This window comes from Microbacterium sp. NPDC089321 (genome assembly GCF_040684935.1).
In the GTDB taxonomy this organism is placed as follows: domain Bacteria; phylum Actinomycetota; class Actinomycetes; order Actinomycetales; family Microbacteriaceae; genus Microbacterium.
The window spans coordinates 1074003-1130257 of record NZ_JBFBGX010000001.1 but is presented as its reverse complement, the minus strand read 5'-3'; the positions used below and the strand labels follow the sequence as shown (position 1 = coordinate 1130257).

The 56255-nt window shown below is 69.1% G+C and carries 55 protein-coding genes and 1 pseudogene (2 of these 56 cut by a window edge); 33 read left to right on the top strand and 23 right to left on the bottom strand.

Annotation, left to right across the window (positions count from 1 at the left end; translation table 11 throughout):
• Nucleotides 1–472, bottom strand: the 5' portion of a protein-coding gene (locus AB0N59_RS05310; RefSeq protein WP_363479768.1) for a TetR family transcriptional regulator C-terminal domain-containing protein. 170 nt of this gene lie to the left of the window's left edge; the window shows 472 of its 642 coding nt (coding positions 1–472); the start codon lies at nt 470–472; its stop codon lies beyond the left edge, outside the window.
• A gap of 70 nt (nt 473–542) precedes the next feature.
• Here AB0N59_RS05310 and AB0N59_RS05305 point away from each other — a divergent pair, with 70 nt between their 5' ends.
• From AB0N59_RS05305 to AB0N59_RS05295, 3 genes are read left to right on the top strand one after another with little or no spacing between them, the layout of a single operon-like run.
• Nucleotides 543–1580: an agmatine deiminase family protein gene (locus AB0N59_RS05305; RefSeq protein ID WP_363479765.1), complete on the top strand. Its 1038-nt coding sequence runs from the start codon at nt 543–545 to the stop codon at nt 1578–1580.
• Nucleotides 1580–3283 carry an amidase gene (locus AB0N59_RS05300; RefSeq protein ID WP_363479762.1) on the top strand — a complete coding sequence of 568 codons (1704 nt, stop codon included), beginning with the start codon at nt 1580–1582 and terminating at the stop codon, nt 3281–3283. The genes AB0N59_RS05305 and AB0N59_RS05300 overlap by 1 nt, the downstream gene beginning before the upstream one ends.
• Nucleotides 3284–3318: 35 nt before the next feature.
• Nucleotides 3319–4725, top strand: coding sequence for an APC family permease (locus tag AB0N59_RS05295; RefSeq protein WP_363479758.1), 1407 nt, complete (start codon nt 3319–3321; stop codon nt 4723–4725).
• 29 nt (nt 4726–4754) lie between these two features.
• Here the strand turns inward: AB0N59_RS05295 and AB0N59_RS05290 are convergent, their stop codons facing one another.
• Complete coding sequence (locus AB0N59_RS05290; RefSeq protein ID WP_363481213.1) at nt 4755–5363, bottom strand: TetR/AcrR family transcriptional regulator; 609 nt, start codon at nt 5361–5363, stop codon at nt 4755–4757.
• Nucleotides 5364–5466: 103 nt separating this feature from the next.
• On the opposite strand from AB0N59_RS05290, the gene AB0N59_RS05285 reads away from it, so the two are divergent.
• The 3 genes from AB0N59_RS05285 (at nt 5467) to AB0N59_RS05275 (ending at nt 10289) form a co-directional block, all read left to right on the top strand.
• Nucleotides 5467–6885 (top strand): cytosine permease, encoded by a 1419-nt coding sequence (locus tag AB0N59_RS05285; protein ID WP_363479755.1) that lies wholly within the window; start codon nt 5467–5469, stop codon nt 6883–6885.
• Entirely contained in the window at nt 6882–8486 is a 1605-nt protein-coding gene (locus AB0N59_RS05280; protein WP_363479752.1) for an amidohydrolase, read from the top strand. The genes AB0N59_RS05285 and AB0N59_RS05280 overlap by 4 nt, the downstream gene beginning before the upstream one ends.
• A gap of 132 nt (nt 8487–8618) precedes the next feature.
• Nucleotides 8619–10289, top strand: coding sequence for an ATPase, T2SS/T4P/T4SS family (locus AB0N59_RS05275; RefSeq protein WP_363479749.1), 1671 nt, complete (start codon nt 8619–8621; stop codon nt 10287–10289).
• A 44-nt stretch (nt 10290–10333) separates the two neighbouring features.
• On the opposite strand, the gene AB0N59_RS05270 is transcribed toward AB0N59_RS05275, so the two are convergent.
• From AB0N59_RS05270 to AB0N59_RS05225, 10 genes are all read right to left on the bottom strand, one after another.
• Nucleotides 10334–11569, bottom strand: coding sequence for a type II secretion system F family protein (locus AB0N59_RS05270; protein ID WP_363481210.1), 1236 nt, complete (start codon nt 11567–11569; stop codon nt 10334–10336).
• Complete coding sequence (locus AB0N59_RS05265; RefSeq protein ID WP_363479746.1) at nt 11569–12708, bottom strand: type IV pilus twitching motility protein PilT; 1140 nt, start codon at nt 12706–12708, stop codon at nt 11569–11571. The genes AB0N59_RS05270 and AB0N59_RS05265 overlap by 1 nt, the downstream gene beginning before the upstream one ends.
• On the bottom strand, nt 12708–13469 hold the full coding sequence (locus AB0N59_RS05260) for a hypothetical protein (protein WP_363479743.1): 762 nt from the start codon (nt 13467–13469) through the stop codon (nt 12708–12710). Before AB0N59_RS05260 ends, AB0N59_RS05265 begins: the two co-directional genes overlap by 1 nt.
• The gene (locus tag AB0N59_RS05255) at nt 13466–14140 is read right to left on the bottom strand and encodes a hypothetical protein (RefSeq protein WP_363479740.1); all 675 of its coding nucleotides are present in this window, start codon (nt 14138–14140) and stop codon (nt 13466–13468) included. The genes AB0N59_RS05260 and AB0N59_RS05255 overlap by 4 nt, the downstream gene beginning before the upstream one ends.
• Entirely contained in the window at nt 14140–15216 is a 1077-nt protein-coding gene (gene pilM / locus AB0N59_RS05250; protein WP_363479737.1) for a pilus assembly protein PilM, read from the bottom strand. The genes AB0N59_RS05255 and pilM overlap by 1 nt, the downstream gene beginning before the upstream one ends.
• 19 nt (nt 15217–15235) lie before the next feature.
• On the bottom strand, nt 15236–16147 hold the full coding sequence (locus AB0N59_RS05245) for a prepilin peptidase (RefSeq protein WP_363479734.1): 912 nt from the start codon (nt 16145–16147) through the stop codon (nt 15236–15238).
• Complete coding sequence (locus AB0N59_RS05240; protein ID WP_363479731.1) at nt 16144–17835, bottom strand: hypothetical protein; 1692 nt, start codon at nt 17833–17835, stop codon at nt 16144–16146. The genes AB0N59_RS05245 and AB0N59_RS05240 overlap by 4 nt, the downstream gene beginning before the upstream one ends.
• Complete coding sequence (locus AB0N59_RS05235) at nt 17823–18383, bottom strand: prepilin-type N-terminal cleavage/methylation domain-containing protein (RefSeq protein ID WP_363479728.1); 561 nt, start codon at nt 18381–18383, stop codon at nt 17823–17825. Before AB0N59_RS05235 ends, AB0N59_RS05240 begins: the two co-directional genes overlap by 13 nt.
• A complete protein-coding gene (locus tag AB0N59_RS05230) occupies nt 18380–18766 on the bottom strand; it encodes a type II secretion system protein (RefSeq protein WP_363479725.1) in 387 nt (128 codons plus the stop codon). The genes AB0N59_RS05235 and AB0N59_RS05230 overlap by 4 nt, the downstream gene beginning before the upstream one ends.
• Before the next feature lie 75 nt (nt 18767–18841).
• Nucleotides 18842–19255, bottom strand: coding sequence for a prepilin-type N-terminal cleavage/methylation domain-containing protein (locus AB0N59_RS05225; RefSeq protein ID WP_363479722.1), 414 nt, complete (start codon nt 19253–19255; stop codon nt 18842–18844).
• A gap of 313 nt (nt 19256–19568) precedes the next feature.
• Here AB0N59_RS05225 and AB0N59_RS05220 point away from each other — a divergent pair, with 313 nt between their 5' ends.
• On the top strand, nt 19569–20018 hold the full coding sequence (locus AB0N59_RS05220; RefSeq protein ID WP_363479719.1) for a hypothetical protein: 450 nt from the start codon (nt 19569–19571) through the stop codon (nt 20016–20018).
• 3 nt (nt 20019–20021) lie between these two features.
• On the opposite strand, the gene AB0N59_RS05215 is transcribed toward AB0N59_RS05220, so the two are convergent.
• A complete protein-coding gene (locus AB0N59_RS05215; protein ID WP_363479716.1) occupies nt 20022–20579 on the bottom strand; it encodes a DUF1992 domain-containing protein in 558 nt (185 codons plus the stop codon).
• A gap of 86 nt (nt 20580–20665) precedes the next feature.
• Here AB0N59_RS05215 and AB0N59_RS05210 point away from each other — a divergent pair, with 86 nt between their 5' ends.
• The 3 genes from AB0N59_RS05210 (at nt 20666) to AB0N59_RS05200 (ending at nt 24045) form a co-directional block, all read left to right on the top strand.
• A complete protein-coding gene (locus AB0N59_RS05210) occupies nt 20666–21142 on the top strand; it encodes a GNAT family N-acetyltransferase (protein ID WP_363479713.1) in 477 nt (158 codons plus the stop codon).
• 85 nt (nt 21143–21227) lie between these two features.
• Nucleotides 21228–22586, top strand: a complete 1359-nt coding sequence (locus AB0N59_RS05205) for a DUF222 domain-containing protein (protein WP_363479710.1) — start codon at nt 21228–21230, stop codon at nt 22584–22586.
• A gap of 124 nt (nt 22587–22710) precedes the next feature.
• Nucleotides 22711–24045: an MATE family efflux transporter gene (locus tag AB0N59_RS05200; RefSeq protein WP_363479707.1), complete on the top strand. Its 1335-nt coding sequence runs from the start codon at nt 22711–22713 to the stop codon at nt 24043–24045.
• An 89-nt stretch (nt 24046–24134) separates the two neighbouring features.
• Here AB0N59_RS05200 and AB0N59_RS05195 read toward each other — a convergent pair whose 3' ends face one another.
• Together AB0N59_RS05195 and AB0N59_RS05190 are read right to left on the bottom strand one after the other, a co-directional pair.
• Nucleotides 24135–25850: an acyl-CoA dehydrogenase gene (locus AB0N59_RS05195; RefSeq protein WP_363479704.1), complete on the bottom strand. Its 1716-nt coding sequence runs from the start codon at nt 25848–25850 to the stop codon at nt 24135–24137.
• 80 nt (nt 25851–25930) lie between these two features.
• A complete protein-coding gene (locus tag AB0N59_RS05190) occupies nt 25931–26551 on the bottom strand; it encodes a TrmH family RNA methyltransferase (RefSeq protein ID WP_363479701.1) in 621 nt (206 codons plus the stop codon).
• 181 nt (nt 26552–26732) lie between these two features.
• Here AB0N59_RS05190 and AB0N59_RS05185 point away from each other — a divergent pair, with 181 nt between their 5' ends.
• The 3 genes from AB0N59_RS05185 (at nt 26733) to AB0N59_RS05175 (ending at nt 29053) form a co-directional block, all read left to right on the top strand.
• Complete coding sequence (locus tag AB0N59_RS05185) at nt 26733–27959, top strand: Nramp family divalent metal transporter (protein WP_363481207.1); 1227 nt, start codon at nt 26733–26735, stop codon at nt 27957–27959.
• Between the two features lie 162 nt (nt 27960–28121).
• Nucleotides 28122–28448 carry a hypothetical protein gene (locus AB0N59_RS05180; protein WP_363479698.1) on the top strand — a complete coding sequence of 109 codons (327 nt, stop codon included), beginning with the start codon at nt 28122–28124 and terminating at the stop codon, nt 28446–28448.
• A 2-nt stretch (nt 28449–28450) separates the two neighbouring features.
• Nucleotides 28451–29053 carry a metal-dependent transcriptional regulator gene (locus AB0N59_RS05175; RefSeq protein WP_363479695.1) on the top strand — a complete coding sequence of 201 codons (603 nt, stop codon included), beginning with the start codon at nt 28451–28453 and terminating at the stop codon, nt 29051–29053.
• A 123-nt stretch (nt 29054–29176) separates the two neighbouring features.
• Here AB0N59_RS05175 and AB0N59_RS05170 read toward each other — a convergent pair whose 3' ends face one another.
• Nucleotides 29177–29932, bottom strand: coding sequence for a Na+/H+ antiporter NhaC family protein (locus AB0N59_RS05170; protein WP_363479692.1), 756 nt, complete (start codon nt 29930–29932; stop codon nt 29177–29179).
• A gap of 10 nt (nt 29933–29942) precedes the next feature.
• Here AB0N59_RS05170 and AB0N59_RS05165 point away from each other — a divergent pair, with 10 nt between their 5' ends.
• The 3 genes from AB0N59_RS05165 to AB0N59_RS05155 are packed head-to-tail and all read left to right on the top strand — an operon-like array spanning nt 29943 to nt 31372.
• On the top strand, nt 29943–30596 hold the full coding sequence (locus tag AB0N59_RS05165; RefSeq protein WP_363479689.1) for a helix-turn-helix domain-containing protein: 654 nt from the start codon (nt 29943–29945) through the stop codon (nt 30594–30596).
• Nucleotides 30597–30641: 45 nt separating this feature from the next.
• Nucleotides 30642–30806 carry a hypothetical protein gene (locus AB0N59_RS05160; RefSeq protein WP_363479686.1) on the top strand — a complete coding sequence of 55 codons (165 nt, stop codon included), beginning with the start codon at nt 30642–30644 and terminating at the stop codon, nt 30804–30806.
• On the top strand, nt 30806–31372 hold the full coding sequence (locus tag AB0N59_RS05155) for a YdeI/OmpD-associated family protein (RefSeq protein WP_363479683.1): 567 nt from the start codon (nt 30806–30808) through the stop codon (nt 31370–31372). The genes AB0N59_RS05160 and AB0N59_RS05155 overlap by 1 nt, the downstream gene beginning before the upstream one ends.
• 8 nt (nt 31373–31380) lie before the next feature.
• On the opposite strand, the gene pyrE is transcribed toward AB0N59_RS05155, so the two are convergent.
• A complete protein-coding gene (pyrE, locus tag AB0N59_RS05150) occupies nt 31381–31941 on the bottom strand; it encodes an orotate phosphoribosyltransferase (RefSeq protein ID WP_363479680.1) in 561 nt (186 codons plus the stop codon).
• 43 nt (nt 31942–31984) lie between these two features.
• On the opposite strand from pyrE, the gene AB0N59_RS05145 reads away from it, so the two are divergent.
• The 3 genes from AB0N59_RS05145 to AB0N59_RS05135 are packed head-to-tail and all read left to right on the top strand — an operon-like array spanning nt 31985 to nt 34226.
• Nucleotides 31985–32521 carry a YbhB/YbcL family Raf kinase inhibitor-like protein gene (locus AB0N59_RS05145; protein WP_363479677.1) on the top strand — a complete coding sequence of 179 codons (537 nt, stop codon included), beginning with the start codon at nt 31985–31987 and terminating at the stop codon, nt 32519–32521.
• Nucleotides 32522–32562: 41 nt separating this feature from the next.
• On the top strand, nt 32563–33405 hold the full coding sequence (locus AB0N59_RS05140; RefSeq protein ID WP_363479674.1) for an exodeoxyribonuclease III: 843 nt from the start codon (nt 32563–32565) through the stop codon (nt 33403–33405).
• Complete coding sequence (locus tag AB0N59_RS05135; protein ID WP_363479671.1) at nt 33402–34226, top strand: HAD family hydrolase; 825 nt, start codon at nt 33402–33404, stop codon at nt 34224–34226. The genes AB0N59_RS05140 and AB0N59_RS05135 overlap by 4 nt, the downstream gene beginning before the upstream one ends.
• A 5-nt stretch (nt 34227–34231) precedes the next feature.
• On the opposite strand, the gene AB0N59_RS05130 is transcribed toward AB0N59_RS05135, so the two are convergent.
• The gene (locus tag AB0N59_RS05130; protein WP_363479668.1) at nt 34232–34855 is read right to left on the bottom strand and encodes a dihydrofolate reductase family protein; all 624 of its coding nucleotides are present in this window, start codon (nt 34853–34855) and stop codon (nt 34232–34234) included.
• On the opposite strand from AB0N59_RS05130, the gene AB0N59_RS05125 reads away from it, so the two are divergent.
• On the top strand, nt 34854–34982 hold the full coding sequence (locus tag AB0N59_RS05125; protein ID WP_363479665.1) for a hypothetical protein: 129 nt from the start codon (nt 34854–34856) through the stop codon (nt 34980–34982). The two genes, AB0N59_RS05130 and AB0N59_RS05125, sit on opposite strands and share 2 nt — an antisense overlap.
• A 70-nt stretch (nt 34983–35052) precedes the next feature.
• Here the strand turns inward: AB0N59_RS05125 and AB0N59_RS05120 are convergent, their stop codons facing one another.
• Nucleotides 35053–36228 carry an MFS transporter gene (locus AB0N59_RS05120; RefSeq protein ID WP_363479662.1) on the bottom strand — a complete coding sequence of 392 codons (1176 nt, stop codon included), beginning with the start codon at nt 36226–36228 and terminating at the stop codon, nt 35053–35055.
• A 49-nt stretch (nt 36229–36277) separates the two neighbouring features.
• Here AB0N59_RS05120 and AB0N59_RS05115 point away from each other — a divergent pair, with 49 nt between their 5' ends.
• The 7 genes from AB0N59_RS05115 (at nt 36278) to AB0N59_RS05085 (ending at nt 43158) form a co-directional block, all read left to right on the top strand.
• On the top strand, nt 36278–37066 hold the full coding sequence (locus AB0N59_RS05115) for an HAD-IIA family hydrolase (RefSeq protein ID WP_363479659.1): 789 nt from the start codon (nt 36278–36280) through the stop codon (nt 37064–37066).
• A gap of 79 nt (nt 37067–37145) precedes the next feature.
• On the top strand, nt 37146–38480 hold the full coding sequence (locus AB0N59_RS05110) for a sensor histidine kinase (RefSeq protein ID WP_363479656.1): 1335 nt from the start codon (nt 37146–37148) through the stop codon (nt 38478–38480).
• Nucleotides 38477–39148: a response regulator transcription factor gene (locus tag AB0N59_RS05105; RefSeq protein ID WP_363479653.1), complete on the top strand. Its 672-nt coding sequence runs from the start codon at nt 38477–38479 to the stop codon at nt 39146–39148. The genes AB0N59_RS05110 and AB0N59_RS05105 overlap by 4 nt, the downstream gene beginning before the upstream one ends.
• Nucleotides 39145–40320, top strand: a complete 1176-nt coding sequence (locus tag AB0N59_RS05100) for a benzoate/H(+) symporter BenE family transporter (protein ID WP_363479650.1) — start codon at nt 39145–39147, stop codon at nt 40318–40320. Before AB0N59_RS05105 ends, AB0N59_RS05100 begins: the two co-directional genes overlap by 4 nt.
• Before the next feature lie 73 nt (nt 40321–40393).
• Complete coding sequence (locus AB0N59_RS05095; RefSeq protein ID WP_363479647.1) at nt 40394–41284, top strand: ATP-binding cassette domain-containing protein; 891 nt, start codon at nt 40394–40396, stop codon at nt 41282–41284.
• The gene (locus tag AB0N59_RS05090) at nt 41281–42348 is read left to right on the top strand and encodes an ABC transporter permease (protein ID WP_363479644.1); all 1068 of its coding nucleotides are present in this window, start codon (nt 41281–41283) and stop codon (nt 42346–42348) included. The genes AB0N59_RS05095 and AB0N59_RS05090 overlap by 4 nt, the downstream gene beginning before the upstream one ends.
• A gap of 222 nt (nt 42349–42570) precedes the next feature.
• The gene (locus AB0N59_RS05085) at nt 42571–43158 is read left to right on the top strand and encodes a nitroreductase family protein (protein WP_363479641.1); all 588 of its coding nucleotides are present in this window, start codon (nt 42571–42573) and stop codon (nt 43156–43158) included.
• A gap of 170 nt (nt 43159–43328) precedes the next feature.
• On the opposite strand, the gene AB0N59_RS05080 is transcribed toward AB0N59_RS05085, so the two are convergent.
• Nucleotides 43329–45161, bottom strand: a complete 1833-nt coding sequence (locus AB0N59_RS05080) for a glycoside hydrolase family 15 protein (RefSeq protein WP_363479638.1) — start codon at nt 45159–45161, stop codon at nt 43329–43331.
• Nucleotides 45162–45200: 39 nt separating this feature from the next.
• Between AB0N59_RS05080 and AB0N59_RS05075 the strand changes: the two genes are divergently transcribed.
• Both AB0N59_RS05075 and AB0N59_RS05070 read left to right on the top strand, forming a co-directional pair.
• The gene (locus AB0N59_RS05075; protein ID WP_363479635.1) at nt 45201–46619 is read left to right on the top strand and encodes a glucose-6-phosphate dehydrogenase; all 1419 of its coding nucleotides are present in this window, start codon (nt 45201–45203) and stop codon (nt 46617–46619) included.
• 49 nt (nt 46620–46668) lie between these two features.
• Nucleotides 46669–46944 carry a hypothetical protein gene (locus tag AB0N59_RS05070; protein WP_363479632.1) on the top strand — a complete coding sequence of 92 codons (276 nt, stop codon included), beginning with the start codon at nt 46669–46671 and terminating at the stop codon, nt 46942–46944.
• A 58-nt stretch (nt 46945–47002) separates the two neighbouring features.
• Here AB0N59_RS05070 and AB0N59_RS05065 read toward each other — a convergent pair whose 3' ends face one another.
• Nucleotides 47003–48460 (bottom strand): nucleobase:cation symporter-2 family protein, encoded by a 1458-nt coding sequence (locus tag AB0N59_RS05065; RefSeq protein WP_363479629.1) that lies wholly within the window; start codon nt 48458–48460, stop codon nt 47003–47005.
• Between the two features lie 48 nt (nt 48461–48508).
• A pseudogene (locus AB0N59_RS05060) lies at nt 48509–49875 on the bottom strand (8-oxoguanine deaminase).
• A gap of 249 nt (nt 49876–50124) precedes the next feature.
• Between AB0N59_RS05060 and AB0N59_RS05055 the strand changes: the two are divergent.
• Nucleotides 50125–51690 (top strand): hypothetical protein, encoded by a 1566-nt coding sequence (locus AB0N59_RS05055; protein ID WP_363479626.1) that lies wholly within the window; start codon nt 50125–50127, stop codon nt 51688–51690.
• 142 nt (nt 51691–51832) lie between these two features.
• Here AB0N59_RS05055 and AB0N59_RS05050 read toward each other — a convergent pair whose 3' ends face one another.
• Nucleotides 51833–53983, bottom strand: coding sequence for an AAA family ATPase (locus AB0N59_RS05050; protein ID WP_363479623.1), 2151 nt, complete (start codon nt 53981–53983; stop codon nt 51833–51835).
• A 218-nt stretch (nt 53984–54201) separates the two neighbouring features.
• Here AB0N59_RS05050 and AB0N59_RS05045 point away from each other — a divergent pair, with 218 nt between their 5' ends.
• From AB0N59_RS05045 to AB0N59_RS05035, 3 genes are all read left to right on the top strand, one after another.
• Nucleotides 54202–54993: a hypothetical protein gene (locus AB0N59_RS05045; RefSeq protein WP_363479620.1), complete on the top strand. Its 792-nt coding sequence runs from the start codon at nt 54202–54204 to the stop codon at nt 54991–54993.
• A 292-nt stretch (nt 54994–55285) separates the two neighbouring features.
• Nucleotides 55286–55663 carry a hypothetical protein gene (locus tag AB0N59_RS05040; protein ID WP_363479617.1) on the top strand — a complete coding sequence of 126 codons (378 nt, stop codon included), beginning with the start codon at nt 55286–55288 and terminating at the stop codon, nt 55661–55663.
• A gap of 564 nt (nt 55664–56227) precedes the next feature.
• Nucleotides 56228–56255, top strand: the beginning of a protein-coding gene (locus AB0N59_RS05035) for an FAD binding domain-containing protein (protein WP_363479614.1). Its footprint extends 1457 nt past the window's final position; 28 of the gene's 1485 nt are visible here — the first part of the coding sequence; its start codon is at nt 56228–56230; its stop codon lies off the right edge, out of view.

Below are 56255 nucleotides of genomic sequence, written 5' to 3'. Positions count from 1 at the left end.
GGTCCTCGGTGGTGAAGAGCCGGGCATCCCTGCCCTCGTCGATCACTCCGGCGATGAACGACTGCCAGGCGTCCATCTGCTCTTCGATGGCCTCGGCGAGCGCGGCGCTGCCACGGCCGAGAGACCAGGCGTCGACCCAGATCAGGGTGACGTCGTTGTGGCCGCTGTCGAGCACGGTCTCGATCATGCGGGCGACGCGGGCGGGCGGTGAGTCCGCGAGAGAGACCTCTGCTCGCACCTCGTCGAGCTCGGCGCTGACGAGCTCGCGGAAGGTGCGCACGAGCAGCTCGTCCATGCTCTCGACGTAGTGCGCGACGAGTCCGGATGCGACGCCGGCTCGCGCTGCCACGGCGCGCAGGGTGAGCGCCGACAGCCCGTCTTCTCGCGCGACGGCCAGCGCGGCGTCGTGGATCTCGGCGGATCGCTGCTGCGGGCTCTTGCGCGTGCGAGTGCGGGTGGCGGGTGTTGACATGGTGCCTCCAGTGTAGGAACATCCTCTATTGATCGCTAGATCAATAGAAAGCCCGGGCAAAGGAGACCACATGAGCTGGCGGATGCCGCACGAAGGCGCACAGCACGACCGCACCTGGATGGCGTTCCCCCGCGCCGGCGTCACCCTGGGCGACGGCGCCGAGTGGCAGGAGACGGCGTACCGCTCCTGGACCGACACGGCGCTCGCGATCGCCGAGTTCGAGCCCGTCACCATGGTCGTCGACCCGACCGAGATCGACCGCGCGAAGCGCATGCTCGGATCGGACGTCGAGATCGTCGAGTCGCCCCTCGACGAGTTCTGGATGCGCGACTTCGGCCCCACCTTCGTCGTCGACGACGAGCGCCCCGGCGTGCTGGGCGCGGTCGACTGGATCTTCAACGGCTGGGGCGCCCCGGCCTGGGCCGAGTGGCAGGTGTCGGCCGGAATCGCCCGCATCGTCGCCGATCGGGTCGGCGCCGAGCTCGTCAGCTCGGTGCTGGTGAACGAGGGCGGTGGCATCCACGTCGACGGCGAGGGCACCGTGCTGCTCACCGAGACCGTGCAGCTCGACCCCAACCGCAATCCGTACGCCGACAAGGCCCGCGTCGAGGCCGAGATGCTGCGCACCCTCGGCGCCGAGAAGGCGATCTGGCTGCCCCGCGGCCTCACGCGCGACTACGACGAGTTCGGCACCAACGGGCACGTCGACATCGTCGCCGCCTTCGCCGGCCCCGGTCGCGTGCTGCTGCACCGGCAGGACGACCCCGCGCACCCCGACCACGAGGTCACCCGCGACCTCAAGCAGCTGCTGCAGCAGCAGACGGATGCCGCCGGCCGCACCCTCGAGGTCATCGACGTGCCAGCCCCGGCCGAGCTGCGCGACGACGAGGGCTTCGTCGACTGGAGCTACATCAACCACCTCGTCGTCAACGACGGCGTGGTCGTGTGCGGCTTCGGCGACGAGAAGGCGGATGCCCGTGCCAGGGAGATCCTCGAAGAGGCCTACGGCCGTCGTGCTGTGACCGTCGACGCCCGCCCGATCTTCGCGCGCGGCGGCGGCATCCACTGCATCACCCAGCAGCAGCCGCGCCTCGAGGGGAGCAACTGATGTTCGACGTCTACGAGCGCTCGATCGCCGAGCTGCGCGCGGCCCTCGAGTCGGGTGAGACGACGAGCGTCGAGCTCGTGCGGGCCTACCTCGCCCGCATCGACGCCTACGACGGCCCCGACACCGAGACCGCGCTGAACGCGGTCGTCGTGCGGAATCCGGATGCCCTGGCCGAGGCCGCGGCCTCCGACGCCCGCCGCGCCGCAGGCGAGACGCGGGGGCCGCTCGACGGCATCCCGTACACGGCGAAGGACAGCTACCTCGTGACCGGGCTCACGGCTGCGGCCGGCTCGCCCGCGTTCGCCGACCTCGTCGCGCAGCGCGACGCGTTCACGATCGAGCGGCTGCGTGCGGGCGGGGCGATCTGCCTGGGTCTGACGAACATGCCCCCGATGGCGAACGGCGGCATGCAGCGCGGCGTCTACGGCAGAGCAGAGAGCCCGTACAGCGCCGAGTGGCTGACGAGCGCGTTCGGCTCGGGCTCGTCGAACGGCTCGGGCACCGCGACGGCGGCGAGCTTCGGCGCCTTCGGCCTCGGAGAGGAGACCTGGTCGAGCGGCCGGGCCCCCGCGTCGTGCAACGCGCTCGTCGCCTATACCCCCAGCCGCGGAGTGATCTCGGTGCGCGGCAACTGGCCTCTCGTGCCCACCATGGACGTCGTCGTGCCGCACACCCGCACGATGGCCGACCTGCTCGAGGTGCTCGACGTGATCGTCGCCGACGACGCCGACGTGCGCGGCGACTTCTGGCGCGCGCAGCCGTGGGTGGGCATCCCGGCCGCTTCGGAGGTTCGGCCGGCGTCGTACCCCGCGGTCGCCCCGGCGAACCTGCGCGGCCTGCGCATCGGCATCCCGAAGATGTACATCAACGCCGATCCGGATGCCGGCACCGGCACCACCATCGGCGGGCCGACCGGCCAGAAGGTCGAGACCCGCGAGTCGGTCATCGAGCTGTGGCAGCAGGCGCGTCGCGATCTCGAGGCAGCCGGAGCCGAGGTCGTCGAGGTCGACTTCCCCGCGGTCACGAACTACGAGGGCGACCGCGCCGGCGCTCCGACCATCGCCACCCGGGGGCTGGTGAGCCCCGAGTTTCTGAAGAGCGAGATCGTCGACCTGTCGGCGTGGGCGTGGGACGACTTCCTCGCCGCGAACGGCGACCCGAACCTCGACACGCTCGTCGGCGTCGACGGTGCGACCATCTTCCCGACCCCCGAGGGCGCCCTCCCCGACCGGTACGACGGCTTCGACGACGACATCGCGACCTACCCGGCCCAGGTCGAGGCGCATCCGTACGCGAGCTTCACCGACATCCCGCATCTCGAAGAGGGCGTGCGCGGGCTCGAAGAGACCCGGCGCGTCGACCTCGAGCAGTGGATGGACGGGCTGGGCCTCGACGCCGTCGCCTTCCCCGCCATGGCCGACATCGGCCGCGCCGACATGGATGTGGATCCCGAGTCGGCCGAGGCCGGCTGGCGCAACGGCGTGTGGGTCGCCAACGGCAATCTGGTACCGCGGCACCTGGGCATCCCGACGGTCACCGTGCCGATGGGAACCATGGCCGACATCGGCATGCCGGTGGGCCTGACCTTCGCCGGCCGCGCCTACGACGACACCGCGCTGCTCGCCCTCGGCCTCGCCTTCGAGAACACCGGCGACCGCCGCACCCCTCCCCCGCGCACGCCACGGCTTCGCGACGCCGACTGACGCGCGCTCATCGCTGGTTTACAGAGAGGTAACCCATGACCACCACCACCGCCCCAGGCGCACCGAGTCTGCACCGCAGCCTCAAGCAGCGTCACGTCGTCTTCATCGGCCTGGCGTACATGTCGCCGTTCGCCGTGTTCGACACCTTCGGCATCGTCTCGGAGGCCACCAAGGGCCACGTGCCCATGTCGTACATCATCATCACGATCGCGGTGCTGTTCACCGCGTTCAGCTACGCGAAGATGGTGCGCGTCTACCCGTCTGCAGGCTCGGCGTACACCTACACACGCCGCACGATCGGCGCACCCGTCGGATTCATGGTCGGCTGGGTGGCGCTGCTCGACTACCTGTTCCTGCCGATGATCAACGCGCTGCTGGCGGGCATCTACCTGTCGGCGTCGTTCCCCGACGTGCCCGAGTGGGTGTGGATCGTCGGGCTCATCGTGATCATCACGGCGCTGAACATCATCGGCGTGCGCATCAGCGCGGTCGCGAACATGGTCATGGTCGTCTTCCAGGCGCTGCTCGCCGTCGTGTTCCTCGTGCTCACGATCGGAGCGATCACCAGCGACAACGCGCTCGCGTTCACCTTCGCGCCGTTCTACTCGATGAGCGCAGACCTCGCGAGCCTGGTCGGAGGCGCCGCCGTGCTGGCCCTCGCCTTCCTCGGCTTCGACGCGGTCACCACGCTGTCTGAAGAGACGGTCGACCCCCGGCGCACCGTGCCGCGCGCCATCATGTGGATCGCCGCCCTGGGTGCCGCCTTCTTCGTCACGATCACCTACGTGATGCAGACCCTCGTGCCCGACCTCGACGCGCTCGCGGCGATCACGCCCGACATCGAGGGCGCCTCGCCGTACATCGCGCTGTTCATCGGCGGCATCGTGTTCCAGACGTTCTTCCTCGCCGGGGCGACCGTGTCGGTGCTCTCGTCGGGCCTCGCGTCGCAGCTCAGCGCCTCCCGTCTGCTGTTCGCGATGGGCCGCGACGGCATCATCCCGCGGAAGGTGTTCGGCTACGTGCACCCGCGCCTGGGCACTCCCGTGATCAACATCGTCGTCGTCGGCGCGATCGCGCTGACCGCGCTGAAGCTCGACCTGAACGCGGCGACGTCGCTGATCAACTTCGGCGCCTTCACCGCATTCGCCTTCGTCAACCTGTCGGTGATCGCGTTCTGGTGGCGTCACCGCGGTGACGAGAGCACGCGCGGTTCGGTGCTCGCCTGGACCGTGGTGCCGGGCATCGGCTTCGTCATCAACCTCTGGCTGTGGCTGAGCCTCGACCAGATGGCCATGACGGTCGGCCTGATCTGGGCGGGCGTCGGCGCGCTGTATCTGCTGTGGCTGACCCGCGGCTTCCGCCGCCCGACGCCCGAGGTCGCCTTCGACGAGGCAGAGGATCTTCCGACCGGTGTCGTGCGCACCGCGAAGGTGGATGCCTGAGGCGAGAGCACCACGCCGAGGGCGCGGTCTTACCCGAGCGCGCCCTCCGGCAGCCCGAGGGTCCACGCGGCGACGTCGGCGACGAAGCTCGAGTAGCCGAAGCGCTCGGGGCCGGGCGGATCGTTGACGTAGGTGGTCGTCGCATCGACGGCCATCAGGATGCGCACGGCCGCGGCACCGGCATCCGGAGTCCGGAACTCTCCACGCGACAGTCCCGACGCGACCATCTCGGTGATGCGCTCGAGGTACGCGGCCTCCTGCTCGGCGATCGCGGCGGCGAGCGCCGGGGTGAAGCGCGAGAGGTGGCGGGCGTTCAGCCACAGGCGCGAGAGCGGGACGGATGCCTCTGACGCGAAGAAGGCGACGAACCGCGCCATCCTCTCGGTGGGGGTGCCCTCGCCGAGCAGCACCTCGGTGCGCTCGCTCGACGCGGCGCGCTCGAAGGCGGCGACCATGAGGTCCTGCACCGCAGGGAAGTAGTGCGAGATGAGCCCTGGTCGCACGCCGATCCGCTCGGCGACGGCACGCACGGTGATGCGCTCGAGTCCGTCGTCGAGGGCGATCCCGGCGGCCGCGGCGAGGATCTCCTCGCGGCGCTGGCCGGGTGGTTTCCGCGTGTATGAAGCGGGGCTTGACATCACCCTGCCCATGTTATTGGATAAGTGACCAACAGCGCTATTGGTTACCCGATCAATAAGGATCGCCCAGGACGACGACGTCCCAGACCGCTGAGAGGCACCCATGTCCCTGACCCCCGCGAGCGACGCTGCGGCAGACGCGGCTTCCGCCACCCACCCCGAGACCCGCGGCATCGAGCTCATCGGCGATGCCGAGCGCCACGGCCGACCCCGCGACCTGTTCTTCGTCTGGGCCGCTCCCAACGTCAGCGTGCTCAACTTCACCGTCGGCGCGACGCTCATCGTGCTCGGCCTCGAGCTCTGGCAGGCGCTGCTGGTGATCGTGGCCGGCGCATTGCCGTGGATCTTCACCGGCATCATCGCGATCTCGGGGCCCGCGGCCGGCACCTCGGGGTCGGTGATCATGCGCGCGATGTACGGCGTCATCGGCAACCGCATCGTGGTCGCGTTCATGGGCTGGCTGGTGTCGGCCGTCTACCTCGCGCTCAACTGGCTGGCCGCCGCCTTCCTCGGCGCCGACATGCTCGCCCGCCTGGGATGGGACTCCCCGATCGCCGCACCCATCGTGGTGACGATCGTCGTCGCCGCGATCACCGTGCTCGTCGCGGTCTACGGCCACGGGCTGATCCTGCGCACCTACACCTACGTCGCCGTGCTGCTGCTCGCGATCTTCCTCGTGCTGACCGGGTTCATCCTGCCGAACGTCGACTGGGCGTACCGCGCCGCAGAGCCGCTGCAGGGCGGGGCGCTGTGGTCTGCGGCATCCATCGGGTTCGCGATCCTCGCATCCTCTCCCCTGTCGTACATCAACAGCCCCGACATGGCGCGGTACCTGCCGCGCTCGACCGAGCCCGGTCGCATCATCGCCGCGACCGCTCTCGGCGGGGCCGTGCCCGGAGTCTTCTTCACCACGATCGGCGCGCTGATGGCGACCGCCGTGAGCGCGGAAGATCTGCAGTTCGGCGTCGAGGGCGTCATGCTCGGCATGCTGCCCGCCGCCCTCGCACCCCTGCTCGTGTTCGGCGTGATCCTGAACACCGTCGCGCTGAACGGCATGACGACGTACACCTCGAGCATGGCGCTGCAGGCGATCGGCGTGCCGCTGCGGCGCATCCCCGCCGCGATCGTGGTCGGCGTGATCGGCACGGCGCTCACCATCTACCTGACCCTGTCGACGACGTTCCTCAGCGCGGTGAACCTGATCCTGCAGTTCCTGATCGTGGTCGCCGCACCCGTGATGGCGATCTTCGTGGTCGACGTGGTGCTGCGCCGCAACCGCTACGACGGACTCGACCTGTTCGACGACCGGCCGGGCGGACGCTACTGGTACTCGGGCGGGTGGGGTGTTCCTGGAATCGTCGCCTTCGTGGTCGGCATCATCGCGAGTGCGCTCTGCCTGTCGACCGACGTGTGGACCGGTCCGATCGCCGAGGCGCTCGGCTACATCGACCTGTCGGTTCCGGTCGGCGTGACCGTCGCCGGAGGCCTGTACGCAGCGATGAGCAGAGAGGTCGCACGATGACGACGCAGCTGTACACCGGAGGACGCATCTTCACGGCAGATCGGCGGGCGTGGGCGACCGCGATGGTCGTGGCGGGCGACCGCATCCAGTACGTCGGCGACGACGCCACCGCGAGCCGCATCGCCGGACCGGATGCCGAGCAGCATCCGCTCGACGGAGCACTGGTGCTGCCCGGGTTCGTCGACGCGCACTCGCATGTGATCCACACCGGCGAGGCGGCGCAGCAGGTCGACCTGTGGAGCGCGGCCGATCTGGAGCAGGTCCAGGCGGCGATCGCCGATGCGGCGGCCGCCGATCCGGATGCCGTGCGCATCCGCGCTCAGGGGTGGCAGCAGAGCGCGGTCACTCACCCCACCCGGCAGATGCTCGACGAGATCGTGCCGGACCGGCCCGTGTACGTGCAGGCGTTCGACCTGCACTCGATGTGGCTGAACACCGCGGCGCTGGCCGAGGTGGGTATCGGCGACGACACCGCCGACCCCGTGGGCGGTCGCATCCACCGCGACGCCGACGGCCGCGCCAGCGGCGTCATCGACGAGACGGCCATGCAGCAGTTCGCCTGGGCGGCGCTCGACAGCTTCGAGACCGAGGCCGACACCGATCGCGCGCTCGAGGTGGCGCTGCGCGGCTTCGCCGAGACCGGCGTCACCGCGGTGACCGACATGGCTCTCGACGAGGCGCAGCTGGCGACCATGCGCCGGTCGTATGCCGCGGGCGCTCTCACGACGCGCATCTCGGCGCACTGGCTGCTGAACCCCACAGGCGATGCCGAGAAGGACCTCGCTCAGGTGCGCCGGGCCGCCGAGCTGGCCGGCGCGATGGGCGACGACTGGCTGCGGGTCATCGGCGTGAAGATCCTCTCCGACGGCACGGTCGACGGCTGCACGGCGGCCGTGCGAAAGCCGTATGCCGACGGCTCGCTGCCCGAGCCCGTCTGGTCGCTCGACGCCCTGACGAGGGTCGTGGTCGCGGCCGATGCCGCCGGGCTGCAGGTGGCGATCCACGCGATCGGCGATGTCGCCGTGTCGAACGCGATCACGGCGATCGAGCGCGCTGTCGCCGAGAACGGTCCGGCCGAGCGCCGGCACCGCATCGAGCACCTCGAGGTCGTCGACCCCGACGACATCGAGCGCCTGGCCGCCCTCGGCATCACGGCGTCGATGCAGCCGGTGCACTCCGACCCCGCGATTCAGGACAACTGGCGGGCGATGCTGGGCGACGAGCGCATCGACCGCGGATACCCCTGGCCCGAGATGACCGAGCAGGGCGCGACCCTGGTGTTCGGCACCGACTCCCCCACCTCGCACTTCGCGCCCCTGCCGAACATGTTCATCGCCGCGACGCGCCGATCGGCGCTGAATCCGGCCCTCGAGCCGAACGTCGAGCGGTACAGGCTGCCGCTGGCAGATGCTGTGATCCACGCCACGCGCGACGCCGCCTGGGCATGCCGTGCCGAGAACCGCTACGGCCGGCTCGCGGCCGGTCTGCTGGCCGACTTCATCGTGCTGGACCGGGACGTGTTCGAGCGGCCCGCGGAGGAGCTGCTGGAGGCGCGGGTCGTGCGCACGGTCGTCGGCGGATCAGTGGTCCACACGGCGTGAGGGCGGGGCCGGCTCGGGGCGGGTTTCCGCGGAATCCGGGGGCGACGGGCAGGGGTGGTTCGGCTTAGTATGAAGCCAGGGAACCGGCTCCGGCCGGAAGGCGGCTTGGGGGAGCCGGAATAGGAGTACGCAGTGCGCGGACTGGGGCAGATCCTGGTGTTGACAGGCGCTGCGCGCGCCGACGAGGTCAGCGCGGCGATCGAGACCGTCGGAGACGGGGCAGATCTCCCTCGGCACATGCTCCAGGCGAAGCAGGTGACGGAGGCTCAGATCGCTGAGGCGATCTCGATCGCAACCGGGCACCGTTACGTCGATCTGGCCGATTACCCGTTCGACCCTGAGGTCATCGCGCTCGTCCCGGGGAACCTGTGCAGGCGCTATCGTCTGATCCCCCTGCGCCTGGTGCGTGACCAGCTCACGGTCGGCATGCTCGATCCGACCGACATCATCGCGCTCGATGACATCGCGAGCATCACCGACCTGCGGGTGGTGCCGGTGGTCGTCGCCGAAGACGCCCTGATGCAGACCTTCGAACGGTTCCTCCGCTCCGACGACGAACTCACCGACCTGTCCGAGCAGATCGGCGGCGAGTCATCGAGCAGCTCCGATCTGCTCTTCACCGAGCACCTCGACGATCAGGATGCCGATGCGCCGATCGTTCGGTTCGTGAATCTGCTCATCACTCAGGCCATCAACGATCGCGCGAGCGACATCCACATCGAACCCGGTGAGCACCGCCTCACCGTGCGGTTCCGCATCGACGGCGTGCTGCACGAGATGCAGCGGGCGGATCGCAGCATTCAAGACGGCGTGATCTCGCGCCTGAAGATCATGTCGTCGATCGACATCGCCGAGAAGCGCGTCCCTCAGGACGGCCGCATCTCGGTGCTGCACGAAGGGCGCTCGGTCGACCTTCGCGTGGCGACTCTGCCGACGGTATGGGGCGAGAAGATCGTCATGCGCATCCTCGACAACAGCAGCCAGCTGATGTCGATGACCGACCTGCTGTTCACCGACGGAAACCAGAAGCGCTTCACCGAAGCGATCACCAGACCGCACGGGATGGTGCTTGTCACCGGCCCGACCGGATCGGGCAAGTCCACCACGCTCTATACCGCCTTGCGGGCCGTCGCCAACCCTCGTGTGAACGTCATCACGGTCGAAGACCCCGTCGAATACCGGATGCACGACGTCAACCAGATCCAGGTCAACCCCAAGGCAGGGCTGACGTTCGCGACCGCGCTGCGCTCCATTCTGCGTGCTGACCCCGACGTCGTGCTCGTCGGTGAGATCCGCGATCGCGAGACCGCTGCGATCTCGGTCGAGGCGGCGCTGACGGGTCACCTGGTCCTCTCGACCCTGCACACCAACGATGCACCGAGCGCACTCACCCGCCTCGTAGAGATCGGGACCGAGCCGTTCCTCGTCGCCACCGCGCTGAGCGCCGTGGTGGCGCAGCGCCTGTCACGCCGGCTCTGCCAGCGTTGTCGCGTGCCACTGGAAGCAGACCGCGAGATGCTTGCGAACGTCGGAATGCCGAAGCGTTTGATCGACGCAGCGACGCCTCATCGAGCCGTGGGCTGCACGTCGTGCTCGAACACCGGCTACCGGGGCCGTGTCGCACTGCATGAGGTGATGACGGTGACCGACGAGATCGAGCAGGCTCTCGTGGGTCGCGCGACCGGAACCGAACTGCGTGACATCGCGGTCAGCCAGGGGATGGTGCCGCTGCGTGACGACGGCTGGACGAAGGTCGCCGATGGCATCACCACCATCGAGGAGATCCTGCGCGTCACCATCTGACGCCGCCCTCGCGAGAACCCACGTGGGTCCTCGCGACAGCGGGCTCACTGCTTCGCGAGATCCGAGTACAGAGTGAAGATCGGCATGTACAGGGCGATCACCATGCTGCCGATGACCACGCCCAGTCCGACGATGAGCACGGGCTCGATCAGCGACGACAGCTGCTCGGTGGCGGTCTCCACCTCGTCCTCGTAGAAGTCGGCGATGCTCCCGAGCATCTCGGCCAGCGTGCCCGACTCCTCACCGACCGCCACCATCTGCGCGACCATCGGCGGAAACACCTCGGCCTTCGCCAGTGGCGTTGCGAACGAGCGACCTCCGCGAATCGAATCCTGGATCTCGCGCACGGTCTGCTCGATCTTCCAGTTGTTCGAGGCCTGCCCGACGATCGCCAGCGCCTGGATGATCGGCACGCCCGCATCGAGCATCATCGACAGGTTGCGCGCGAATCGCGCGACAGCCATCTTCGTGACCAGAGGACCGAAGATCGGCATCTTGAGCTTGATCGGGTCGACCACCTTCCGATAGGCGTCGGTGTATCGATTGCGCGCCCACCAAGCCCACGCCCCGACCACGATCACGGCGAGCAGCGGCAGGATCCAGAGCATGTTCTCTGAGATCGTCACGAGGATCTGCGTCGGCAGCGGCAGCTCGCTGCCGAGGCCTTCGAACATCTTCTTGAAGACGGGCACGATGAACGTCACCATCGCGAGCACGCCGAGCATCGCGATGACGAGCACGGCGATCGGGTAGGTCGTGGCAGACCGGATCTTCCCCTGCAGGTCCGCCTGCTTCTGGTAGTTCTCAGCGACCGAGTTCAGAGCCTTCCCGAGGAAGCCGCCGGACTCCCCCACTCGGATGATCGAGACCATCAGCGGCGGGAACACCTGCGGGTGTCGCGCGAGCGAGGCGGACAGCGACGATCCGCCTTCGACATCCGACTGGACGGCGATCAGCACAGTCTGAAGCTGCTTGTCCTCCGCCTGCTCGGCGAGCACGGTGAGGGTGCGCAGCAGCGGCAGACCCGCGTTGACCAGAGCCGACATCTGCCGAGAGAAGATCGCGAGCGTCTTCGCGGGTACACCTTTTCGAAGCCTCGGCAGCGCGATCTCACGGTTCAGGCCGGTCTTCGCCACCAGCGCGACGTTCAGCGGCGTCAGTCCCTGTGCGCGCAGCTTCGCGGCGACAGCACTGTCACTGCTGGCATCCATCGTTCCCTTGACCGTCTGAGACGTCGCCAGGTCGAGGGCTTGATACGCGTACTCCTGAGCGAGGGCCATCACGACCCCCACTCATCGAGCTGCGAGCCGCCCGCGAACGATGACCATGACTCGGCGTCGAGATCCGCAGGTCGCACATGCACGCCATCGAGCGACTTCGGATCGCTCGCGAAGGTACGTGCCACTGCGGGTGCGATCACGCCCGCGCCGACGAGACGGCGCAGATCCTGGTCGAGCGTGTGCATGCCCACCGATTGCCCGGCCTGCATGGTCGAGTACAGCTGCGACACCTGACCCTCACGGATCAGGTTGGCCACCGCGGGGGTGTTCACAAGGACCTCGGTGGCGATGGTCCGGCCTTCGGACTGCGCGCGAGGCAGCAGGGTCTGGCTGATGATGCCCTGCAGGGTGTCGCCCAGCTGCGTGCGGATCTGGTGCTGCTTATCAGCGGAGAAGACATCGACGATGCGGTTGATCGACTTCGCCGCACCCTGCGTGTGCAGAGTCGACAGCACGAGGTGGCCGGTCTCGGCGGCCGAGAGGGCCGTCGAGATCGACTCGGGGTCGCGGAGCTCGCCGACGAGGATGACGTCGGGGTCCTGACGAAGCACGCGACGCAGAGCCTCGGCGAACGATGCGGTGTCAGAGCCGACCTCACGCTGATGGATGAGCGCGCGCTTGGACTCGTGATGGAACTCGATAGGGTCCTCGATCGTGACCACGTGCACGGGTCGCGTGTTGTTGATCAGGTCGACCATCGCCGTCAGCGTCGTCGACTTGCCCGAACCGGTCGGTCCTGTCAGCAGCACCAGACCACGCGGACGAAGTGCGAGGTCCCTTGCGATGGCGGGAGCGCCGAGCTCCTCGAGGGTGAAGACCCGGTCCGGGATGAAGCGCAGGGCCATCGCGATGTCGCCGAGCTGTCGGAAGACGTTGACACGAAATCGTCCGATACCCGGAGCTGCGTGAGCGAGGTCCACCTCATGGCGCGTGGCGAACTCCGCACGCTGAGCATCGCTCATCAGTCCGAGCGTCGCCGACTCCGCCCAGTCTCTGGTGATCGGCTCGTGATACCCCGGCACGGGTACGAGGTCTCCGTCGATGCGCATGAGTGGTATCGCCGACGCGGTGAGGTGGACGTCTGAGGCCCCTTGGCGAGCCGCGACGCCGAGCAGCTGTGTGAGCTGGTCGAGAACCATCAGGATGCTCCATCCGTGCTGACGAAGACGAACGCGGAGACGGTGACGGCGAGCTCGCCCGCGCTGCCGGAGACCACCACCTTATCGATGGCGATGACCCGTCCCTGACCCCGGAGCCCGTCGAGGAAGGCGATGACGTCCGCCATGTCCGTGGCCGTGGCTGTGACCTCGACGGGGATCTGGAGTTCACCGGTGAGAGAGCCGTTCATCGAGATGCCATCCGGCGCAGCGGGCGTGGGCGGCGCGGGCGGGGGCGTCGCGCCCGAAGCTGCGTTCGTCGCATCGGTCTGCGCGTCGGCACCGGCCGCGGCATCCTCGGCGGCATCGACCGGTGTCGTCGGGTCTTCCGTCGGCGTGGTCTGCGGAGCACCGGCAGTGGCGTTCGTCGCTGGTCCCGAGACCGAGGGCGCGGTGCGCGGCACGAACGCCGCCAGGTCGCCGCGCGTGATCGACTCGACGCTGAGATTGTTCCTCTGGGCCGACTCCGCGATGATCCCGAACGGCTCGTCGAGAAGCGGGTCGCTGGGGATCTGCGCTCGCAGACCAGCCACCGACTTCTCTATCTCGCCCATCCGCTGCTCTTCCTTCTTGAGGTTGTCGACCTGTGAGCGATAGCCCTGGTTGACGGATTCCTCCTGCGCGGTCTGCGCCAGTGCCGAGAACCCGGAGGCGACAAGGGGGGTGACGCCGAAGAGGATGGCGAGCACCAGGACGATGGCCGTGGCCAGCGCCCCGATGATGGTGATCAGCTGCTTGGTCACTGCCCCGCCTCCTCGTCGCTGGTCCCGTACTGTCCTGAATAGACGCTCTGGTCGAAGGTGATGTCGACGACGTACTGGTAGAACTCGCCGCTCGACAGGGCGCGGGCATCACTGACTGCGACGCCCTCGATCTTCCGCAGCGCGTCTGTGAACGGGATCATGTTCTCGGGCCCTGCGCTCTGAACCGTCACTGTGCCGGTGAGGCCCACGGCCTTGCTCGCTGCTTCATCACGCGCCTCTTGATCGGCCTCGGCCGGCAGCGCCGCGGGGACGGCACCGGGCGTCAGCTCGAACCCGATGAGGGCGTCGCCCCGGGGCACGGCGTCCTGCACTCGGTTCAACACGCTCGCCCAGACGATGTCGGAGCCCATCGACTCGGCTCTGAAGTCGATCAGCTCCCGTTCAGTGCTGAGCGCCTGACTCACTTCCGAGAGCGCGCTGATCTCCCCCAGCAGTTCGGTGGTCTTCGTCCGTTCCGCGAGCAGGCGCTGCTGGGCGAACGCGTTCCATGCGAAGGCGGCTCCGACGAGCAGCGCCGCCAGGATGACGGCCCCGATGACCACCCGCACCCAGGTGCCGCCCAGTCGGTCTCGTTCGCGGCGCTCGATCTCCGACCGAGGCAGAAGATTGACTCGCGGCGTCGTCGATGTGGGTGCGTTCGGTCGAGCCATCATCGATCTCCTCTCAGTGCGAGACCCAGTGTGCTCACGAGGTTGAGTCCGTGCTCCCCGATGGGAGCGGCTCCGCGCACGCTGACCACGTCTCCGAGCGAGATCTGGCGCACCGGCACGTCGAGCACCTCCACGAGCCCCCTGAGCACGCCATCCACCGCCGAACCGGCTCCGCAGATCAGCACTCCTTCGATCCGCGTCGCGCCGGGACGGTTGAGATAGAACGAGATGGTCCCGCGGATGCGTCCGATCACATCGGCTACGGGCTTGGGGCCGATGTCCCCGCGCAGCGCCCCGGCCGGCAGGATTCCCGCCGAGCCCGCGGCGCTCTCCTGCAGCGCGCCGGCGGCCACGCGAGCGGGATCGAGCAACGCGCTGGATGTCGACTCAGCGGGTGTGAGAGTGCCGTCGTCGGTGATCGAGGTCACGGCGCTGCGGCGGCGCACAGCGGCGGTCTCGAGATCGACAGGTGTGATTCGGACGAACTCGGGAGCCCCATCGCGCTGGATCAGCACCTGCGTGGTGTGGTCGCCGACGTGGACGACGGCGTGGGTGCCGGCGGGTGCGATCAGCGAAGCGGCGCGGGAGAGCCCGAACGTGGCGAGGTCGACCCCGGCGATGCGGATCTTCGCGCGGTCGAAGGCCGCGATCATGCCTTCGACGGTCTCCGACACGGCCGCGACGAGAAGCCCATGAAGCTGCTCGCCATCCTGCGAGGTCGGGTAGTAGTCGAGCACAGCCTGGTTCACGGGCACCGGTAGAAGATCCTGCACCTGATACGGCAGGGCTTGACGCAGCAGCTCGGGCGCCATCACCTGCGTCGAGTACTCGCGCACCAGCACGCGCCGGCTGGCCACACCCAACGTGGCGTTCTTGCCATGGATCCCGGAGGTGGCCCACAGCTGACGGATCGCGAGCGCGACCGTGCCTTCATCGAGAACCTCGCTGTCGTGAGCAGCCTCGGGCGGCAGAGGGACTTCGCCGTACGCGATCACCTGCGGAGTGCGGTCGAGCGTCACCTCCACCGCGCGGACGCTCTCTTCGGTGATCTCGACACCGACGTGGCTTTTTCCCATGCTCGTTCTCTCGTATCTCTCAGCTCAGAAGTCCCAGGTACCAGCGACTGACGGGCTCACCCACGATGATGCCCGTCCAGGCGCCGGTGAGCATCCAGGGGCCGAACGGGATGGCATCTTTCCGGCGGGCTCGCCCGATCAGCATCATCGCGATGCCGAACAGCCCGCCCAGCGCGAAAGCAGCGAAGGCCCCGACGATGAACGGACCCCAGCCGAACCAGGCCATCATCGTTCCCGCGAGTCCCGCCAGCTTGACATCGCCGCCGCCCATACCTCGTGGGCTGATGAGCCGAACGATGAAGTAGAAGACGAACAGCGCAACCCCGCCGATGACCGCTCGCACGAAGGGGCCCCAGTCGATGCCCGCCCACGTGCCGGCGACGGCTGGCTGACCAGCCTCGAGCCCGCCCTCAGCGGGAAGCAGCCCGGTCAGCACAGTGGTGACGAGCAGGAGCACGATCATCGTCACCCAGCCGGGCAGAACGATGGCGTTCGGGAGTCGCCTGGTGTCGAGATCGATCAGAGTGAGCGCGATGCTGATGCTCAGGAACACGAGCATCGTCACGAGGATCCCCCAGAACTCCGCCGAGCCCAGCCACAGCCGCCCGTCGACCGGCCGGGCGTCGAGTGGACGACTGAACGCCACCCCCGCCGCAACGGATGCGAACAGGATCCCCGTCAGCGCTTCGACCGCGGGGTATCGCGCAGAGATCGCTGCGCCGCAGAAAGCGCAGCGCCCTCGCAGTGCGAGCCATCCGAGGACGGGCACGTTCTGCCACCAGCGGATCTTCGCATCGCATGATGGGCAGCGGCTCTCCCGCGTCAGCGGGATGCTCGCCGGCACGCGGTACACGACGACGTTGAGGAAGGAACCGATGACGAGGCCGTAGATGCCCGTGATGACGATGAGAACGATGGCCGCCGCTGTCACGGGGTCGTCACGATCTCTGTCTGGTAGGCGCGATCGCCCGGTCGCTGGATGAGCACAGTCTCGATGACGACGTCCTCGCCTTCACCGCGCACCTTGCACCCGAGCTTCTCAAAGGCGTCGGGCCAGCTCATCAATGCGCAGGTGTAGGTGGCTCCGTTGTTGAACTTCACACCACCTGTGTCGTTCGAGTACAGCTGCCCGACGAAACTCTCATTGATGTTGCCGGTGAGTCCGCACGGCGAGTAGATCATCAGCTTCACGCCCGACACGCTCTTGCCCGTGCCGATCGAGAAGGTGTCCTTCTGGTTCGCCGTGTCGGGGTTCTGGCAGGTGGGCGAGGTCTCATTGCTGACGAGGGCACGGCTCGCATCTGCGTGCATGAAGACGATCTGCTTGCCGCCCGACAGCTTCGTCTCGATCGAGATGTTCATGCGCTTCTGCGGCGGTGCGAGGAAGAGCACGTCCTTGGTGGGAGTCACCGAGGTCCCCGTGAGGGTGATGTCGGTCGAGACAGATGAGCAGTTCATGTAGTTGAAGATGATGGGCCCGGGCGTCGCGTCGGTCATGCGACCGGTGATCTGCGCGCTGGTCAGCGCGCACGCAGGGAGGTCTTCTGCGGCATTCCATCCCGAGGTCGCGTCGAGGTCGATCCAGGACGTGATCTCTTTGATGAAGTCCAGCGATGGGTCGAACGGCGGCAGGGCTGTGGGATACGTCAGGCTCCCGGTCACCGCCCATTTGTTGCCCGTGTATCCGGTGGTCCCGCTCGTGGGGAGCGAGCCGCCGATTCGCACCTGCCCAGCGGCCGACAGGCTTCCGTGAACCTTGCCGTCCACGCTTCCTGTCGAGTCGAGCTTGATGTCGGCACCGGACTGGATGTTCCCACCGGTGTGTGTTGTACCGACGAGCTTTCCGAACGTCGATCCGTTGGAGACAGCGGTGACCGTGCCTCCTGCTTTGATGTCTCCGGTGACGGTGATCTTCTGAGAAGAGGCGTCGACAGCGTTGCGCGCCCAGATGTTGCCGTTCACCGTGCACTCGCGGCTGAGGTTCACGCTGCCGTGGGTCACGTAGAGGTCGCCGTTGATCGTGCCCTCGTTCGCGCACGAGTAGTTGCCCGAACGCACGACGAGGTCGCCGGTGTAATTCGACACCGTGGAGGTGACGCCCCCCGCGAAATAGGCGAGGACTCCCCCGGCCTGCTGTTCGTAGCTCACGAGCCACGGGTAGACGGCATCGAGTGTCGCGCTGCCGCCCCTGGGGTCTGTGCCGACGGAGTGGATCACCACGAATTTGCTGTCGAAGGTGGGGCATGCCTGAGCGACACCCGGATCCGTAGCCTTCGAGGGTCGGATGTCGCTGTTGGTGGAGTAGATCGTGAATGCGTAGTCGGGCTTCGCGCCGACGCCGGTCAGCGTCGCCGAGTTGCACGAGAAGGTGCCGTTCGACGCCACTGCGCTGTTGAGCCGGTCGACGGCAGCGTCGCGCCCGGATTCGGCGGCGATGTACGCCTGGGTGCTGCTGCGGTTGCCGACATTCGACTGGATCGTGAACATCACACTCGCGGTGACGGCGGTGACGACGGCGAAGCCGAAGAACATCACGATGATGATCGCGACGAGCGCCGCGCCTGTCTCGTCGCCGCGACGATCGACGGCGCGGCGCAGAATGCGATTCACGACCAGCATGTCAATCCGTCCTCGCTGAGGTTGTTTCTTGCGGTGACCTCGCCGTCGAAGGTCACGGGCGCAGAAGTGGTGTCGACCTGGAAGCGATACGTGACGATCTTCCCCGTGCGCGCGAAGTACTTGGCGGCGCCGATCGGTGCGACCTCTCGAAGAATGGTCGGTCCGCCCCATGTCGGGGCAGACGAGCCGGCCGAGATGAATGCGGCGTCGCCCTGGGTGGCATCGGCCAGGTCTGCGCGCTCGAGCTTGAACGCCTGGCACGTCTTCGTCCCGCCCAGCGTCGTCCGGACGAGCAGCTGTGTGCCTGCGGTGTTGACCGAGATCGCTTCGGCATTGCGCACAGCGCGCTCGATGCTGAGCGAGAAGTGCTGCCCCTCGTTCGTCGCGGTGCTGGTCGTCGTGACATCCCGCTGGGTGTTCCATGAATTGATGAAGATCATCACGACGAGGCTTCCGAGGATGCCCATGAGCAGCAGCACCACGATCAGCTCGATGAGTGACAACCCGGTGTCGTCATCAGCCAGACGGGAGCGCAGCGCGGCATTCATGGCACGAAGATCTTGGCCTGCACCGTGGCGAGCACCTCGCCGTCGCGCACGGCTTCGAGCGTGACAGGGACGGCGGTCTTCGGGGTACATGCGTAGGTGATGCCGATGGGTACGCGAACCACGAACTCGCGCGGTGTACCGGTGTAATAGGTCGTCGTCGTGGTGATCTGGGTGAGTTTGGCGCACGTGTGCACGTCGCGCCCCTCTTCGATCAGCGCATTCAGCTCACGGGTGGCCGTGGCGGACGCCGACTGGGTGGACGACAGAAGGATGCTGTTCCACAGCGGCGGGATGAGCGCAACGGCGATGATCGCGAGCAGGAGCATGGCGATGATCATCTCGACGAGACCGAAGCCGTCGTCGTCGCGCTCACTAGTCGCCATGGCAGACCTCACGGAAGAAATGCGGTCGCGGAGACCCGGCTGGGCCGGGTCTCCGCGTTGAGCGTCTGAACTAGATCAGCAGCCGGGGCCAGCCGAGAAACTCTTCGGACCGGTGCCGGTGATGGTCGTATTCGTAGCAGTCGCGCAGATCGTGTTGGGGTCCGTCACTGTAGCGGCTGGGGCCGTGTTGGCCGTTGCCGCTGCGGTTCCGGCCGCCACCTTCAGGTCGGTATCGTTGGTCTCGTACACGCTCGGGGTGTCACCGGCAGCGATCTCCGACGACCACTGCGTCGCCGCGCTCTGCGCTGCAGCCTTGGCTGCCGAGATCTTCGCCTCGTTCGTGATGTTACCGATGATCGGAATGGCGATAGCGACCAGGATGCCGAGGATCACGACGACGATGATGAGCTCGATGAGGGAGAAGCCGGCCTCGCCGTTCTCCTCCCGCTCGGCCTTCTTGGCCTCGATGAGGCGACGGATGGTAAGCATGCTTGAGGTTCCCTCCGGGATAACGGTGTGGGGGTAGGCCCCTGGGCATGGCTCACTGAGTCAGCGTCATTGCTGACGGCGTCAGTTCCCCAGGGTTTCGGAGTCGCCGTCATCCCATTTGAAAACGACTCCTCAGAGGTCATAGTGGCCCCATAAAGGGGGCAAGCGCAAGAAGTAATTGTCACGGTCAGATCACGCTCTCCTAGATATCCGAATATGCGTGATAACGCGCAACTCTTCGCGTAACTAGTACGCCGAACTACTCGGGATTTGCGCACTCGATCCAGCTATAGAGCGCGCTAGTGTCCAGACCATGAAGATCCGGATCGCCGCCCTGCTCGCACTGCCCCTGGTGCTGTGCTCATGCAGCGTCGTCGACGCCGTCACGGCACCAGTCGGACCAGCTCAGATAGGCACGCCGATCGAGCAGCCGCAGACCGCCGAGCGACCAGAGGGAGCGCTCGACTGGTCGGCCGCGCGAGCGAGCATCGGCCGCACGGCGACGGTCTGCGGGCCGGTCGTCAGCACGTTCACGGCGACGAAGAGCCACGGGCAGCCCACGTTCCTCAACCTCGGAGTCGACCACCCCGACCCCGCCGGCCTCACCGTCGTCATCTTCGACGACCACCGCAACGCCTTCCCGTTCGATCCCGCGTTCGAGTACGACGGCGCCGAGATCTGCGTCACCGGCGAGATCCGCCCCCACGAGGACTTCGTTCAGATCGAAGCGCGAACGCCCGAGCAGATCACCGTGGTCGGCTGACCCTCACCGACGCCACCAGCGTCGAGCGCGACGCGGTTCAGCATCCGGAATCGTCTCGGCGCGGGCATCCGCGATCCGAGCGGCACGGCGCTCCCGCCACGCCTCCACCTCGACCTCGACGTCGCGCGGGCGCGTCACCACCGGCGGTCCGCCCCGCAGCTGCCGCCTCGCCTCGATCACGCGACGGTTGAAGTCGTCGAGCACGCCGCGCACATCCTCCTCGCGGCCGAGCTGATCCAGCTCGCCGTCGAGCTCACGGTCTTCGACCCGCAGCATGAGGGCGGGCGGACCGAGGCCAGACAGATTCTCGGTCTCGATCTTGCGGCGGATCCACCAGTCGGGATCATGATTCGACCCCAGACCCTCGAGCGGCTTGCCTGCACCGGGAAGGTTGTCGAACTCGCCCCGGCGGATCGCGAGCTGAATGGCCGTCTCGACGAACTCCGCCTTGTTCTGCGCATTCAGCACCATCGAGGCTTCTGCGTCCTGGTCGGCATCCGTGCTCTCGCCCGCGTCGCGGCGGGCTCGGTAGCGGGCGGCATTGCTCATCGCGTCAGACATGAGAGGCACCTCCGTGCCTCCAGGGTACGCGGATGCCGGTGCACAGGCCCCGCGGCGAACGCGATGCACTCTGAGACACTGGGCCGATGTCCTCCCCGCAGCCATCAGCTCCTCCGGCCCTGCGTATCCGACCCTCGAAGGGGACGGAAGAGTATCCGGCGCTGGCCTCGATCTGGCGTGGTGCTGTCGACGCGACGCACGAGTTCCTCGCTGAGGCCGATCGCGATGACATCGAGGCCAGGCTGCAGTCCGACTACTTTCCGGCTGTGGTGCTCTCGGTCGCCGAGCGTGCGGGAGTGCCCGTCGGATTCGCGGGCACGCTCGACGGCAACCTCGAGATGCTCTTCATCGATGCGAGTCGGCGTGACGAGGGGATCGGCACCGCGCTGCTCTCGCACACGATCGCGCAGCACGGCGTGCGCAGGGTCGACGTCAACGAGCAGAATCTCTCGGCCACCGCCTTCTACATCCACCGCGGATTCGAGATCGTCGGCCGCAGCGACACCGACGAGGCCGGTCGGCCCTATCCGTTGGTGCACCTCCGACTGAATCATGATTCGTAGTTCTGTTTGAATATTAGGGGTCAGAGAAGAGGCGTTTCTCGCCTCTTTGTTTGACGTGCGATAGACCGCGATCTAAGCTTTTTCCATGTCAGCAACCGCTCTTCACCCCTTGCGAGAGGCCGTCACGGCTCTCGCCGGAGTGTGGGCGGATGCTGCGACCGCAGCCGACCTCGACCGCGCCGACCTCGTGTCGATGACCCGCGCCATCGGGTCGGCCAGACGGGCGCTCGATGCCCTGCAGGCGGATGTCGCCGCGGCGATCGCGCACGAGTCGCGCCCCGAGCTGGGCGCGGGGTCACTCGCGAAGCAGCAGGGGTTCCGGAACACTGCGCAGCTGATAGCCACGACCACCGGCACCAGCGCAGGAGACGCCGCCCGGCTGGTGAAGGTCGGCGAAGCGATCGCTCCGCGGCGTGACCTTCTGGGCGAGCCGGCGCCGGCCAAATACCCCGCCGTGCAGTCGGGCGTGACCTCCGGAGCTCTCGGCGGGCCGGCCGCAGCGCTGATCGTGGAGTTTCTCGACAGAGCGCGCGTGGGCGTCGACAAGGCTGTCGTGACCGATGTGGAGCGGCAGCTCGTCGACCGAGCGGTCGGACTGTCACTCGACGACGTGCGCCGGCTGGTGAAGCGCGCCGAAGCGCTGCTCGAAGCAGACAGGCTCGAAGCACGCGAAGAAGAACGGCGTGCGCAGCGGTCACTGAGCATGTTCGAGCGCGACGGCATGCTGCACCTGAACCTCGTGACGCCCGTCGAAGAGGGCGCCGCGATCAAGGCCGCGGTCGACGGGTACGTGGCGGCGCAGTTCCAGGCCCGGAAAGACGTCATCGACGCCGACGGGGCGGATGCCGATCAGCGCACCGTCGCCATGATGCGCGCCGACGCCCTCAGCCTCTTCTGCAGCCACATGCTCGACTGCGACAGCCGGATGCCGGTCAGCGGCGCCACCGTGATCGTCCGCATCGACGCATCAGACCTCGAGAACGGCACCGGATCCGGCACCATCGACGGCGTCGACCAGCCCATCTCGGTCGCCGCGGTCCGCCGGATGGCGGCGTCGGGCGGAGTGATCCCCTGCGTGCTCGACTCCACCGGGGAGATCCTCGACTGGGGACGCGAGAAGCGACTGTTCACGAGAACTCAGAAGCTCGCGCTCGTCGATCGCGACGGCGGGTGCGCCATGTGCGGGCTCCCCCCGAACATGACCGAGGTGCACCACATCAGATGGTGGAACCGAGACGCGGGCCCGACCGATCTGCGCAACGGAATCCTGCTGTGCTCGACCTGTCACCACCGCATCCACGACAACGGGTGGGACATCCGCATAGAAGGCACCGACGCGCGATCCGGCACCAGGGGACGAGTGTGGTTCGTCCCGCCGCCCCACATCGACCCGGCCCGAACGCCGCGCCTGGGCGGCAGAGCCCGCTACGACATCGCCGCCTGACGCACCGCCGCCCCGCGCAGCCCGGCCCGCCCCCGCCTCGAACCGCGGGCCCCGCCTCGAGCCTGCCCGCGCCGCGGCCCCGCCTCGAACCGCGGGCGTCCGCGCCACCCCATAGGCTCGTGAGGTGGCATCCACCGCATCCCCTTCCTCTTCTCTCAACCGCGAGATCCTGCGCCTCGCGGTGCCCGCGCTGGGCGCGCTCGTCGCCGAGCCCGCCTTCCTCATCCTCGACTCGGTGATGGTCGGCCACCTCGGCACGGCACCCCTCGCGGGCCTCGGCATCGCCGGCGCCGTGCTGCAGACGATCGTCGGACTGATGATCTTCCTCGCGTACTCGACGACCCCCGCGGTCGCCCGCCGGTTCGGCGCCGGCAACCCCGGCGACGCGGTCTCGGTCGGCATCGACGGCATGTGGCTCGCCCTCGGACTCGGCGCCGTGCTCGCCGCCGCCGGAGCCGTCGCCAGCCCCGCACTGGTCGCCGCGTTCGGGGCATCCGACGCCGTCTCGACCGAAGCGCAGACCTACCTCACCATCTCGATGTGGGGCCTGCCTGCCATGCTCATCGTGTTCGCCGCGACCGGGCTGCTGCGCGGCATGCAAGACACCATGACGCCGCTGTGGATCGCCGGCCTCGGCTTCGGCGCAAACGCCCTGCTCAACTGGATTTTCATCTACGGGTTCGGCTGGGGCATCGCCGGCTCCGCCTTCGGCACCGTCGCCGCGCAGTGGGGCATGGTCGCCGCGTACGTGGTCGTCATCCGCCGCCTCGCCCTCCAGCACGGCGCATCGATGAAGGCGCAGCGCGACGGAATCCGGGGCACAGCCCGCTCGGGCGGATGGCTGTTCCTGCGCACCGTCAGCCTGCGCGTCGCCCTGCTGGCGACCGTCGCGGTCGCGACCGGCATCGGCACGAAGGAGCTCGCCGGCTGGCAGATCGCGTTCACCATCTTCTCGACCGCCGCGTTCGCGCTCGACGCGCTCGCGATCGCCGCGCAGGCCATGATCGGCAAGAGCCTCGGATCGGGCGACATCGACCAGGTGCACCGCGTGCTGCGCCGCACCGTCGCGTGGGGCGCATGGTTCGGCGTGATCGTCGGCGGCGTGATCGCCGCCCTGTCGGGCGTGCTCGGCGTCGTCTTCACCGGGGATGCCGAGATCGGCGCGCTCGTGCAGCCCGCCTTCCTCGTGCTCGCCATCGCCCAGCCGGTCGCCGGAATCGTGTTCGTGCTCGACGGCGTGCTGATGGGCGCGAACGACGCCCGCTACCTCGCGATCGCCGGCCTGCTGAACCTCGTGCCCTTCCTGCCCGCACTGTGGATCATCTCGGCCACCGGAGTCGACGGCACAGCGGGCCTCATCTGGCTCGCCGTCGCCTTCTTCGGCATCTACCTGCTCGCCCGCCTCTGCACGCTCGGCTGGCGGGTGCGCACCGACGCCTGGACCACGGTCGGCGCCTGACCCTCTGAGCCGTCGCGACGCCCCCGGGTTCCGTGCAGGGATCGGGAGGCGGACTCACGAGGCCCAGACCGCCGGGCCGGGGTACCGGCTCAGGCGACCTCGCCCGCCGCCACCGTCTCGGCCAGCATGTGCACGCGGGGCAGGTGGTGCGCACCGTAGAAGTCGGCAGACACCAGGCGCGCGGCGTCGGAAGCATCCGGAGTCTCGTGCGCCAGCACAGCGGCGACTGCGAGAGCATGCATCCAGCCACCGGCGAGGGTGCCGAGCAGCATGAGGTACGGCACGCTGACGCCGTAGGCGTCGCGGGTCGCGCCGAAGCCGACGACGGATGCCGTGGCGCGGCGAGCCGCCTCCACCGCCCGCTCGAGGCGATCGGCCGTGCGCCTTGCGACCTCGTTCTCGAGGCCGCGGAGCTGGTCGACCGTCTCGCCGATGAGGCCGAACAGCGTCTCGGCCGTCGCGCCTCCGTCGCGGATCACCTTGCGACCGATGAGATCGTTCGACTGGATCGCCGTCGTGCCCTCGTAGATCGGCATGATCCGGGCATCCCGGTAGTGCTGCGCGACGCCCGTCTCTTCGATGAAGCCCATGCCCCCGTGCACCTGGATCGCGTCGCTCGTGAGGGCGACGGCATCTTCGGTGGCCCAGCCCTTGAGGATCGGCACGAAGAACTCCGCCAGCGGCCCCGTTCCGTCGGAGTCGGCGCGGTCGAACAGGTCGCCGAGGTAGACGCCGAGAGCGCGCATGGCGAACAGGCGGCTCTGCATCGACAGCAGCAGCCGGCGCACGTCGGGGTGCTCGGCGATCGGCGCGCCGGCGGGGCGGTCGAGCACCGCGCCCTGGCGGCGGTCGTTCGTGTACGCGACGGCCTGCTGGTAGGCGCGGTCGGAGATTCCTGTCGCCTGGAAGCCCATGCCCGCGCGCGCCGAGTTCATCATGACGAACATGCCCGCGAGCCCGCCGCCGACCTCGCCGACGAGGTATCCGGTCGCGTCCTCGTAGGCGAGCACGCAGGTGGGGCTGCCGTGGATGCCGAGCTTGTGCTCGAGCGCCACCGTCGTGACGGCGTTGCGCTCGCCCGGCTTGCCCGACGCGTCGGGCATGAACTTCGGCACGACGAAGAGCGACAGGCCCTTCGCCCCGGCGGGGGCGTCTGGCGTGCGCGCGAGCACGAGGTGCACGATGTTCTCGGCGACGTCGTGGTCGCCCCAGGTGATGAAGATCTTCTGACCGCTGACGCCCCACGAGCCGTCGGCCCGCGGGGTGGCGATCGTGCGGATCGCGCCCAGGTCGGTGCCGGCGTCGGGCTCGGTGAGGTTCATCGTGCCGGTCCACTCGCCCGAGACGAGCTTGGTGAGGTAGGTCTCGCGCAGCTCGTCGGATGCCGCCGCGTCGAGCGCGTGAATCTGACCGGCCGTCAGCAGCCAGCAGAGCGCGAAGGCGGCGTTCGAGGCGTTCCAGATCTCACCCAGGCCCGCGCGGATCGACCCCGGCAGGCCGTCGCCGCCGGCCGACTCGGGCGCCTCGGCGCTGACCCACCCCGCCTCGACGAACGCCTGGTAGGCCTCGGCGAAGCCGTCGGGAAGCCGCACCTGGCCGTCTTCGATGCGGGCGCCTTCGCGGTCTCCGCTGGTCTCGAGCGGTGCGAGGACGGATGCGGCGAACTCGCCGGCTCCCGCGATGATCTCGGTGGCATCCTCGGCCGTGAACGCGCCGCCCGTCGCGCGAGCGGGCAGATCGAGGCCGAACGCCTCGCCGAAGAGGAAGCGGTAGTCGTCGACCGGGGGGACGTAGTCGGATGCCATGGTGCACTCCATTCGCGTGAGACTCAGACCCAGTTTACGCGAGACTGCGTCTCAGTGGAATGGGCGGGTCCGGCATCCGCTCAGGCGTACCGGCGGCACCACTCGTACATGACGACGGCGGCGGCAGCGCTGGCGTTGATCGAGCGGGTCGAGCCGTACTGCGTGATCTCGATATGGCCGGATGCCGCGGCGAGCGCCCCATCCGACAGCCCCGGCCCCTCCTGCCCGAACAGCAGCACGCAGCGCTCGGGCAGCTCGGCGCGATCGACCGGCACCGCCTCGCCGACGTTGTCGACGGCGATGATAGGGATGCCCTCGCTCGCAGCCCACGCCGCGAACGTCTCGACATCGGGGTGGTGCACCACGTGCTGGTACCGGTCGGTGACCATCGCGCCGCGCTTGTTCCACCGCCTCCGGCCGATGATGTGCACGGTGTCGGCGAGGAACGCATTGGCGCTGCGCACGATCGAGCCGATGTTCATGTCGTGCTGCCAGTTCTCGATCGCGACATGGAAGGGGTGCCGCTGCGTGTCGAGGTCGGCGACGATGGCATCCATCCGCCAGTAGCGGTACCGGTCGATGACGTTGCGGGTGTCGCCGTGCGCGAGCAGCTCGGGGTCGTAGTGCTCATCGGCCGGCCACTCGCCCTGCCATGGGCCGACGCCGTAGCCCGGCTGCGCCTCTGAACCGGTCTCTTCCATCACGACCCAGCGTAGCCGCGGGCACCCCCGCCGGTTCGAATCGCTCACTTTGCAGGCCGGGGGCCGCGATCGGCGCCAGTTGAGCGATCCGAAAGCAGGGGGCGGGATGCTATTTTTAGGCATGCCGAAAAATCAGCTTCATGAGCTCGGCCCTCAGCCGACCCGGGTGCGCAGGTCATGGATGCGCAGCGCCTGGCTGCTCGGCCCCGCCCTCGTCGCCGGCGTCGCCTACCTCGACCCCGGCAACGTCGCGAGCAACATGACCGCAGGCGCGCGCTACGGCTATCTGCTCGTGTGGGTCGTGATCGCCGGCAACGTGATGGCCTGGCTGATCCAGTACCTCTCGGCGAAGCTCGGCATCGTTACGGGGCGCAGCCTGCCCGAGGTGCTGGGCACCCGCATCCGCAACCGCTGGGCCCGCCGCGCGTACTGGCTGCAGGCAGAGCTCGTCGCGATGGCGACTGACATCGCCGAGGTGCTCGGCGGAGCCGTCGCGCTGAACCTGCTCTTCGGCGTGCCTCTGCTGCTCGGGGGCGCGATCACCGGCGCCGTCTCGATCGTGCTGCTCGCGATCCAGACCCGCCGCGGACCGCGGCACTTCGAGTTCGTCATCATCGGCCTCATGTCCGTGATCGTCATCGGGTTCGTCGCGGGTCTGTTCGTCGCACCGCCCGACCCGGCCGGCGTGGTCGGCGGCATGCTGCCCCGTTTCGCTGACAGCGGGTCGGTGCTGCTCGCGGCATCCATCCTCGGCGCGACCGTCATGCCGCACGCGATCTACGCGCACAGCGCCCTGACCCGCGACCGCTTCGGCTCCACCGGCGGCACCGGCCCTTCGGGGTCGCGGCTGCCCAGCATCCGGATGCTGCTCACCGTCACCCGCTGGGATGTGACGATCGCCATGATCATCGCCGGCTCGGTGAATCTCGCGATCCTGCTGCTCGCCGCCGCCAACCTGCCCGGCGTCGAGGGCACCGACTCGCTCGAGGGCGCGCACGCCGCGATCAGCGCCGGACTCGGGCCGATCATCGGCACCCTCTTCGCGGTCGGCCTGCTGGCATCCGGGCTCGCGTCGACCTCGGTCGGCGCCTACGCCGGAGCCGAGATCATGCACGGGCTGCTGACCGTGCGCATCCCCGTGCTCGCGCGGCGCCTGGTCACGCTGATCCCGGCGCTGATCATCCTCGGCGTCGGGTTCGACCCCACGCTGGCGCTCGTGCTCAGCCAGGTGGTGCTGTCGTTCGGCATCCCGTTCGCGCTGATCCCGCTCGTGGTGCTGACCGCCCAGCGTCGCACGCTCGGCGAGCACGCGAACCAGCGTCTGACCACGGTGCTCGGCGTGGTGTTCGCCGCCCTGCTGATCACGCTGAACGGGGTGCTGCTCTGGCTCGTCGCGACCGGGGCCTGACGCGGGCTCACCCCAGTCGCTCTCGTCGAGAGCACCACGTCTCGCCGAGTGCACCACGTCCCGACGTCGACAACCGGTGCACTCGACGGCATGTGGCGCAGTCGGCGGACGAAGAAGGCAGCGACCGAGGCCCGGGCGAGCACCGCGGGTAGGCTCGAGAGCATGCCCTCCTCCCCCGCCACGAAGCACCGCGACGACTCCGAGGCGCGTCGCGCGATGCAGCTGAGCACCTGGTTCGCGCTCGGTGCCGCGGCGCTGGGAGTGCTGCTCATCGCGCTGCCGAAGCTGCTGCCCGCGGGGGGACCCTGGGTGCAGCTGGGCCTCGGCGCGCTGACGCTGTTCCTCGCCTTCCGCGCCCGCACGATCGGCACGCGGGGCGTGAACGACTACGACGGGCGCCTGTCGCTGCTCGCGGCGATCGCCGGCTTCGCGATCCTCTTCTTCGCGGGCAACGCCGCCTTCGCCGTGCTCTCCTCGCTGGGCGGCTGACCGTGGCATCCCCCGCGTTCGACGACTACCTCAAGACGGTCTACTCCCACACCGAGTGGCAGGATGCGCCGATCACCCCGTCGCAGCTCGCCGCCGCCCTCGGCATCGCCCCGTCGAGCGTCACCGAGATGGTCAAGAAGCTCGCCGCCGCCGGTCTCGTGTCGCACGTGCCCTACGGTGCGGTGAAGCTGACGGATGCCGGACGCCGGCGCGCCCTGCAGATGCTGCGCCGCCACCGGCTGATCGAGACCTGGCTGGTGCGCGAGTTCGGCTACGCCTGGCACGAGGTGCACGACGAGGCGGAGGTGCTCGAGCACACCATCAGCGACCGCCTGCTGGATGCCATCGACGAGCGTCTCGGCCGACCGCGGTTCGACCCGCACGGCGACGCCATCCCCGATGCCGACGGCGAGGTCGTGCGCGAGCCGTTCGTTCTGCTCGCCGACGCCCCGTCGGGTCACCGCGGGCGCGTGCTGCGGGTGAGCGACCGCGATCCCGAGCTGCTTCAGCAGCTCGAGGATGCCGGCATCGCCGTGGGCGCCGAGATCACGGCTCCCGCCGAGCTGCCCGCCGGGGCGGCGGATGCGGTGTGGCTCAGCGCCTGAGGTCAGCGCCGCTCATCGCGACCGCGACGCCCGCCGATCCGCTTCTGGGCGCTTCGCGCAGGAGACCCCGGCTCCCCCGCCGAAGCGACCGGGGGCGCCGGGGTCTCCCGGGGCGGGGGCGGATCACACCATCGCGAACCCGGCGACCAGGTAGGCGATGAGCGACAGCACCGCGGCGATGCCCGCGTAGGGCAGGATCGCCAGCATCAGGTTGATCGGCTTGATGCCGATCGTGCGCGAGGCGAGGATGATGCCGTCGCCGTACAGGCAGGTCGTGCTTCCCAGTGCTGCGCCCGAGAAGACAGCCGCACCCGCCAGGATCGGGTCGGCGCCGAGGGCGATCGCGAGCGGCAGCACGACGGGCGTGATGACCGCGGCGAGGTCCCAGAACGATCCGGTGGCGTAGGCGTAGATGCCGCAGACGACGAAGACGATGGCCGGCAGCAGCGCAGGGGTGAGCACCGGCTCGGTGACCTGGATGACGAAGTCGGCGAGCTGCAGGGCGATGTTCATCTCCTGCACCATGAAGGCGAGCACGGTCAGCACGATCACGAAGAGCATGCTCTCGATGCCCTGCATGGCGCCGTCGACGATGCCGCGCAGCGTGAGGCGGCGCTCGATCAGTGCGATCACGACGGTGACCGCGAGGGCCGCCCCGGTGCCGGTGACGACGTTCGCGTCGGTCGCGATGGTGACGCCGACCAGCGTGGCCATCACGATCAGGAACGACCAGGGCCGCGCCTGGCGCGGCCGGCCGACCACATCGGTCGAGACGGCGACGGCGACGCGCTGGGCGGTCGACCCGTCGGCGTCGTCGGCGCGCAGCTCGGCGAGCAGCCTGCCGCCCTCGGCGACGCGCTCCTCGTCGGTGGTGCCCAATCGAGCTCCGATGATGAGAACCCCGCGGGGCGCGGGCCGTCCCACGGCGCCCCTGCTCACCGAGGATCGCATCCTGCAGGCCGCGTTCCGGCTGACCCGCGAGCGCACTCCCCGGCAGTTCACGATGACCGCGCTGGCCGAGGCACTGGGCGTCCGCACCTCGGCGCTGTACCACCACTTCGCGAACCGCGACGCGGTGATCCGGGCGATGCGCGGCCGCATCTCGGCCATGATCGACGACGGATGGCACCAGAGCGACGACCTCGCACGCACCCTCGAGTCGTGGGGGCACGCGTATCGTTCGGCGATGCTCGCCGCTCCCGGCGCGATCGTCATGCTGGCCACCCTGCCCATCGACGAGGACGCCTCCTCGTTCGCCCAGTACGAGCACGTCACCCGGCTCATGACCGCCGACGGATGGCCCGCCGACAACGCGGCCGACGCGATCATCGCCATCGAGTCCTTCGTGATCGGGTCGGCGCTCGACGCCCTGGCCCCGGCCGACAACATGTCGCCTGGCGCCCTCGCCGAGTCGTTCCCCGCCTTCGCCGATGCCGAGCGACGTCGTGCGGCCGCGAGCGACGACCCGGCGCGCCGCACCTTCGCGATCGGTCTCACCGCCCTCATCCACGGGCTCGGGCACTGGGCCACCCGCGGCGACTGACGCCCCCAGCGCCTAAGCTGAACGGACCGGATCGAGAGGACGCCCATGGACCAGCAGGACATGCTCTTCCTGGTGCTGATCAGCATCGGCCTGGCATCTCTCACGCTCGTCGTCATCCAGCTGCTCAAGCGCCCCAGCCGCGACAATCGCGGCGAGTGGTACGAGGGACCGTGGGACGACGACGACGCGCCCCGCGGACGCAAGCGCTGATGGGCGCTCTCGACGACGGCGAGCGGATCACCGCACCGGATGCCGGCACGTGGCGCGCGTGGCTCGACGAGAACCACATGCGCGCCGGCGGCGTCTGGCTGCTGCACGTGCGCCGCGCCACCGACGACGGGCTCTCGTACGAAGACGCGGTCCGGCAGGCGCTCTGCTTCGGCTGGATCGACGGCCCCGTGCGCACCCTCGACGACGACACCGTCGGGCAGTGGTTCTCACCGCGCCGACGCGGCAGCGGCTGGGCGGCGACGAACAAGGCCCGCTTGATCGAGCTCGAGGCGGCCGGCATGCTGGCTCCGGCGGGCATCCGCGTGATCGAGGCGGCGAAGGCCGACGGGTCGTGGACGATGCTCGACGGCCCCGAGGCGGGCATCGAGCCCGACGACTTCGCCGCAGCACTGGATGCCGTGCCCGCCGCGCGCGAGAACTGGAACGCCTTCCCGAAGTCGGTGAAGAAGTTCGGCCTCACGAACATCGCCACGGCGAAGCGCGCCGAGACCCGGGCATCCCGCATCGCGAAGGTCGTCGCCGACGCGGCCGGCAAGCGGCCCTGACGCCGAGGCTACTGCGGGTCGAGACCGAGGTCGTCGAGATCGTAGGCGGCGAGCCACTGCAGGCCCTCGGCCTCGATCGCGGCCTGAGCGCCGGTCTTGCGGTCGACGATCACCGCGACCGCGACGACCTCTGCGCCCTCGCGGCGCAGCACCTCGACGGCCTTCAGAGCCGACTGCCCGGTGGTCGAGGTGTCTTCGAGCACCACGACGCGCTTGCCCGCGACGTCGGCGCCCTCGACCTGACGGCCGCGGCCGTGGTCCTTCGGCTCCTTGCGCACGACGAACGCGTCGAGCGGACGATCGGATGCCACCGACGCGTGCATCACCGAGTTCGCGATCGGATCGGCGCCGAGCGTCAGTCCGCCGACGGCCGAGATGTCGTGATCCTTGATGAGATCGAGCATGATGCGCCCGATCGCGGGAGCCGCGCGGTGATCGAGGGTGAGCTTGCGCATGTCGACGTAGTAGGTCGCCTTCTTGCCGCTCGAGAGCGTGAAGTCGCCGTGGAACACCGCCTCATCCTTGATGAGGTCTAGCAGGGACTGGCGGTCTTCGTCGAGGGTGGTCACGGATTCATCCTATTCGGCCTACCGTTGGGCGCAGGAGGTCCACATGTTCTCATTCGATCCCTATGCCGAGCTCGCCCGGCTGCGCCCCGTCGCGCCGCTCGAGCTGACCAGCCCCGACTTCGACGCAGGCGGGCCGCTGCCCGGCTTCGCGTGGTCGTCGGATCGTGCCGGTGAAGACAGGCATCCGACCCTCGAATGGTCCGAGCCGCCGGCCGGCACCCTCAGCTTCGCCATCTCGTGCTTCGATCCCGACGCTCCGACCGGATCGGGGTTCTGGCACTGGGCCGCGTACGACATCGCTCCGGATGTGCGCCGGCTCGACAGCGGCGACGGCACCTCGGCGAACCTGCCGAGCGGCGCCGTGGTGCTGCCGAACGAGGCCCGCACCGAGCGCTTCATCGGCGCGGCTCCGCCCGCCGGTACCGGCGTGCACCGCTATTTCTTCGTCATCGACGCGCTCGACGTCGACCACCTCGACCTCGAGCCCGGCTCGACGCCGGCGGTGCTCGGCTTCAACAGGCATTTCCACACGCTCGCGCGCGGCGTGCTGATCGGCACGGGAGACCCCTCGGAGCGCTAGGCCCGGCGGCGGCTGTCCGCCGCCCCGAATAGGCTGGATGCATGCGTCTGGCCACCTGGAACATCAACTCGATCCGCACCCGCGTCTCGCGCGCCGTCGACTTCGCCGTGCGGGAAGACATCGATGTGCTGGCCTTCCAGGAGATCAAGTGCAAGCCCGAGCAGTTCCCGTACCAGCCGTTCGAAGAGGCCGGCTACCAGGTCGAGGTGCACGGGCTGAACCAGTGGAACGGCGTCGCGATCGCGAGCCGCCTGCCGATGACCGACGTGCGCACCTCGTTCGCCGGGCAGCCGGGGTTCGCGAAGGGGCATGAGGGCCCCGACGCCCCGCTCGAGGCCAGGGCGCTCGGCGTGATGGTCGACGGCGTGCGGGTGTGGAGCCTGTACGTGCCCAACGGCCGCTCGCTGAACGACGAGCACTACCACTACAAGCTGCACTGGCTCGAGGCGCTGCGCACGGCGACCGCCGCCGAGCTCGCCGCCGATCCGAACCTGCCGCTCGCCCTCGTCGGCGACTTCAACATCATTCCGTTCGACCACGACAACGGCGACCCCGCCATCGTGCAGGGCTTCTCGACGCACGTGTCGCCGCCCGAGCGCGAGGCGTTCTTCGCCCTCGAGTCGGCCGGCGTCACCGATGTCGTGCGCCCGCTGATCCCCGAGGGCTTCACCTACTGGGACTACCAGCGCCTCAAGTTCCCGCGCAACGAGGGCATCCGCATCGACTTCGTGCTCGGCTCGAAGCCCTTCGCCGACGCCGTCACCGGCGCGGCGATCCACCGCAACGAGCGCAAGGGCGAGCAGCCCAGCGACCACGTGCCCGTCGTCGTCGACCTCGACTTCGGCGGTGACGACGACGGCGACATGCCGATGATCTTCGCGTGAGCGCTCTCTCCGGCATCCGGCTGATCGCGACCGACCTCGACGGCACGCTGCTCGACGAGGGCGGGCGGGTGAGCGCGCGCACGCGGGCGGCTCTCGACGCCGCCCGCGATGCCGGGATCGAGACCATCCCCGTCACCGCCCGCCAGCCGATCGGGCTGCGGCCCATCGCCGAGCAGGCCGGCTTCGACTCGTGGGCGCTGTGCGGCAACGGCGCCTACGGACTGCACCTGAAGACCGGTGAGCATCTGTTCGCGGAAGAGATCCCCGCCGACGTGCAGCGCGAGCTGGCCGAGGCGCTGCTGAAGAGCATCCCGGATCTGGTCTTCGCGAGCGTGCGCGATGCCGGCGAGGGCTTCGTGGCCCAGCACGGCTACGCCGATATCGCGCAGCTGAGCGACCACAAGCGCGACCCGCAGACGATGGGCGGGGTCGCGCTCGACGAGGTCGCCGGGTCGCCCAGCCTCAAGCTCGTCATCCGGCATGCGTCGGTGCCCATCGACGAGATCTTCACTGCGCTGAACGCGCTGGGCCTCACGGGTTTCGCCACGACGCTGTCCGGTGCACCGTTCGTCGAGGTGATGGCGCAGGGCGTGACCAAGGCGACCGGGCTGGCGCAGGTGTGCCAGCGGCTCGGTGTCGAGCACTCCGAGGTGCTCGCCTTCGGCGACGCGCTCAACGACCTCGAGATGCTGCAGTGGGCAGGTCATGGCGTCGCGATGGCGAACGCGATCGACGTCGTGCGCGACGCCGCCGACGAGGTCACCGCATCTCACGCCGACGACGGCGTCGCCGCGGTGATCGAGCGGATGCTCGAGGGCTGACCCCCTCAGGCCCCCATGGTGCCGGTGCGCACCTCGCCCGGCTCGGGGGCGTAGCGCAGCAGCAGCGCGCCCCCGTCTCCCGTGTCGGCACTGATCAGGCGCATGTTGTGCGGGGCAGCACCGTCGGGGAACACCTTCTTGCCGCGCCCGAGGACGACGGGATACACCCACAGCTGCAGCTCGTCGTAGAGCTGCTCGGCGAGCAGGGTCTGCACGAGGTCGACGCTGCCGATCACGTGCACATCCTGATGCCGCTCGCGCAGGCCTGCGACCTCGGCCGCGAGGTCGTCGCCGATGCGCGTCGAGCCCTGCCAGTCGAGCGCGAGCGAGGCATCCCGCGACGCGACGTACTTCGGCACCCGGTCGAACAGCTGCCCGATCGCCCCCTCCGGCCCGGTCGTGTGCTGCGGCCAGTACCCGGCGAAGATGTCGTACGTGCGGCGCCCGAGCAGCAGGGCATCCAGGGTCTGCATGCCCGCCATCACGCTCTCGCCCACCGCCTGGCTCGGGTATCCCGCCTGCCATCCGCCGTACGGGAAGTCGTCACTCGGATCCTCTTCCGGGCCGCCCGGCGCCTGCGCGACGCCGTCGAGGGTGGTGAACAGGTCGATGATGATGCGTCCGCTCATGTCGTTCATCATGCGCCTGCTCTCGTGGGCGCGAAACCCCGATCTCGAGGCCGAGCGTGAGCCGGCGGGCGGGTGGGCATCCTCGCCCCTGCCGGTCGCCCTCGCCCCTGCTGACCGACGTGAATGAGAGGGGGCGACGACGCTGAGCGGGGGCGGGAGCAACAGACCAGCGCAGCGCACCCGGGCGGCCCGGGCCCTCAGCGCGAGCGGCGCAGGCCGAGCGCGGCGAGTGCGCCGGCTCCGGCGGTGAGCGCCGCGACGACGAGCAGGCCGGCGCCCGCGACGGATGCTGTTCCGACCGCGCCGGCGATCAGCGGACCGCCTGCATCTCCGAGCTCTCGCCCGAGCTCGGCCGAGCCCATCGTGCGGCCCATCCGCTCCTCGGGCGTCGAGGCCGCGAGGTGCGAGAAGGCGACCGGGGTGGCGCAGCCGACGCCGACGCCCACCAGCAGGGCGGTCGCGATGAGTCCGACGAGCGCCGGGGTCAGGGCATCCAGCGCCACCGCACCCGACAGCGCGAGGCCCGCGGCGATCAGCGCAAGACCGCCGATCGCGCCGAGACGCACCGAGATGCGGCCGCGGTCGTGCGCGGCGCCCACCAGCGGCTGCACGGCGGCCGACGCCACCGCGAGCACCGTCACCAGTGCCATGCTGCCGACCGTGCCGATGCCGGCCTGGCGGGCGAGCAGCGGCAGGAAGCCGACCGCGACGGCGAGCGCGCCGGTCGTCGCGGCGAGCACGAGGGTCGGCACGACGAATCCGGGAGCCGTGAGCTCGCGCCCGAGGTCGACCAGCGTCACCCTCTTGCGCGGCAGCACGGGCACCTTCGGCACGGCGACCATCACCCACCCGGCGGCGACGAGCCCGATCACGGCGAGTGCCCAGAACAGTGCGGACAGCCCGCCCCACACGACGAGCACGGCGCCGATCAGCGGCCCGAGCGCGTAGCCGAGGCTCTTCCACGATCCGTAGCGGCCGAAGTACCTGCCGCGCGAGGCGGCGTCGGTCAGTCGGGCGACGGCAGCCGACGACGCGGGCGAGAACGCCGATGCCGCCGCCCCCTGGCCGAAGCGCGCGACGATCAATCCGACCGTGCCCGGCACGAGCGCACCGAGCACCGAGAACGCCGTGAACGCGAGCAGTCCGCCGACGATCACCGGCCGCACACCCACGCGGTCGCTGAGCGCGCCGAACAGGGGCTTGAGCAGCACCTCTGCGAGGTCGTACAGCGCGAGGGTGAGGCCGAAGGCCAGCAGGGTCCAGCCGATGTCGTCGGTCTCGGCGCCGAGGGCCGCCGCGATGCCATGCGCCCCGAACGCAGTGGTGAAGCCCGCGAGGTAGAGGGGTGCGAGGCGCGGGCGCGGGTCGGTCACGCTCGATTCTCACACGCGCGTGCCGCTCTCCGGCCGATAGCCTGAAGCCATGGCTGACCGCTCCGAGATCGAATGCTGGCTCACCGACATGGACGGCGTCCTGGTGCACGAGAACGACGCCATCCCCGGGGCGTCCGAGCTTCTCGCAGGGTGGGAGCGCGACGGCATCCCGTACCTCGTACTCACCAACAACTCGATCTTCACGGCGCGCGACCTGTCGGCGCGGCTGCGCGCCAGCGGCCTGCACGTGCCCGAGCACCGCATCTGGACCTCAGCTCTCGCCACCGCCGACTTCCTCGCCCAGCAGCTGCCGGGCGGCTCGGCGTTCGTGATCGGCGAGGCGGGTCTGCTCACGGCTCTGCACGAGGCGGGTTTCATCATGACCGAGACGCGGCCCGACTTCGTCGTGGTCGGCGAGACGCGCAACTACTCGTTCGAGGCGATCACCAAGGCGATCCGCCTCATCGGCGCGGGCGCGCGCTTCATCGTCACCAACCCCGACGCCACCGGCCCCAGCGCCGAGGGTCCGCTGCCGGCGACGGGCGCGATCGCCGCGCTGATCACCAAGGCGACGGGGCGCGAGCCGTACGTGGTGGGCAAGCCCAACCCGATGATGTTCCGCTCGGCCCTGAACAAGATCGGCGCTCACTCGGAGAAGACCGGGATGATCGGCGACCGCATGGACACAGACATCGTCGCCGGCATCGAAGCCGGCCTGCACACGGTGCTGGTCATGACCGGCATCAGCGACCGCGTCGAGATCGAGCGGTACCCGTTCCGTCCCGACGAGATCGTGCAGTCCGTCGCCGATCTGCTGCCCGCCGAGCGCACCGACTGACGCGCTCCGTCGAGATTCGCCCGCCCCGTCCGCCGTGAGGGGGATGCCGTGGCATCCTCCGCCTCCGTAAGTTGGAGAGATGCCCGAGTCCGCCGTCTTCACGCGCACGCCGACCGACCGCGACCGGCGGCAGGACGTGCTGCTCGCCGCGGTCATGCTGGTCGGCGGCGTCATCAGCGCGGCCCTGTCGACCATCGCCGGCGTGTACGGCGACGAGCAGGGACCGATGTGGTGGGCGCTGCTCGTGGTCGCGGGCATATCGCTGCCCCTGATCGTGCGGCGCCGCTACCCGGCCGCGGTCGCCGTCGTGATCGCGCTCGTCATGTTCACGAGCGTCACGCTGCGCGTGCCCGAGATCTACGCCACGAACATCGCCATGTTCGTGGCCCTGTACACGGTCGGCGCGTGGATGAACGATCGCCGCCGTGCCTTCTTCGTGCGCGCGGGCATCATCCTGGGCATGTTCATCTGGCTCATCATCGTGATGTACCGCGACGCGATCGACGAGGCCGACAAGGCCGACGTGGCCGCCGGGCTCTTCTCGCCGTTCGTCGCGTTCATGATGATCAATCTGCTCATCAACGTGCTCTACTTCGGCGGCGCCTACTACTTCGGCGAGCGCTCGTGGCATGCCGCGGCGCAGCGCTTCGCTCTCGAAGAGCGCACGCGCGAGCTCGAGGCCCAGCGCGAGCTCACGGCGGCGCAGGCGGTGGCGCTCGACCGGGTGCGTATCGCCCGCGAGCTGCACGATGTCGTCGCCCATCACGTGTCGGTGATGGGCGTGCAGGCCGGGGCCGCGCGGCTCGTGATCGACAGCGACCCCGATGAGGCGAAGCGCATGCTGGCCGGCGTCGAGCAGGCGTCGCGTGAGGCGATCGGAGACTTCCGGCAGCTGCTCGAGACCCTGCGCGATCCCGGCGATGGCGGATCGGACGACCCGTCTTCGGTCGGGCTGGCAGACATCGAGCGGCTCGCGCAGGCGTCTCGGGATGCCGGGCTGCCGACCGACTACACGGTGATCGGCGACCCCGTCGCCGTGCCGTCGACGGTCGAGGTGAATCTCTACCGCATCGCGCAGGAGGCGCTCACGAACGCCCGTCGTCACGCCGGCTCCGGCGCATCCGCCGACGTGCGGCTGCGCTGGGTTCCGGATGCCGTCGAGCTGGAGATCGTGAACACGGGCCGCTCGGTGGGCGTGCTGCGCCCTGGCCTCGGGCAGCTGGGCATGCGCGAGCGCGCCCTGGCGTCGGGCGGTGAGATCGAGCTGCAGCCGCGTCCGCAGGGCGGATTCCGCGTGCGGGTGACCGTGCCGCTGGAGGCCTCTTCCGGGTTCGAGTCGCGCGAATCGCAGCATCCGGGCCCCGACGGCGACCAGTTGAGCGATTCGAACGCAGAGAGAGGGGCCGTCCGATGATCCGCGTGCTGCTGGTCGACGATCACGCCATGCTGCGGGCGGGCTTCCGGGCGATCCTCAGCACGCAGCCCGACATCGAGGTCGTCGGCGAGGCCGCCACCGGCGCCGAGGGCGTGCGGCTCGCCGCCGAGCTGCAGCCCGACGTCATCACGATGGACGTGCAGATGCCGGACATGGACGGCATCGAGGCGACCAGGCGCATCATCGCCGACCCCGCGAGCACGGCCTCGATCGCGATCGTGACGACCTTCGATCGCGACGAGTACCTCTTCCAGGCCCTGGATGCCGGGGCAGGGGGCTTCCTGCTGAAGAACGCCGGCCCCGAGGAGCTGATCACCGCGGTGCGGGCGCTGGCCGCAGGCGACGGGATCCTGGCTCCGGAGGTGACCAGGCGGGTGCTCGCGAGGTTCACGACGCCATCGGCCGGCGAATCGCGCGAACGGATTGCCCCCGCCCCCGCACGCGTGCTCGCCGAGCCGCTCACCGACCGCGAGTCCGAGGTGCTCACGCTCATGGCCGACGCGCGCAGCAACGCCGAGATCGCGGGCGAGCTCTTCATCGGCGAGGCGACCGTGAAGACGCATGTGTCGCGCGTGCTGCAGAAGCTGGGCGCCCGCGACCGCGTGCAGGCGATCGTGCTCGCCCACCGCCACGGGCTCACCCGGTGAGCACCGTCGACCGTCCCTCGCCGACCCGCCCGATCACCGCCGGCATCGTCACTGCGCTCGTCGGGTTCACGAGCTCGTTCGCCGTGGTGCTCACCGGGCTCCATGCCGTCGGCGCGACGCCGTCGCAGGCGGCCAGCGGCCTGCTCGCGCTCAGCCTCACGATGGGCGCCGCCTGCATCATCCTCGCCTGGCGCTACCGCATGCCGATCACCTCGGCCTGGTCGACCCCCGGTGCCGCGCTGCTCGCCGCGATCAGCGCGGTCGACGGCGGCTGGCCGGCCGCGATCGGCGCGTTCCTCGTCGTGGCGGCGCTCATCCTCCTCACGGTGCTCGTCCCCAGCCTCGGCGCGCTGATCGCGGCGATCCCCCCGTCGATCGCGCAGGCGATGCTCGCTGGAGTGCTGCTGCCGCTGTGTATCGCACCGTTCGCCGGCATCGTGACGAATCCGTGGGGCGTGGTCCCCGTTGTGCTGACCTGGCTGGTCGTCACGCGCATCGCCCCTCGCTGGGCGGTGCCCGCGGCCTTCGTGACCGCGACGGTCATCGTGGTGGCCGGTATCGCGGCATCCGGAACCGAGGTCGATCCGGCCGTTCTCGTCCCCGCCTTCACGCTCACCGCGCCGACCTTCACGGTGGGGTCGATCGTGGGAATCGCGCTGCCCCTGTTCATCGTGACGATGGCCTCGCAGAATGTTCCTGGTATCGCGGTCATGCGCAGCTTCGGATACGAGGTGCCCTGGCGGCCGGCGATGCTCGTCACCGGCATCGGCACCGCGCTCGGCGCCCCTGCCGGCGGCCACGCGATCAACCTCGCGGCGATCAGCGCCGCCCTCGCCGCGGCTCCCGACGCCGAGCCCGATCCTGCCCGGCGCTGGATCGCCGGCGTCTCGACCGGCGTCTCGTACATCGTGCTCGGCGGCCTGTCTGCCGTCTTCGCCGCGCTGGTGCTGCTGGCGCCGGCCGCGGTCATCCCCGCCGTCGCCGGACTCGCGCTGTTCGGCGCGTTCGGCTCGGCGGTGCAGCAGGCGATCGACGATCCCGGTGAGCGGATGCCCGCCGTCGTGACGTTCCTGGTCGCGGCATCCGGCATCGCCCTGCTCGGCATCAGCGCCGCGTTCTGGGCGCTGGTCGCCGGTCTGCTCGTCCGGGGGGTGCTGCATCTCGGCAGGTAGGCCGTGGGAGGGATCCGACGGATCAGCCGCAGGGGGGATGCCGGGCACCGCCTGCCTTCCCTAGCGTGAGGGCATGAGCTTTCTCAGACTTGATGGCATCACCAAGAGCTACGGCTCGCGCAGGGTGCTCGACGGCATCCGGTTCGACGTCGCCCCAGGGCGGCTGACCGGATTCGTCGGCGGCAACGGCGCGGGCAAGACGACCACCATGCGCATCATCCTCGGGGTGCTCGCCGCCGACGGCGGCACCGTCTCGCTCGGCGACCGGCCGGCCACCACCGCCGACCGGCAGCGCTTCGGGTACATGCCCGAGGAGCGAGGGCTGTACCCGAAGATGAAGGTGCTCGAGCAGGTGGTCTACCTCGCCCGCCTGCACGGCTTCAGCAAGGCGGATGCCACGACGCGCGCCACCGCGCTGCTCGAAGAGCTCGGACTGGGCGAGCGCCTGAACGAGAAGATCGAGGCGCTGTCGCTCGGCAACCAGCAGCGCGCGCAGATCGCCGCCGCCCTCGTGCACGACCCGGAGGTGCTGATCCTCGACGAGCCGTTCTCGGGCCTCGACCCGCTCGCTGTCGACGTGGTCGCCGAGGTGCTGCAGCGCCGTGCCGCTGCGGGAGCCGCCATCCTGTTCTCGTCGCACCAGCTCGACGTCGTCGAGCGGCTCTGCGACGACCTGATCATCATCGCCGGCGGCACGATCCGCGCCGCCGGATCGCGCGAAGAGCTGCGCTCGGCGCACTCCACGCTGCGGTACCAGCTGCACTCCAGCGGCGATGCCGGCTGGCTCCGCAGCGAGCCGGGCGTCGCGGTGCTCGACTTCGAGGGAGGCTCGGCGCTGTTCGACGTCGATGCTCCCGACACCGCGCAGCGCGTGCTGCGTCAGGCCATGGATCGAGGCGCCGTGTCGAGCTTCGCTCCCCAGCATCCGTCACTCGCCCAGATCTTCAAGGAGGTCATCGCATGAACAGCGCGATCTGGCTCGTCGCCGAACGTGAGATCACCGCCAAGCTGCGCAGTCGTGCGTTCGTCATCGCCACCGGCATCCTGCTGCTGATCGCCCTCGCAGGCGTGCTGATCGGCGGATTCGCGAGCAAGAGCCCGTCGGCGGATGCCATCGCCGTCACCCCCGAGACCGCGAGCGTGGTCGAGGGGATCGCCGGGGTCGAGGCGCACCAGGTCGCCGACCGCGCCGCCGCGGAGAAGCTCGTCACCGCCGACGACGTCGAAGCGGCCCTGGTGCCCGGTGACACGAAGGGGTTCGGGTTCGTCATCCTCGCGAAGGAGAGCGCGCCGTCGAACCTGATGATGATGCTGTCGCAGTCGCCGACCGTCGAGATTCTGCAGCCGGCCGGCACCGACCCGCTGCTGCGCTACCTCGTGGCACTCGGCTTCGGGCTCGTCTTCCTGATGGCCGCGTCGACCTTCGGCGGGACGATCGCGCAGAGCGTCGTGGAAGAGAAGCAGACCCGCGTGGTCGAGCTGCTCATCTCGGCGATCCCCACGCGGGCGCTGCTCGCGGGCAAGGTGCTCGGCAACACGGTGCTCGCGATGGGGCAGATCATCGCGCTCGCGGTGATCGCCATCGTCGGGCTGATCGTCACCGGCCAGGAGGACGTGCTCAGCGGCATCGGGGCGCCGATCCTCTGGTTCGCGGTGTTCTTCCTGTTCGGGTTCGTGCTGCTGGCGGCGCTGTACGCGGCGGCCGCGTCGATGGTGTCGCGTCAGGAGGACATCGGCTCGACCACGATGCCGCTCATGATGCTGGTGATGGCGCCGTACTTCCTCGTGATCTTCTTCAACGACAACCCGCTGGTGCTGACGATCATGTCGTACGTGCCGTTCTCGGCCCCGGTGGCGATGCCCGTGCGGATGTTCGTCGGCGAGGCGCAGTGGTGGGAGGGCGCGCTGTCGCTTGTGATCCTCGTGGTGTCGTGCGTCGCGGCGATCCTCGTCGCGTCGAAGATCTACGAGAACTCGCTGCTGCGGATGGGCGGCCGCGTGAAGCTCGCCGAGGCCCTGCGCGGCTGACCCCCCCCGCCCCCGCCCCCGCGTCCTGTCCGCCCCCGAGAAACCACTTCCTGCATGAGAAACGCGCTGCGGCGTGGTTTCTCACGCAGGAAGTGGTTTCTCACGCGGTGGTGTGACGGGGGCGGGATCCGGATGGGGGGAATATGCGCGCGCATAGACTCGTTGCAGCACTCTGGACGATGAGGTCCGCCCGTATCAGCCGTAAACGAAAGGCCTCATCTGATGAGCACTTCTGTCCTCGACCGCACCGCCCCGACCGAGCACCCCGTCCTCGACGTGCTCGCCGACCGGTGGAGCCCCCGAGCCTACGACGCCGAGACGCCGATCGACGAGGCGAAGCTGTCGTCGGCCCTCGAGGCCGCCCGCTGGAGCCCCAGCGCCAACAACACCCAGCCCTGGCGCTTCATCGTCGCCCGCCGCGGCACCGAGCTGCACCGTGGCATCCACTCGGCGCTGATGGGCTTCAACCAGGCCTGGGCAGGCAACGCCGCCGCTCTCATCGTCGCGGTCGCCGAGACCGTCAACGAAGAGGGCGCACCGATCTCGCACGCCGTCTACGACCTTGGCCAGTCGGTCGCCCACCTGTCGGTGCAGGCTCACCACGACGGCCTCGTCGTGCACCAGATGAGCGGCTTCGACGCCGACGACCTGCGCGAGGTCACCGGCCTCGGCGAGCGCTTCACCCCGATCACCGTCATCGCCCTGGGCGACCTCGGCGACGCGGGCGCGCTGCCCGAGGTGCTGCAGGAGCGCGAGTCGGCCCCGCGCGTGCGCCGCCCGATCGACGAGACGCTGCTCGCCAACGCCTGAGCTCGCCCTTTCGCCGACGAGAGCGCCGTCCCTTCGGGGGCGGCGCTCTCGTCATTCCCCGCCCCGCTCACCCCCCCCGGCCCCCGGTGAGAAACCACTTTCTGCATGAGAAGCACGCTCAGCCGTGGTTTCTCACGCAGGAAGTGGTTTCTCACGGGAGAAGGGGCGCCTCAGCGCGGGGTGCACTCGCCATCGCTCAGCGCATCGGCGGCGCGCACGAGCGCGAGATGCGAGAAGGCCTGCGGGATGTTGCCGAGCTGACGCCGGTGCACCGGGTCGTACTCCTCTGCCAGCATCCCGACGTCGTTGGTCAGCGCGCAGAGCCGGTCCATCAGGGCGGCTGCCTCGTCACGCCGACCCGTGCTCGCGTACTGCTCGACCAGCCAGAACGAGCACGCGAGAAACGGGCTCTCCTCTCCCGCAAGGCCGTCCACGCCGCTCTGCGTGCGGTACCGGTGCAGCAGACCGTCATGCATGAGCGTCTGCTCGATGCGGGCGACGGTCGCGAGCATGCGCGGGTCGTCGGCCGCGCAGTAGCCGACCTCAGGAAGCAGCAGCAGCGACGCGTCGACCTCGTCGGTGTCGTAGTGCTGGGTGAAGTGCCCGTCGCGCACCCCTCGTCGGTCGATCTCGTCGCGCATCCGGTCGCGCAGCTCGCGCCATGTGTCGACGGGGCCGGGCAGTCCGTGCTGCTCGACCGCCCGCACGCCGCGGTCGAACGCCGCCCACATCATCACCCGCGAATGGGTGAACATGCGCGCGGGTCCGCGGATCTCCCACAGCCCCTGATCCGGATGCTCGATCTGATCCGCTGCGAAGCGCAGCAGGCTGCGCTCGAGGGGCCACGAGAACTCGCTGTCCTTCAGGCCGGCGGCCCGCGCGGCCGACAGCGTCACCAGCACCTCGCCCACGACATCCGCCTGGTACTGCCCCCACGCTCCGTTGCCCACCCGCACCGGGGCTGACGCGGCATAACCAGGCAGGGCGCTGAGCACGCTCTCGGTCAGATCGCGCTCCCCCGCCAGCCCGTACATGATCTGCAGGTCGGCGGGGTCGCCTGCGACCGCCCGCAGCAGCCACTCGCGCCAGCTGTCGGCCAGCCCGAGGAAGCCGTGGTCGAGCAGCGCCTCAAGCGTGAGCGCCGCATCGCGCAGCCACACGTAGCGGTAGTCCCAGTTGCGCTCGCCCCCGATCTGCTCGGGCAGCGACATGGTCGCCGCCGCCGCGATGCCGCCCGTCTCGTGGTTGGTGAGCGCGCGCAGAATCAGCAGCGAGCGCACCACCTTTTCGTGGTGCGGCCCCGCATGCTCGATCCTGTCGGCCCAGCTCTGCCACCACGTCTTCGTCACCTCCAGCACCTGGTCGACGTCGAGCGGCTCGGGCGCCGGTCGGTGCGACGGGAACCAGACGAGCTGCAGGTCGCGCACCTCTCCGGCCGAGACGCGCACCTCGCCGCGGTGCTCGTGATCGACCGCGGTCAGCCGGGCCCCTCGTACGGCGAGCGCGTCGGGCCCGGCCATCGCCACCAGCTGCGGCTCGGCTTCGGTGCCGGTCTGCCGCACCCACGGCATCGCCCGCGAGTAGTCGAACCGGATGCTGAGCCGCTGCGTGAACGCCATCTCGCCGGCGATGCCGACGATGCGTCGCACGACATCCGTCCGCCTGATCTGCACGCCGGGATCGGGGTCGATCGGCATGAAGTCGTGCACCTCGGCGACCGCATCTCCGCTCTGCCAGCGAGTGATCAGCACGAACGTGTCGCGGTCGTAGCGACGGGTCGCCCTGGCATCCGGGTCGTCGGGGCGCAGCACCCATCGCCCGTGCGTCTCGTCACCGAGCAGAGCGGCGAAGGTGCTGGCCGAATCGAGACGGGGCAGACACAGCCAGTCGATGCTGCCCTCTCTCGACACGAGCGCCGCGGTGCGGCAGTTGCTGAGCAGGGCATAGTCCTCGATCGGCGTCACCACCCGGGCAGTCTCGCACCGCCGCCTCGCTGATCGCACCCCCTTGCTTTCAGCGGGGCGGCGACTACCGTCGGTGTCATGTCGACGACCACCGCATCGCCATCCGCCACCACGCCTGCGACCACGACGCTGTTCATCCTCGGGGCCACGGGCGACCTCACCTCGCGGCTGCTGCTGCCCTCGCTGGCATCGCTGCTGTGCAAGGAGCAGAAGCACCGGGTCATCCTCCGGGGGTCGGGAACCGAGGAGTGGGATGCCGCGACCTGGCGCGCGACGGTCGAGAAGGCGTTCGCCGATCAGCCCGAGGCGATGGGCCGCGTCGAGATCGCCGACTACACCCGCGCCGATGTGACGGATGCCTCGGCCGTGGCGTCGCTCGTCGAGACGCTCGATCCGTCGACCGTGCTCTACTTCGCGCTGCCGCCGGCGGTGACCGCCGCGGCCATCGATGCGATGGAGGGTCTGACTCTGCCCGAGGGCACCGTGCTCGCGATGGAGAAGCCGTTCGGCCAGGACGAGGCGTCGGCCCACGAGCTCAACGAGAAGCTCCTTGCCCTGGTGCCCGAGAAGCAGATCTTCCGCGTCGACCACTTCCTCGGCCGGTCGACGCTGCTCAACCTGCTCGGCGTGCGCCTCGCCAACCGCATCTGGGAGCCGGTGTGGTCGGCCGAGCACATCGAGCAGGTGCTGATCCGCTTCGACGAGTCGGTCGCGCTCGAAGGCCGGGCGCGCTACTACGACAAGGCGGGAGCGATGATCGACATGATCCAGAGCCACCTGCTGCAGGTGCTCGCGCTGCTCGCGATGGATCCGCCGTCGACCCTGCACGAGCGCGACCTGCGCGATGCGAAGGCGGCCGTGCTGCGCGCCACGCACGTGATGGACGACGACCCCGCACGCTGGTCGCGGCGTGCGCAGTACACCGCCGGCACCCAGAAGCTCGCCGAGGGCGGCTCGCGCGAGCTGCCCTCGTACCGCGACGAGGAGGGCGTCGACAATGTGCGCAAGACCGAGACTCTCGCAGAGGTGGTCTTCGAGGTGGCCAGCGACCGCTGGACAGGGGTGCCGTTCATCCTGCGCTCGGGCAAGGGCCTCGACCGCAAGCACTCCGAGATCGTGGTGACCTTCAAGCCGGTGCGCCATCTGCCGCCAGGGCTCAATGGCAGCCCGTCCGACGGCGGCCGGCTGACGTTCTCGCTGGGGCCGGACGAGATGCACCTGCGGCTGCACGTCACGGGCGGCGATGACCCGTTCGCGCTGCGCGACGAAGACCTCGTGACCGACCTCGGTGTCGGCCAGCAGCGGTCGTACGAGGAGGTTCTCGACGAGCTGCTCGACGGCGACGTCGCCCTGTCGGTGCGCGCCGACGAGGCCGAGGAGTGCTGGCGGATCATCCAGCCGGTGCGCGATGCCTGGGCTCGCGGCGAGACCCCGCTCGACGAGTACCCCGCGGGCTCGACCGGTCCGGCGTCGTGGGAGACGTCACAGGCGTCATGAGACGCGCAGAGAGCAATCAGGAGGGACGATGCATGAAGATCGAGTAAGCGTGACGGCGACGAACACTCACCTGTATCGCGGGGCGCGACTGCTGGCTCCGCTATCCGCAGAAGAGCTCGCATCCGGCCCCCGGAGCCTGCAGATCGTGTTCCGCGACGGCGTGGAGATCCCGGCAGAGCTGCTGCAGAACGATGACGGCGACTTCGCGATCGACGTCCCCGAGTACCTCACGGCAGCAGGCACGACGGTCACGACCCGCATCTGGCACGTGACCATCGACGCGGTCGACGACACGTCGGCGCTCGTCGTCGGCACGAAGGTGTGACGCAGACGAGCCCGGTCGTGGCGACCGGGCTCGTCTCGGAGTGTCGGTGCGCGGTCGGCTAGTGGTCGGCGCGCTCCACGTCGACCTCGTTGCCGTCCTTGTCGACGACCTTGCCGTCGACGACCGAGTCGCCGTCTTCCAGGGCATCCAGGATGTAGATCGGGATGCTGCGGGTCGGAGCCGCCACGAACGCGTTCTTGCGCTTCACGCCACCGAGGTGGTTGAACAGCAGGTTCAGGAAGATCGCGGCGACCGCAGCCGAGCTGATGCCGGAGTGGAAGATCGTGTTGAACCAGTCGGGCATCTGGTCGTAGATCGTCGGAGCGGCGATCGGCAGCATGCCGATGCCGAGCGAGGCCGCCACGATGATCAGGTTCATGTTGCCGCGGTAGTCGACCTTCGCCAGGGTGCGGATACCGGATGCCGCGACCGAGCCGAACAGCACGATGCCCGCTCCGCCGAGCACCGGCGAGGGGATCTCGCCGACGACGCGGCCGAGGACCGGCAGGAGGCCGAGGATGACGAGCACGACACCGCCGGCGGTGACGACGAAGCGGCTCTTGACGCCGGTGATGGCGACCAGGCCCACGTTCTGAGCGAACGCCGACTGGGTGAAGGTGCCGAAGATCGGCGACACGGCGCTCGAGAGCATGTCGGCGCGCAGGCCGTCGGCGATGCGCTTCTTGTCGACCTTGGTGTTGACGATCTCGCCGACGGCGAGGATGTCGGCCGTGGTCTCGGTGAGCGTCACCAGGATGACGATGAACATCGAGATGATGGCGGCGATCTCGAAGGTCGGCCAGCCGAAGGCGAACGGCGTCGGGAACGCGAAGATCGCGCCCTCGCCGACCTGCGAGAAGTCGACGCGTCCGAGGAACGCGGCGAAGATCGTGCCTGCGACGATCGCGAGCAGGATCGACAGGCGCGAGATCGCGCCCACCGGCACCTTGCTGAGGATCAGCACGAACAGCAGCGTGACGAAGGCGAGCAGCAGGTTCTCGGGTGCGCCGAAGTCGTCGGCTGTGGCGTTGCCGCCCATCGCCCAGCGTGCCGCGACCGGCAGCAGGGTCAGACCGATAGTGGTGATCACGACACCGGTGACGACCGGCGGGAAGAACCGGATGACCATCGCGAAGATCGGCGCGATCAGCAGGCCGATCACCGATGCGGCTATCACCGACCCGAACACCGCCGGCAGGCCGCCTCCGTTGGTGACGATCGCGCCCATGGTCGCGACTCCGGCGAACGAGACGCCCTGCACGAGCGGCAGCTGCGAGCCGAAGAACGGGATGCCGACCGTCTGCAGGATCGTCGCGAGACCGCCCATGAAGAGGCACGACGCGATGAGCACGCCGATCTCTGCAGGGCTCAGCCCCGCGAGCTGCCCGATGATCAGCGGCGGGGCGATGATGCCGCCGTACATCGTGAGCACGTGCTGGAGTCCGTACCCGAAGGTGGCGCCGATGGACAGGCGCTCGTCCTCCGGGCGGAGCGCTTCCTTCGTCTGCTTACTCATTTTCTGGACCTCTTCGTCGAGTGGGGTGGATCGGTGTTGCGGGGGATTTCAGGAATGTCGGGCGAGAAGGCCGCGGGCCGCCTCGCTGTGGTGGGCGATGAGCTGGGGAAGGTCGAGGCCGACGATCTGACCGTCGAGCACCCGCCAGGTGCCGCCGATCATGACACGGTCGGCGCGCTCGGCGCCGCAGAGCAGCAGAGCGGCGACCGGGTCGTGGCTGCCTGAGAAGCGCAGCTCGTCGAGCGTGAACATCGCGAGGTCCGCCTGCCTGCCCGGGCGAGCACTCCGACGTCGCTGCGCCCGAGCGCACGGGCCGAGCCCTGGGTCGCCCAGTCGAGGGCTCGCTCGGGAGTGACGGCTGCGGCGCCGTAGCGCAGCCGCTGCAGGTAGAGCGCCTGGCGCACCTCCTGGATCATGTTCGATCCGTCGTTGGATGCCGAGCCGTCGACGCCGAGCCCGACCGGCACGCCGGCCTCCTGCAGCTCGACCGCGCGGGCGATTCCCGAGGCGAGTCGCATGTTCGAGGTGGCGCAGTGCGAGACGGCCGTGCCGGCGGCACCCAGCCGCGCGACCTCGTCGTCGTCGAAGTGGATGCCGTGCGCGAGCCACGTGCGGTCGCTCAGCCACCCCACGCTCTCGAGGTAGTCGACCGTGCGCAGGCCGAACATCTCGCGGCAGAAGTCCTCTTCGTCGAGGGTCTCGGCGAGGTGGGTGTGCAGGCGCACGTCGAGATCCTCGGCGAGCCGGGCGGTGTCGCGCATGACCCCGGTCGTGACCGAGAACGGCGAGCACGGCGCGAGGCCGATCTGCGCGAAGGCCCCTTCGCCGCGCTGGTGGTACGCGCCGATGAGGCGCTCGCTGTCGGCGAGGATCGTCTCGGCATCCTGAACGGTCTGCTGCGGCGGCAGCCCGCCGTCCTTCTCACCGAGCGACATCGAGCCGCGGGTGAGGGTCGCGCGCATGCCGAGCCTCTTCACGACGTCGACCTGCACGTCGATGCCCTCTTCGAGGCCGTTGGGGAACAGGTAGTGGTGGTCGGCCGCGGTGGTGCAGCCCGACAGCAGCAGCTCGGCGAGGGCGGCGGTCGTCGCGAGCTCGAGGTCGCGCGGAGTGAGCCCTGCCCATACGCCGTACAGGCCCTTCAGCCAGCCGAACAGCTCGGCGCTGACGACCGGCGTCCAGGCGCGGGTGAGCGTCTGGTAGAAGTGGTGGTGCGTGTTGATGAGACCTGGGATGATCACGTGCCTCGATGCGTCGATGGTCTCGTCGACCGGGCGCGAGGGCGCGCCGCCCAGCGGGACGGCCTCGAGCACGCGCGCACCCTCGATGACGATGCCCCCACGGGCATCGGCGCTGTCACCGGTGTGGATGCCGAGCGGGTTCTTCAGCCAGATGCTGCGCTGCGGTGCGGTCATGGGGTGTGCTCCATCTCGGGATCAGCGGAGCCGGCGGATCCGGCTCTCGGGTGAGCCAGCTCAGTTCGCCTGTCTGCTGATCCAGGTGCCTCCGTCTTCGGAGGCATTCCCGATCATGACCGATCGCCGGGAGCGACGTCAATACTTTTTCCGAATATCGAACGCAATCTTTCACATGGTGAAAGCATCATCGCCCTTGGCTGATGCGATTGCCCCGTGAGCGCGATGAGCATCGGTAGCGTGGGGGTCGTGAACGCCCATCCTCCTGCCGACGCTGCCGTCTCGCGTGACCTGCGTCTCCAGCGTGAGATGAACACCGCCATCAGCAAGGGACGTCGCGCCGTCGGGGTCTCCGCTTTCGGAGCCGCTTTCTTCTCCTCAGTCCTGGCCTATCTCGCGCTGACCCTGCTCGATCCGCCCGCTGTCGACTTCGGCAGGACGCTCGTCGGCCTGCACCGAGACCTCGTGGGCCGGCTCGCCGACGGCACCCAGCCTGACGGCATCGATCCCGACGCTCGAATCTACGGTTTTCTGGCTGTCTTCGCCGCCATCGCGATCGCCCTCGCCGTGGCACTCGATGCGACAGGACGCCGGCTCCGCGCCCTCGATGAGAGCCGGCCGACGGGAAGGCCCTTCTGGGAGAACGAGTTCACGGCCCACTCCACGTGGGCCCAGGCGGGCGCGGCCTTTCGCGTGCTCACATTCATCGAGCTCCTGGTCCTGAGCGCCGTCACCGGCCTCTCGGCGCTCGTCGCGCTCTCTCTCAGCGTCGGCGGCGCAGGGCGTCTGCCTGCACTCACCGCGTGGCTGCTGACAGCGCTGCTGCTTCTCGAGGCGACCCGAGGCTTCTATGTCTGGCTCGTTGCGAGCGATCTGAAGACCGTGCCCGATGCGGCCGAACTGCACCGGCGCGTGGAGGAGCTTCGGCGCCCGGCTCTCCGTCGACGCGTTCGCCGCCTGGCGACTCGCGCGCTGCTGCTCACCTCTCTGCTCGTACTGGCGGTGTCTTCGTGGAGCGCGATCGGGTCGGCGGCTGCGGCACCGATCATCGGCGCCGTCATCCTGTCCGCAGCGGTGTGCGCCGGGAGCCGCGCAGCCGCCCGCAGCGCTGTTCTCGAATGGGGAGCGAATCGCGCGGTCACCATCGTGATGGCCTCGGTTCTGGCAGCCGTCCTCCTGCTCTTCTGCGGACTGACCGTCGTCGGGAGCATGACGTCGGCGATGGTGGCGACGCGCGCCACGTCTGACACGCCGCTCTGGTGGGCTCTGAGCGCCGTCGGCGCTCTCACCGCTGCGGGAATCGCCGAGGTGCTCGACGCGGGCGGAGTCCTCCCGAGGTCGTCGTCTGCCCTGAACTGGCTGATGTCGACGCCGACGCCTCAGCCACGCTCCCAGACACGCGGACTCAGCGTGGCACTGCTCCTGCTCATCACGCTCGCGGGAGGCCTTGCCCTCGCCGACGGTCCGTCGGATCTGGGACCCGCCCTCATCGTCAGCGCCACCGTCGTCATCGTGCTCGCCCTGCTGCGCTGCATCGCCGGTCTCGCGAGACGTGGGCTCACTCTGGTCATCACCTGCGTCTTCGCGGTTGCACTGACTCATCGGCTGGGGGCGGCAGACACGGTGCACGCGATGCTCGCGATCATGCTCTTCTCCGTGGTGCTGATCGCCAATGTCGTCTCCGCGCCCACTCGCACTGCGGCAGCCTTCTGCGTTCTCACCCCCGTCGCAGAGGGGATCCGGCAAAGGCGACTCAAGGCGTGGGAGGGACGTCTCGCAGCCGCCGGCATCAGTACCCCCGCGCTAGGCGCGTGACGGACCCACCCCAGCGCTCGCGCCGCTCGCCCCTCATGCCGCGGCCTCACGAGACGTGCGTTCCAGCACGAGACTGCGCCCTAGAGCGCACGTCTCGTGCTGGAACAGAAGTCTCGCGGGTTCAGGAAGCGCGGAGCGAGGGTCAGATCCCGGATGCCGTGAGCGCAAGGCCGCTGCCGTCGGCTGCGACATCGACCCGCACCACGTCGCCGTCATGCACGCCGCCCGAGAGCAGCGCGGTCGCAAGACGGTTCTGCACCTCTGTCTGGATGAGCCTGCGCAGCGGCCGCGCACCGAACACCGGGTCGTAGCCGCGCTCGGCGAGCCACGCACGGGCATCCGGAGTCACCGCCAGCGTCAGCCTGCGATCGCCGAGCCGGCGCTGCAGGCCGTCGACCGCGAGCTCGACGATCTGCGCGAGATCGTCGTGCGAGAGCGCCTGGAACATGACGATGTCGTCGAGCCGGTTCAGGAACTCGGGGCGGAACGACTGCCGCACCAGCGCCATCACCGCCTCGCGCTTGTCGTCGGGCGACATGACGGGGTCGATGAGGATCGGCGAGCCGATGTTCGAGGTGAGGATCAGGATGACGTTCGAGAAGTCGACCGTGCGGCCCTGGCCGTCGGTCAGCCGCCCGTCGTCGAGCACCTGCAGCAGCACATCGAACACCTCGGGATGCGCCTTCTCGACCTCGTCGAGCAGCACCACCGAGTACGGGCGCCGCCGCACGGCCTCGGTCAGCTGACCGCCCTGCTCGTAGCCGATGTACCCGGGAGGGGCGCCGACGAGGCGCGAGACCGAGTGCTTCTCTCCGTACTCGCTCATGTCGATGCGCACCATGGCGTGCTCGTCGTCGAAGAGGAACTCCGCGAGTGCCTTGGCCAGCTCGGTCTTGCCCACGCCGGTCGGACCGAGGAAGAGGAACGATCCCGTCGGACGACCGGGGTCGCTGATGCCGGCGCGCGAGCGCCGGACGGCGTCCGACACAGCCTTCACGGCATCCTTCTGCCCGATCAGGCGCTTGCCGAGCTCGCTCTCGAGATGCAGCAGCTTCTCGCTCTCGCCCTGCAGAAGGCGTCCGACCGGGATGCCCGTCCACGCGGCGATCACGGCGGCGATGTCCTCTTCGGTGACCTGCTCGTTGACCATCCGCCCCTCGTTCGAGACGGCCGCCTCGGCCTGCTCGGCCTCGGCGATCTCGGCGTTGAGGCGCCGGATGGTCTCGTACTCGAGCTTGGATGCCTTGGTGTAGTCGCCTTCGCGCATCGCGAGGTCGCGCTGGGTCGTGGCCTCGTCGAGCTGCTTCTTCAGCTCGCCGACGCGGTTCAGTCCCTGACGCTCGCGTGCCCAGCGCTCTTCGAGGGCGGCCAGCTCGTGCTCGAGCCCGGCCATCTGCTCGCGGAGGGCCGCGAGGCGCTCCTTGGAGGCGGCGTCCTTCTCTCGCTTGAGGGCGAGCTCTTCGAGCTTCATCCGGTCGACCTGGCGCTTGAGCTCGTCGATCTCGACGGGAGACGAGTCGATCTCCATCTTCAGCCGCGACATGGCCTCGTCGATCAGGTCGATTGCCTTGTCCGGCAGCTGGCGGCTGGGCAGGTAGCGGTTCGACAGTGCAGCGGATGCCACGAGCGCGGTGTCGGAGATCGTGACCCCGTGGTGCGCCTCGTAGCGGCCCTTGAGTCCGCGCAGGATCGCCACGGTGTCCTCGACCGACGGCTCACCGACGTACACCTGCTGGAACCGTCGCTCGAGAGCCGCATCCTTCTCGATGAACTCGCGGTACTCGTTGAGGGTGGTGGCGCCGATCATGCGCAGCTCGCCGCGGGCGAGCATGGGCTTGAGCATGTTGGATGCCGCGACCGAGCCCTCACCGCCGCCGGCGCCCATCAGCACGTGCAGTTCGTCGATGAACGTGATGACCTTGCCGTCGGATTCGGTGATCTCCTTGAGCACGCTCTTCAGGCGCTCCTCGAACTGCCCGCGGTACATGGCACCGGCGACGAGGGCCGAGATGTCGAGCGAGACGAGCTCCTTGTCCTTGAGGGACTCGGCGACGTCGCCCGCGACGATGCGCTGCGCGAGCCCCTCGACGACGGCGGTCTTTCCGACGCCAGGCTCGCCGATGAGCACGGGATTGTTCTTCGTGCGTCGGGTGAGCACCTGGCTCACCCGACGGATCTCGCTGTCGCGGCCGATCACCGGGTCGAGCTTGCCCTGGCGGGCGCGATCGGTGAGGTTGATGCCGAACTGCTCCAGGGCGCTCTGCTGCTCGTCGTTCTGTGCCGGGTTGGTCATTCGTCCTCCTGAGGAGACTCCTTCAAAGTTGAGTGGTATGGACTCAAGTTTACTTCGGGACACGAATCACGGCAACTCATTCATTTCACGCCTTCGTACCCGCACTTTGCGCCAGGTTCCCGCCGTGCGAGGAGGCCGGAGATCGCGAGACCCGCACACTGGGACCCGGATTGCGCCGAGCGGGGGCTCGGAGACCGCAATGACTCTGGGGAGAAACAATGAACGACACCACTGGGGCCGAGACGAGATCGAGCGGCGATGAGCGCCTGCTCCATCGCCGCACGGTCGTCAAAGGCGCGGCGTGGAGCCTTCCCGCCATCGCCGTCGCCGTGGCGGCGCCGATCGCGGCAGCATCCGGTCAAGCCTGCCCGACTGTGGCGCCGTACTACGGCGCCTCCGTGACCATGAGCTACGGCCCGTCCGCACCGGACGGCACCTGGCTCCCCGGGCAGACCACGGGAACGATCAGCGTGGGCTTCGGAGATGCCTGGAGGGGCACCTTCCCTGCATGGTCGTACGGCACTTCTGCTCCCGGGCAGGTGTCCGTCGAGACCCTGACGTACTCGATCACCTACTACCTTCCGGTGGGCGTGGCGTGGACGCAGCTGCCCTCGGGATGGAGCCTGACGAACTCGGCGTTCGTGAACGGAGAGTGGGCGTACACCTTCACCTACACGAACCTCCCGAGAACGACGCTCGTCACTGCGACGGGCGCACCGGGAACCATGGCCATCCCTCTCTCGAGCGCCACCGGCACCGTCATCGAGAGCACCGTCCCGACGGGATGGAATCCGACCAGGTGGACGCAGTTCCGCATCTATCTCGATGTCACCTGGCGCCCTCGCTTCCTGAACTCGCCAGGCTGCGTCTCACCCGCAGGAAATGGTGGAGCCATCAGAACGTCTCGGGGCTTCCGGACTCATTCCCTCTCGATCACCGCGGCCGGCAACGGCACCGGCGGCACGGGCGGAACCGGTGGCACGGGCGGAACCGGTGGCACCGGGGGGTGAGCGGTTCCTCGCGCAGACGCGTGGATGACACCGGTCGAGCGCTGAGCACGCGGAACATCACCGCCTGCTGATCTCGCGCCTCGACGCCAGGGCCTCTCGGAACCGGTTCTCCCGGTTCCGAGAGGCCCTGCCCCTGTGTCCTGCCGTCGCATGTGTCCGGCGATCTCGCCGGTCGATTCAGGCCACGGAATCAGCGTTCGCGCCAACATTCGTCAACCCGGCGAGGGTTGCGTCACGAATCGGCGTGCACCGACTCTCTTCAGGCATGGGAGCGATTCACAGCAGTGACGACATGACACACCTCGTTGAGACCGGCGGCGGTCCGCTGGGCAGCGACATCTATCGTGAGCTGCTGCGGGGAAGCGCCGACGGCGCGCTGCTGCACCGCGACGCCTGGGAGATCCTGAACACGATGGTCGAGCGCGAGCTGCAGCAGCCCGAGCCTACGACCGAGGAATCGCTCTTCGCGGCGAGCACCATCGGCGGGCCCCTGCATGCCCGCCGCTTCCGCCGTCGCCTCGACCAGCTCGTCCGACGAGGGCTCGCTCAGCGACAGGAGCGCTGGGTGCGGCCGACCGTCGCCGGTGTCGCCGCCGTCCGCCCCCTGTGGTCGCAGGTCGACGGGCCTGTGCGCACGAAGCTGCGCGCTCTCATGCCCGACGCGATCTGAGCAGTCCGCGCACCTTCCTCGCCGGTGACGCCGTCACGAGACCCGGCGGCGCCGCCGGCCTGGCGTCTTCCCTGTCGGAACCGTCAGACGGTCCGGCACGCTCGCGGCGCGCCGACCCCCGACACTCCGCCCGGCGCACAGATCACCTGGCGTCTCCGACGCAGCCGCGCACACGGCGAATGCTTGACCACCTCTCTGCACCCCGCGTACACTGGCCGGTGATCAGAAAGAAGTTTCCGAATCCCGGAACTCGCAGCAGATCAGGAACTCAGTGAGGAGAGGGGCCGCGATGCACGCCGACGTTTACGCCACCGCCCCTTCCGAGAGCTCCACCGCGTGGGGGAACTGGTACGCCCACGGCGCCTGAGCCATCGCCTGCGGAATCGCCTTCATCACGATTCCGAGGCCTCGCCATCGGTTCGCACTAGACTCACGGCAACCGCGCGCGACGTCGCCATGTGATCGCCCGGTGCGAGCGCAGTGCGGCGCTCACCCCTCGGGATCTCAGCAGGCACGCGAGCAGCGTGCGCAGAGACGCCCCGGCGTCATACCCGAGGAGAGAGAATGACTGACATCACGGTCACCGTGAACG

Coding starts and splice junctions, on each gene's coding strand:
- AB0N59_RS05115 (WP_363479659.1), top strand. CDS start 36,278: ATGGCTGACCGCTCCGAGATCGAATGCTGGCTCACCGACATGGACGGC.
- AB0N59_RS05265 (WP_363479746.1), bottom strand. CDS start 12,708: ATGGTTCTCGACCAGCTCACACAGCTGCTCGGCGTCGCGGCTCGCCAA.
- pilM (WP_363479737.1), bottom strand. CDS start 15,216: ATGGGAAAAAGCCACGTCGGTGTCGAGATCACCGAAGAGAGCGTCCGC.
- AB0N59_RS05255 (WP_363479740.1), bottom strand. CDS start 14,140: ATGGCTCGACCGAACGCACCCACATCGACGACGCCGCGAGTCAATCTT.
- AB0N59_RS05300 (WP_363479762.1), top strand. CDS start 1,580: ATGTTCGACGTCTACGAGCGCTCGATCGCCGAGCTGCGCGCGGCCCTC.
- AB0N59_RS05285 (WP_363479755.1), top strand. CDS start 5,467: ATGTCCCTGACCCCCGCGAGCGACGCTGCGGCAGACGCGGCTTCCGCC.
- AB0N59_RS05140 (WP_363479674.1), top strand. CDS start 32,563: ATGCGTCTGGCCACCTGGAACATCAACTCGATCCGCACCCGCGTCTCG.
- AB0N59_RS05050 (WP_363479623.1), bottom strand. CDS start 53,983: ATGACCAACCCGGCACAGAACGACGAGCAGCAGAGCGCCCTGGAGCAG.
- AB0N59_RS05225 (WP_363479722.1), bottom strand. CDS start 19,255: ATGCTTACCATCCGTCGCCTCATCGAGGCCAAGAAGGCCGAGCGGGAG.
- AB0N59_RS05095 (WP_363479647.1), top strand. CDS start 40,394: ATGAGCTTTCTCAGACTTGATGGCATCACCAAGAGCTACGGCTCGCGC.
- AB0N59_RS05220 (WP_363479719.1), top strand. CDS start 19,569: ATGAAGATCCGGATCGCCGCCCTGCTCGCACTGCCCCTGGTGCTGTGC.
- AB0N59_RS05270 (WP_363481210.1), bottom strand. CDS start 11,569: ATGGCCCTCGCTCAGGAGTACGCGTATCAAGCCCTCGACCTGGCGACG.
- AB0N59_RS05195 (WP_363479704.1), bottom strand. CDS start 25,850: ATGGCATCCGACTACGTCCCCCCGGTCGACGACTACCGCTTCCTCTTC.
- AB0N59_RS05040 (WP_363479617.1), top strand. CDS start 55,286: ATGACACACCTCGTTGAGACCGGCGGCGGTCCGCTGGGCAGCGACATC.
- AB0N59_RS05045 (WP_363479620.1), top strand. CDS start 54,202: ATGAACGACACCACTGGGGCCGAGACGAGATCGAGCGGCGATGAGCGC.
- AB0N59_RS05180 (WP_363479698.1), top strand. CDS start 28,122: ATGCCCTCCTCCCCCGCCACGAAGCACCGCGACGACTCCGAGGCGCGT.
- AB0N59_RS05295 (WP_363479758.1), top strand. CDS start 3,319: ATGACCACCACCACCGCCCCAGGCGCACCGAGTCTGCACCGCAGCCTC.
- AB0N59_RS05305 (WP_363479765.1), top strand. CDS start 543: ATGAGCTGGCGGATGCCGCACGAAGGCGCACAGCACGACCGCACCTGG.
- AB0N59_RS05090 (WP_363479644.1), top strand. CDS start 41,281: ATGAACAGCGCGATCTGGCTCGTCGCCGAACGTGAGATCACCGCCAAG.
- AB0N59_RS05190 (WP_363479701.1), bottom strand. CDS start 26,551: ATGGAAGAGACCGGTTCAGAGGCGCAGCCGGGCTACGGCGTCGGCCCA.
- AB0N59_RS05280 (WP_363479752.1), top strand. CDS start 6,882: ATGACGACGCAGCTGTACACCGGAGGACGCATCTTCACGGCAGATCGG.
- AB0N59_RS05210 (WP_363479713.1), top strand. CDS start 20,666: ATGTCCTCCCCGCAGCCATCAGCTCCTCCGGCCCTGCGTATCCGACCC.
- AB0N59_RS05240 (WP_363479731.1), bottom strand. CDS start 17,835: ATGCTGGTCGTGAATCGCATTCTGCGCCGCGCCGTCGATCGTCGCGGC.
- AB0N59_RS05075 (WP_363479635.1), top strand. CDS start 45,201: ATGTCGACGACCACCGCATCGCCATCCGCCACCACGCCTGCGACCACG.
- AB0N59_RS05215 (WP_363479716.1), bottom strand. CDS start 20,579: ATGTCTGACGCGATGAGCAATGCCGCCCGCTACCGAGCCCGCCGCGAC.
- AB0N59_RS05155 (WP_363479683.1), top strand. CDS start 30,806: ATGGGCGCTCTCGACGACGGCGAGCGGATCACCGCACCGGATGCCGGC.
- AB0N59_RS05205 (WP_363479710.1), top strand. CDS start 21,228: ATGTCAGCAACCGCTCTTCACCCCTTGCGAGAGGCCGTCACGGCTCTC.
- AB0N59_RS05085 (WP_363479641.1), top strand. CDS start 42,571: ATGAGCACTTCTGTCCTCGACCGCACCGCCCCGACCGAGCACCCCGTC.
- AB0N59_RS05235 (WP_363479728.1), bottom strand. CDS start 18,383: ATGAATGCCGCGCTGCGCTCCCGTCTGGCTGATGACGACACCGGGTTG.
- AB0N59_RS05230 (WP_363479725.1), bottom strand. CDS start 18,766: ATGGCGACTAGTGAGCGCGACGACGACGGCTTCGGTCTCGTCGAGATG.
- AB0N59_RS05185 (WP_363481207.1), top strand. CDS start 26,733: ATGCGCAGCGCCTGGCTGCTCGGCCCCGCCCTCGTCGCCGGCGTCGCC.
- AB0N59_RS05130 (WP_363479668.1), bottom strand. CDS start 34,855: ATGAGCGGACGCATCATCATCGACCTGTTCACCACCCTCGACGGCGTC.
- AB0N59_RS05290 (WP_363481213.1), bottom strand. CDS start 5,363: ATGTCAAGCCCCGCTTCATACACGCGGAAACCACCCGGCCAGCGCCGC.
- AB0N59_RS05110 (WP_363479656.1), top strand. CDS start 37,146: ATGCCCGAGTCCGCCGTCTTCACGCGCACGCCGACCGACCGCGACCGG.
- AB0N59_RS05125 (WP_363479665.1), top strand. CDS start 34,854: ATGTCGTTCATCATGCGCCTGCTCTCGTGGGCGCGAAACCCCGATCTC.
- AB0N59_RS05165 (WP_363479689.1), top strand. CDS start 29,943: ATGATGAGAACCCCGCGGGGCGCGGGCCGTCCCACGGCGCCCCTGCTC.
- AB0N59_RS05160 (WP_363479686.1), top strand. CDS start 30,642: ATGGACCAGCAGGACATGCTCTTCCTGGTGCTGATCAGCATCGGCCTG.
- AB0N59_RS05065 (WP_363479629.1), bottom strand. CDS start 48,460: ATGAGTAAGCAGACGAAGGAAGCGCTCCGCCCGGAGGACGAGCGCCTG.
- AB0N59_RS05105 (WP_363479653.1), top strand. CDS start 38,477: ATGATCCGCGTGCTGCTGGTCGACGATCACGCCATGCTGCGGGCGGGC.
- AB0N59_RS05145 (WP_363479677.1), top strand. CDS start 31,985: ATGTTCTCATTCGATCCCTATGCCGAGCTCGCCCGGCTGCGCCCCGTC.